Genomic DNA, 55,620 nt, shown 5'->3' on the forward strand with positions numbered 1-55,620 from the left:
TGGATACGAATATGAGGGCTTCTCTGTGTGTGCAGATGCTTGATAACGCCATGATTTCCTACCCGATGCTCAGGGGAGCAATCCTGCACTCGGATCGCGGCAGCCAGTACACGAGTCAGCTGTATCGGGAGGCAATCCAACACTATGGAATCCGTCAAAGTATGAACAGTGCCGGTGGACGCTGTCATGATAACGCGCGTTGTGAGAGCATGTGGGCACGCATGAAATCGGAGCTTCTCTATGGACGCTATGACACAAAGAAAATGACAACGGAAGAGTTGAAGGTTCTGGTTTGGCGATACTTCATGAGCTATTGGAACAACCGCCGAATTTGTTCAACAAACGGTGGGCTTCCTCCGATGGTGAAGCGTCGACAGTTCTATGACTCCATTGCCGCGACTGCTTAAGCATTCGTTTCCTTGTGAGAAATTTGTCAACTGTTCTTGACAATATCATACTCTGCCAGAGCAATCAGAACTTGATACGCATTCCCTTCAGCCCTGAGATTAGAATCTAGTGCTTTTGTTAAAAGATTCGCGACAGGCTTCGGCAGGTTCTCTAAGGAATCGCTGATAAAATGAAGTCCGTCAAATTGGCGTAGATTTTTTCGTCCGAACAAGGAGACAAACCGGACGCATAGCAGGGGCTATGTGGAGGATTTGTCGACACAGTGCGGGCAAAAAAGATGCGTCAAGATGGCATGGCTGAATTTATCAGTGCTTCCCTAAATTGACTGCAAAAGCGTTCGTAACGGGATCTTCAGTAGGCGCTGAGGCCGATGCTATAGTTTTCGGTGGTGCTGTCGATACCTCGCTCTCAAAGAACAACTTCACGACATCGGTGCCAAAGTATGCGGCGATACGCTCCGCCTCCTCGGGGGTAGTCCATACAGTTTCGCCCTGCATGAGCTTGCCGACACGGGGAAAATCCAGACCTGTCTTTTGCATGAAGCCGTTGACATCACCAGAATCCATCAATAGCTTGCTGACGTTTTTCGAGAATGTCACATCCAGCCGATCAAGGCGAACGAGGATCTCGTCCTGCACGGCTTTCGGATGGCGAAGATACGCCTGTGTCAGATCGTGCATGGGGGAGTCCCCATCAAACGTCATGGTGGTTGTCACCTTTGGCGGTGGAGCTGCCCAGCCCATAAGCACGGCGGGGGTAGTATCTAATGCAGCTGCGAGTTTTTCTATATTATCTGAAGGGATGTTGCTTATTACCCCGGATTCATAGCGTTGGATAGTTTGACGACTTACGCCAACTTTTGCAGCTACTTCGTCAAGAGTAAATCCTTTAGCTGTACGAGCAGCTTTGAGCCTGTCGTTTAATGCCATTCAGAGCACCGCCCTTCTAAAAGTATTTCTTCGTAGCACCATTATAACAGAAATTACCTAATATGCAACAAAAAATCACATCTAACAGAAAAACTTATTGACTTGTTACGCAATGGGTGCTATCATAATTCCGTGAGACGCAACAAAAGGACTTGAAGTTTATGATGAATTGGTAGGGGGTGGTATTGGGCATGGTAAACACAAATGCGCTTAGAGGGCTCATAGCAGAGAAAGGTTTAAGTCAATCTGAAGTGGCTAAACACTTGGGTATAACGCCTAAAACCTTCTATGCGAAGATGAACAGAAGAGTTTTTGATTCTGATGAAATCGAGGTCATGATCAATCTGCTTGAGATTCCTTCGGAAAATTTTGTAAGGGTTTTTTTGCCTCGAATGTCTCTTGATAAGTAACAAAAGGAGGAAATCAAACATTGAGCAACAAACTTCAGATTTTCGAGAGCACCGACTTCGGCAGTAGCCGAAAGGCATTTTAGGAGAGACAAACTGAAAGGAGTAAATGGTTCGTTGTAAAATGAAGTTGAACAGCTAAACAAAAACAAAATCCATAGTGACATCCCGTGCTATAATGGTTCCGCTACAAAACATCAGCAAAGGAGCAATCACTATGGATTACGCCTATTCTACCACAATGGAAGCTGTTCGTAAATCGGGAAAGCACTTTACCCTTGACGAAAGGGGGCAAATACAGGCACTTCACCGCGAAGGATTCTCCCTTCGCGCCATAGCCGCACGGGTTGGATGCTCGCACACGGCGATCCACTATGAGCTTAAGCGGGGGACACCCGAACGCCAAGCTGCTCGCGGGCGGTCTCCACAATATACGGCAAGGCGTGGGCAACGGGCTTACCTCGAACATCGAAAGAACTCCAAACGACCGTATAAGGTTGACAGCGCAGGCTGTGCGCCATTCCTGCGTTGGATGACCGAAAGAATCCGTAAGAACAAGCGGTCGATCGACATGTGCGTCGGGGATGCCAGGGCGAACAAACGGTTCGACGAGGATGGTATCCCATGCACCAAGACGCTTTACAATATGCTGTGGGCGGGTAGGATTCCGCTGACGCTGTTCGATGTCCCGCAAGCGCTCGGACGAAAGTGCAAGCGCAAGCGAAACCGCAAGAACAAGCGCCTGAAAGGGCGCAGCATAGAGGATCGTCCTGCCATTGTGGACGAAGGCACGGAAATCGGACACTGGGAAGCCGACACCGTTGTCGGATCGCGAAAAGGGCGCGGCGCAGCCGTATTTACCGCTGTGGAAAAGGTGACGCACGACTACATTGCAATCCGCATCTCGGGTCGCACGTGCGCCGGCATTGAAGAAGCCATCGCCCATTTGAAATCGGAATATGGAGAGGACCGTTTCAGCCAAGTGTTCAAGACGATTACCGTTGACAACGGGACAGAGTTCGAGACGTTCACGCAGCTTGAGAGCCTCGGCACGAAGGTGTACTTCGCTCACCCCTACAGCCCATGGGAACGCCCGCAGAACGAGCGTCACAACGGCATCCTCCGCCAATATATCCCCAAAGGAACGGGCATCGACGGATACAGTGACGAGGACATCCTAAACATAGCGGATGAGATAAACAGCCGCCCTCGTCGAGTGCTCGACTATCAAACACCAGCAGAACTGTTTAACACCTTCTTGGATGAAGTATACGCTATTGAAAATGTTTCTTAATTAAATCACTGTTCAACTTGCTCTTGCAATTCACGTATAATTGCTGATTTAACAGAATCTATGAGATTGGCTGCAGAAAATGCAAGTTTGATCCATACTGCGGATAGAGAAGGTTATTTCGGCTACAATACATCCCGAAATGCATATATAGAGGTGATTTCGTACGACAAGCTTATCAAGGATGCTAAGCAACGTAATAATATCTTATTTGATAAGTTGTTTAGACCCAATGTACGAGAAACTCTGAATGGGAGACTTCTATAAGGAGATGAAATGTTGATAACTCAATCATCTTCCCAACGGTATTTTTAACCGGGTTTTTGTTCCTTTTTACTTCCTTTTTTTCATCGGAAAACCTGTTATACTGTTATTGTGAGTGACCTGGAGATGAGTCAGGTCGCCACTACCTCCTTCATCCATTCCCTCTCATAAAGCCGTCTCACATGAGGCGGCTTTTTTGTTGGGGGAGACGTAAGTTTTGGCGATTTTTTATAGGTCGTCGACGGGAGACATAAATTTTATAGGGGATAGAGCGCGGTACTGAGGGAAACGCTCGGAGGGCGCTGTTGCGGCAGTGTCTTTTTTGTTGCAGAGGAGGCGGATGTGTGGACGATATGAAAAAACCCGCCGTGTGGCGGGTAGTACGTCTTATGCAAGAGCTGTTTTTTTCTCGTAAAGAGCGGTAAGCGCGTCCTGTAGGACTTTGGAAATGTTGAGTTGCTCGGCTTCGGCGAAGGTGTTGAGCCATGCGGGGATCGTGAGATTCTTACGAACGGATTTGCTGCCGTACTTTGCGGCGTATGCGTCCATGTCGAGAGAAAGCAGGGAAACAAAGCCCTCGCCGATTTCGGGGTCAGGGTGAATGTCTTTGATGTCGCTTGCGGGCGGAACTTCGTTGCCGTTCTCAAGTTCACCGAGGATCCACCCCGAGGCGGCATCTTCGCCCATGGCAATCGCATTTGTAAGGCTATCCCCTTCGCTGATACAGCCGGGCAAATCGGGGACAACGACGGTAAAGCCGGGGTTCACTTCACAAGGATAAAATACGGCGGGATATACGAGGTTCATATAAAAGCCTCCTTTCGGAGACGGGCTTTATTTTAAGCCCGTCATCCGCAAGACAGATTTGACAGTTTGATATTGTCAAGAACAGTTGACAAATTTCTCACAAGGAAACGAATGCTTAAGCAGTCGCGGCAATGGAGTCATAGAACTGTCGCCGCTTCACCATCGGAGGAAGTCCGCCGTTTGCGGAACAGATCCGGCGGTTGTTCCAATATCTCATGAAGTAACGCCAAATCAGAACCTTCAACTCTTGTGTTGTCATCTTCTTTGTGTCATAGCGTCCATAGAGAAGCTCCGATTTCATGCGTGCCCACATGCTCTCACAACGCGCGTTATCATGACAGCGTCCACCGGCACTGTTCATACTTTGACGGATTCCATAGTGTTGGATTGCCTCCCGATACAGCTGACTCGTGTACTGGCTGCCGCGATCCGAGTGCAGGATTGCTCCCCTGAGCATCGGGTAGGAAATCATGGCGTTATCAAGCATCTGCACACACAGAGAAGCCCTCATATTCGTATCCACAGAAAGTCCGAGCACGCCGGCGTCATAGCAGTCAAAGAGTGCTGAAATATAGAGTTTTCCGTCACACGCAGGAATCTCTGTCAGGTCAGTGACACACTTGGAAAGCGGTGTGTCGGCATGAAAATCACGGTGCAGGAGATCCTCCGACATCTGTGCCTGCCGATCTGTTTTTGTCATACCGTTCGGCTTATGATTGGGACGATGACTTAAGGAAGCACTGATAAATTCAGCACTGTCATCTTAGCACATCTTTTCCGCCCTCTCTGTGTCGACAAATCCTCCACATAGCCTTTGCTATGTGTCCGGTTTGTCTCCTTGACAGGACGAAAAATCTGTACCAATCTGACAGACTTCATTTTATCAGCGATTCCTTAAGCTGATCTCTTCCATGATGCGGTAAACGGTGCGTTCACTCGGAACATGGATGCCTTCTGGCTGCTTGATCTTGAGTGCCTGATACATGCGGATTCTTCCGTAGGTATCGTTGCATTCATCCTCTGCATGGATCTGCATCATGGCATCGGCAAGTTCCTGATATTTCCATGGGCGGTCTTTGCTCACCAGATACTGATAAAATCCCTGTCTTGTGACATGGAGCAGTTTGCAATAAAAACTGATATTCCCTTTGTGTGCGCCGTCTGCTGTCTTGAATGCAATAAACTTCATACGTTCGTTTTTGTTGACTTCAGACGGCTCGCGGCGAAAAAAGCGCTTGCTTCTTCCAGAAAGTCATTCTCTTTCTTCAGACGTCGAATTTCCTTATCCTGTGCCTTGAGCTGGGCGCGAAGCTGCACGAGCTCCTCGTGCAAGCTCAGGGCACTCTGCGGTGTTTGCGTGCCACACCCAAGATCCAAATATCCAAGACGTTGTGCGCGTGTCCATGTATACATCGTATTCTTGGAAATTCCTAGCTCTTTGGCGGCTTTCGCTTGACCGATTTCCTGCGCCAGCTTGATTGCCTGCACCTTAAATTCGTCATCGTATTGCCTGTTTGCTGCTATTTTGACCTCTCCTTCTCCTCTTTGACCTTATCTAAAATCCTTGCGAAGAAGTTGTCAACTTTATTTATACAACATCACGCACACGCGCCACCGTCGCTTTGTCGGTGGCATCGTCGAAACAAAGGCTGCCGTCCTTCGTGATCTCGAACGCGCCGACCTTGTAGGAAAAGCTCGGTGCGCCGCAGTAGGCGGGCTTTGTCCCGAGCACCTTGCTGACTACCGCGACCATCGCCTTGCGCTCTTCCTTTTGGATGTTGTAATTGACCTTCATGGTGATTACCCCCTTCATGTACTTTGGTCATTACATTCATCACTCTAGCCGGGATAATTAGCAAGCAAATTGTGTTGTATACACCTATAGCCTCAGTGAGATAAACCACAGAGTATCATCATTTCACAGAATGAGGAGTGGTCATGCGCTCAAGCATCTTGCCCGTCATCCAGATCGCTCCGTCGATGACAAGCGGCAGGAAGATGCGGTCACGGAATCTGCACCATCCCGTCTCCTTCTCGGCACTCTCGCGAAGTGCCGCCGTGTATGCCGCCGACACCTCACGCGCCGCGGGAAGCCCCTTCTCGTGCAGCCAGAGGACGGTCGCTTCCTTCGCCTCCGTCCGCACGAAATCTCCCACATGGTTCTTCAGCTCATTTTGAATGTGTTCCAGTTTCATCTTCAACACGCTCCTTCATAGTCCGTTACCCCACGCGCAATGGCGCGGGCAAATTCATCCTGCTGCGAACGCAGAAGCTCTGCGTCACCCGCATGGTCGATAAACGCAAGTTCCACGAGAACGGCGACCGCATCGGTGTTGCTCAGAACATACAGACCGTTGACACCGGGCTTTGCCCCCTTCACGCCGCGATCCACGGTTCCGAGTGCATCCACAATCTGATTCTGGATGCACTGTGCCAGTTTCTCTCCCTCTCCGCTTCCGTAGTAGTGCCAAACCTCTGTCCCCTGCGCCATACCGTTGCACGCATTGCAGAGAATGGAGATAAACACATCGGCATCCGCACGATTGGAAGCCGAGACTACTTCATGCAGACTGTCGGATTGGAGACTCCCCACAACTCCGACTCCTGCGGCACTCAGATAGCCCGCAACAAGGTCAGCGACGTTCTTTGCCACATCACACTCTCGCAGCCCATACCCACACGCACCGGGGGCGGGATTCCCGTTCGGTGCATGACCCGGATTCAAAAACACACGCATCACGATTCCTCCTTTGGTTTCGGCACATCCACATACGGAATGCGCTCACCGTCACGTTCCAAAAACACATCTTCTGTATTGCCGTCCTTGCTCTGGATGTATCTCTCAACAGCGACATCCACGAATTTCGGCTCAAGTTCCACGCCATAGCAGATACGGTTCAACTGCTCACAGGCGATGAGCGTTGATGCAGAACCAAGGAAGCCATCGAGAACGATGCCGTTCGTCTGCGTACACTGCTTGACGAGATACGCGATAAGCGGCACGGGCTTCGAGGACGGATGACCGCAGCCGTCCTTCTTCGAGTCCTTGATGCGATCAAAAGAGAACACCGTAGTCTGCTTCTGATCGCCGTACCATCTGTGCCGCCCGTCCTTCCGCCAGCCCCAGATAATCGGCTCGTGGATGTACTTCCAGTCCATCCGTGTGAGGACGAGGCGGTCTTTCTTCCACACCAATCCCGCACCAACTTTAAAGCCCGCATCCTCATAAGCGTCATGAAAGATGCGGGCTTTTGCTGTTGCGTAGAAAACGTAGATGGAAGCATCGGTCGCCATCACCGAGTGAAAGGCGGTAAAAGCGGATTTGAGGAACTCGTAGGCGTCCTTGTCATTCAGATCGTCGTTCTTTATTTTCCCGGATGTGCTTTCAAGCTGGATCATATATGGGGGATCCGTGCAGACGAGATTGACCTTCTCACTGCCGAGCAGACGCTCGTATGTCTCAGGCAGTGTGGAATCTCCGCAGATAACACGGTGCTTGCCGAGATGCCATACATCTCCTGTTTTGGCGACACATGGCTTTTGCAGTTCTGCGTCCACATCGAAGTCCATGCCTTGCAGGGCTTCCATCTCAACGCGCAGCATATCTTCGTCCCATCCCGCATCGAGTGCGAAACGGTTGTCTGCGAGAATGTACGCCTTCTTCTGCGCCTCCGTGAGGTAATCCACGAATACGCACGGAACTTGCTCGATGTTCTCCTCCTTCGCGGCGAGGATTCTGCCATGTCCCGCTATGCGTTGAACTCCCGGCCGATGATGACGGGATTCACAAAGCCGAACTCCCGCAAAGACGAACGCAGCTTGGTAATCTGCTCCTTCGAGTGGGTGCGGGCGTTATTCACATAAGGGATGATCTTTCCGATGGAGACAAGCTGCATTTCAGATGTCATTTTTCCCAAGATCTACACCTCCTGAAATTTTGAGACAAACAGGAATAGAGCCATACTGCAAAGAATAATTCACTTCATGAGATTATGAAGTAGGTGGATGGAGGTCATACGATGAAGATTGAGCACATCGCAATGTACGTGAATGATCTGGAGGCAGCCAAGGATTTTTTCGTAAAATATCTAAACGGCAATGCCAATGACGGCTACCACAATAAAAATACAGGTTTCCGCTCTTATTTCATCTCTTTTGAGGATGGTGCGAGACTGGAACTTATGAAGAAGCCCGAAATGACAGATGACAAGAAGTCCCTCACCAGAACAGGCTTTATCCATATAGCTTTCAGCGTCGGCAGCAAAGAAGCGGTTGATTCCCTTACGGCTCGTATGAAAGGCGACGGCCACAAGATCATCAGCGGACCTCGTACCACTGGAGATGGATATTACGAGAGCTGCGTCATCGGGATTGAGGACAATCAAATTGAGATAACGGTATAAGACAAGAAGCGAGAGCTGCTATGCTTTCTCAACGATGATATAGACTGTAGGCGACAGTGAAAGGAAACGCCATGAACATCTCTCTCCTCGACCATTTTGTTCTGACCACCGAGCATCCGAAAGAGTGTCTGCGCTTTTACACGGAGATTCTCGGGATGGAGTTGCGCCAAGAGAACGGACGCTATTCCTTTTTCTTTGGAGCCTCAAAGATCAACATTCATCTGCGCCCCGCAGAATTCCTCCCTGCAGCAGCACATCCATGCACGGGGGCTCTTGATCTCTGCTTCGTCGTAGATGAGCCCATCGAAGTTATCATGCAAGAGCTTCATGCAAAGGAGATCATTCCGGAAACCGGTATTGTAGAGCGTCACGGTGCACGTGGTTCCATGCGGAGCATCTACCTGCGCGCCCCCGATGGGAATCTGGTTGAGCTGTGTAGCTATACGGAGAAATAGTACCGATTCCTGCTTCTTGTCTATTTGAGTCACTCCTCGGCTATGTCACGCCCCGTCATCATCCTTCTTACTTCCTCGAACGCAGCAGCCGCTCCATCCGATCCTCCTGCGGAGAGCCGCTGAATGTCGTGGTGCAGTTTTGCTTTACGATGTCGAAAATTTCATACCAAAGCAGATTGGACTGCTTCTGAAACACCTGTCCCATCTGGACGAAGGGGCTTGCAATCGCGCCGCCTGTGGTCGGATGCTTGCCGATGAGCCCGTATTGACTCATTGCCTCCTCGCACTGGATGAAGCGGGCAAATGCCTGCGCGTAGCTTTCAATGAGCCGTGGATTCACAAGCCGCTCACAGCCGCGCTCTTTCAGCCACAGCCATGTTTCACGAAAAATCTCATCCGCACCGAGCGGCTTTCCGTTCCTCTGCCGTGCAGACAGGAATTCACTCGGGGTTGGCATTTCCTCGCCGTAGAGATCGGCGACATCCACAAGGTCTGTTCCGTCCAGTTCTGTCATTGGAAACTCCATGATGTGCGCGGTGCGCTCGCCCGCAATCTTGTCTGCCAGTGCTTCGGGTTTGTCTCCCGCCCGGATGCGCCGTCCTCCGCGATTTGTACCGTCACGCGCCATCTTCTCGCCCCCTTCCTTTAATACCCCGTTTGAACTGACGTTTTTGTGCGTGCGCCCCCTCCCCGGTCCAGTAACGGCGCGGTTTTAGGGATTTGACCGCCCCCTATGAGGGATAAGAACGTATTGCATTTGCTTCACTTTCGCGTTACAATAAGCAAAAGGAGGTTATGCATCATGTCCAAGACCGCAACAATCAATATGCGCATCGAACCGACAATCAAAGCGCAGGCTGAAAGTGTTTTTTCCAGTTTCGGTATCTCCGTGACCGACGCCATCAACATCTTTCTGCACGCATCCATCATGGAGGGAGGCTTCCCCTTTCAACCGAAACAGCCCCGTTATAACAGGGAAACACTTCTTGCCATGCAGGAAGCACGCGACATCATGGATGGCAAAATCGAGCCGAAGCGCTATCCGTCGCTGCCCGCACTGATGGATGATCTGGATGCGGAGGACGCTCATGCTTGATCTCGTCACCACCACGCAGTTCCGCAAGGATTTAAAGAAGCTGCGTAAACGTGGAGCAGATATGCAAAAGCTGGATGATGTCCTGCAAATGCTCTGCGCGGAAAAACAACTCCCCGAAAGGTATCGGGATCATGCTCTGGTTGGCGATTACATTGGTTTTCGTGAATGCCACATCATGCCGGACTGGCTACTCGTATATGCCATCGACAAAGGAAAACTGATTCTGACCGCTTCCCGCACGGGTTCACATAGCGATCTCTTCTAGCCGATTCATTGGAGTCGGCTTTTTATTTTGGTACTTTCCGTTGGTGAATCCTCTCATGACATGACGCGCAGAGCGACATCAAATTGCTCGCGTCATGCGTACCGCCCTCAGAAATCGGTCGAATATGATGCACAAGCGTCGCAAGAACATATCTCCCCTGATCTTTGCACATCTCACAGAGTGGATTCCCCGCCAAGTGACGGTCACGAATGCGTCTCCATGTGCTGCCGTATCTCTCGTGCTGATCGTAGCCGCGCATGAAGTGGTCGTAATGCCGCTGCATCGTTTTCTCGTGCGTCTCGCAGTAGCAGCTTTTTCGGTCCGTAAGGTTCGGGCAGCCTGTCATGCGGCAGGGACGCTTCGGCTTTCTCGGCATCGCACACCTCCTCGTGCCATCAAAAAAGCCCTCGCGGAGAATTGCGTCTCCGAGAAGGCTGATTCCATATCCTATTCTTGCTGAGTGTATCATATCACTGTCAAGGTAGTGACATCAAGACGACATCGACTGCCATTTAGTGACATTTAGTGACATTTAGTGACATCGGAGAAATATTTTTCAGTCCAACGCCATGCAGACGGTAGATTTGACGAAGACCAAGTTTCATCTCCGTCGCAATCTCTGCCCACGAACGGTAACCCATATAACGGAGATACAGGACACGCCGTGCTTCTTTGTCCTCCACCTGCTGTATTGTTTCGTAAATCTCGGAACGCAGGTCAACGAGCCGATCAATCTCAGCGTCGATCTTCTCTTCACGCTCGATGATTTTTGCAATGGTGTCGGAAAGCTGGGACGTGTTCCTCGTTGCATTGCTCGGCATTCCCGTAATCACGGCGGTAGTCTTTTCTGCCATGCTGCGCAGAACAGCGACCTCCTCCAACATACTCTGGATTTCATTGTCGATGTTTCGTGCCTGACTAAAATATTCCTTTGCCGTCATGCAAATTCCCCCTCTAGCTGTTGAAGAAGCCACTCTCCGTTTATACTCGTCAACTGACCAAACCATGCGGAATGAAAGAACCGCTCCGTGTCGCTGCGCATCGCTGCCGCCGCAGCATTCTCTGCCGCCTTGCGAAGAACCGTCCGCGCCCAGCGATAATCCTTTGCCGCCTGTTCGATGATTGCATTGGCAAGAACCTCAGAGTTCATCATGGGATGCCACCTCCAAATTTGCTTTGACGGCATCAATCAGAGCCGTCTGTGTCTTGTCCTTTCGTTCAAGTGCCTGCATAACATTCTCATCCATCGTCCCTGCCGTGATGATATGGTGGATAACCACAGTCCCTGTCTGCCCCTGCCGATAGAGCCGGGCATTGGTCTGTTGGTAGAGTTCCAAACTCCATGTAAGACCGAACCAGATGAGCGTCGAACCGCCGAACTGAAGGTTGAGTCCATGTCCCGCACTTGCGGGATGAATCACTGCGATTGGGATTTTGCCCGTATTCCAGTCCGCAATATCTGCACTCGACCGAATCTCTCGAACAGGTAATCTATCCTTAATTCGCTCAAGGTCGTGTCGATACCAATACGCGACGAGTACGGGCTTCCCGTTCGCACTCTCGACAAGATCCTCTAGCGCATCCATTTTACGGTCGTGCAGATGTACGGATTTCCCGTCCTCCGTATAGACGGCTCCGTTTGCCATCTGGAGGAGTTTCCCGGAAAGTGCCGCCGCACTGACGGCATCAATCTCCGCAGTACCAAGGGCAACCACCATGTCCCGCTTCATCCGGTCATAGAGTTCCCGCTCACGCTCATCCATAGCAACACATACGCTATTTGAGATGAGCTGCGGCATTTTGAGATAGTCCTTGGAACGCATGGAAATCGTAATGTCCTCAATCCGGCGGTAGATTTCATCCTCTGCACCCTCGCGCGGCTTGTAGCTGAACACCATCTGTTGATTCCGTTTGTCGGGAAGGAAAAAGTCATTGCGGTAATGGGAGATGAATCTGCCGAGCCGCTTGCCCATATCCAGAAGACGAAACTCAGCCCAGAGATCCATGAGTCCGTTTGCCGACGGTGTTCCCGTCAGTCCTACAATCCGCTTGACCGAGGGACGCAGCTTCAGGAGGGAGCGGAACCTTTTCGCCTGATGAGATTTGAACGATGAGAGTTCATCAATGACGATCATATCAAAATCCAAAACCGCGCCGCTCTCTTCGATCAGCCACTTGACATTTTCCCGATTGATAATATACAAATCCGCACGCCGCATGAGTGCTGCCGTCCGTTCTCTCGGTGTTCCCATAACCACAGAGGCGCGGATGTTTTTCGTATGCTCCCACTTTGCAATCTCCGAGGGCCATGTGTCCCGCGCCACGCGCAGCGGAGCGATAACGAGTACCTTGCCAATCTCGAAGAAGTCATGCAGCAGTTCCTCGATTGCCGTAAGAGTAACGACGGTCTTGCCAAGCCCACAATCCAAGAAAATCGCAGCTTCCTTGTGATGAAGGATAAAATCCTTGGCGTATGTCTGGTAGAAATGCGGTTCATAACGCATTGATAATTCCTCCGATTTCTTCTTTTCCATCGACCACATAGACTTTGAATCCGAGTGCACGCAGCTGCTCGATACGTCGTAGCTGCAAGGGGCGTGGCTTCCTGCCCGGAGCCTTGAGCTCCATGAAACACATCTTGCCGCCCGGCATGAGCACAAGGCGATCCGGCACCCCCGCATATCCCGGAGATATGAACTTCAGTGCAAGTCCGCCGTGCAATTTTATGACCATTGTGGTGTATCTTTCCAAATCACGCTCTCGCATTGATATTCCTCACTTTCAGGAGATGAAGTGATGGTAGTGATGGTTGCCGCCTATATCTTTATATATATAAATATTTTTATTTTTTCTTTCTTCCTAAGTTTTCTTTTTTCCCTATATATAAAAGATAAAAGAACTGTCACTACTATCACTTATGTTCCGTAATCCCAATAATGACAAGGGGTTGAGCCAGTGACAGTTCTTTGCTTTTACTGTCACTGAGCTCTCACTGCTGTCACAAAAAATCTTCTTCCGCTCCGTTGTAGGGCACTGTGCATTCGCGGACAGCATCCTCATTCAGAATCAGATCCTTATACACGCTGCCGTAGCTTCGACGTATGGTCATTGAGCTGAAATCTGTCTTGTAATACCGAGCCAGTGTGGTTCTGAACTCCCGTGCGGTCTTTGCAAAGCCGTTGTTGTTGTCCCTGCACCATGCCTGATAGATGCGGTAGACCTTGCCCGTTGTGACCTCGCTGCATTTTGCACCTTCGGGACGTTTCATCATGCACTCTGCATGGAAGGCAAGCACGGAGTTGTTCTCGACCATATATTCCTCTCTTGCCGACAGAACCGACTGCGGCTCCGTAAAGCGGTAACCATTTTGGATGACCGCACGCAGCGCATGGATGGCTTTGCGAACGATCCCGTCACGCTCGGCATAGAGCTTTTCTCCGAGAAGCCTGTCCTGTTTGTCGATGGGAATGGCATTTTTGCAATGTACCTGCATGATACGGTCATGCACCCACTGCCCGTCATCGCCCCCAAACCTCGGCAACTGATTCATGCAGAACCAGAACAGCCCATTGAAGGTGAACTCGAAGCCGTTCTGTCCCTTGAATTCCGCGAAGATGCTGTCCCCGCCCGTACATTTCTTGAAGGTCTTGAGTTCATCCACGGTGATGAAACTCATGTCTGAGCTGCCCGCAAGCCGCATTCCGTAAATCAGCCCTGTGCCGAATCGCACCTCAATCTCACGAAGATCAATGCCGACATAGTTTCCTCTGCCAAGCAGCTGCTCCACCAGACATTTGAGACGGGATTTTCCCGTATCCCCTGCTCCGTACATAAAGAGCGCCTTCTTCATACGCCAGCCTTTGACGTTGGATAGACACGCACCGATGAATTCAAGCAAGAGATGCTCAATCTCGATCTCTCCATCCGTGAGTGTCTGCATGAATACATCGAACACAGGTGTCGTAATCTCTTCACGCGCCCACTCGCACGGGATTTGTATAGTAGAGAGAATGTCTGCGCTGTGCTCGGTCAGCTCCATCGTTGAAAGATGCAGAATCCCGTTCTGAAAGTTGATGATGTCCTCGTCGGCATTGAGGTCGGAATCTTTGATGTAGTCCAGATCCGTTGTGAGAATGCGGAACGTCTCGTCTACCTTACGCATCTCGATCATCTCAGGATCGTAGGCGGCGATGCAGTTCTTGATGAGTCCTTTGAGCATATCGTCGGCATAGAGGCGGTACACGCCGCCCTCGTAGACGTAGCGCAGCACGCCGTGCCGCGCACTGTCCCGAACGAAGATGTAGCTTAGATGCTGCCGGATGTAATCCGCAAGAGCCGGGCAACTGATGACCGCCTGTCCTTTTGTGTTGAAGTGAATGAAATCCGGGTGATCCATCACCGATGCATGAAACACGCCGTGACAGGCTTCCACGCCCGTACGGATGGTCGCTGCCTTGTAATCCGCACGCTCCCATTTCTTGCGGTAAAGGGCAGACATACGAAAGACCGCATCAATCATCTCCGTATCGTCTCCCGTCCGAAAGGCAATCAGGGCACAGAGGGCGGCATCTGCTTCCGAGGCACTGCCGTACTCCGAGATGTCACCACGGTCGAAGAGCCGTGCAAACTTCCCACCGTTCTTAGCTTTTCGCAAAGAACAAACGATGTCGAATACGGTGCGGTCGCCATCCTCTTTCGGACGGTAGTTCACGGGCTGCTTGCGAAGCATATCCTTCTTGAGTGTGGTAAGTACAGCTTCCGTTCCGTCATTAAGAGGCGCATCATGGAACACATCGCCCGTGAATACCGCAAAACGATTGGTCAGTCCTCCGACGTAGAGTTCCATTTTGTTGTGCGGATTCTTGACGTAGAATTTCGAATCGAGTTTTTCCTTGCCGTCCTTGTCCTTCGTTTTCGGAATGCGGTCATAATCACAGCAGCCATAGATGTGGATTCCGTTTCCGCTGACGGACTTCTCGGCGTAGGTGTCATGTCTGCGGATCTGCAGCTGCACCATCGCATCCGCTTCGTCCCTGTGGTCAATGTCCAAGAAATACATTCCCTTCGGGATAATGAAGCCGACACCGCTGTAGGACGATGCCTCTGCCGCATGCCGGGCTTCCTCGAACGTCACCCAACTTGCCCGAAATGCATGATTCGATCCCGTGATACCGCCGTCTGCGGCACAGGGCATCTTCGTTCGATTGCCATTCTGCATAGCATAGTTCCAACAGATCCAGATTTTCTGCGCTTTGAGTTCGTCGATGGTCATCCCCATACGACCTCCTCGCACTTGGTGTTGTAATAGCGCACCGGAATGCAGAGTGATCTTGCCTTTGCAATCTCCATCTGCATCCCCTCGGTAATTTCCGTGCCAAACGCCCAGAGTTCCTTGCACTGACGCAGGAGGACAAAGTTCATACGGATGGCAAGTTCGCGATCCTGTACCTCGGACATGAACTGAGGAAACAGAAGATGCGGAGCCAGAGGGATGCATCCGCGCCGCACGGCAAAGCGGCAATACTCCCGCGCCCGCATGACATTGACGCGTGGATTGTTGCGATATGCCGAACAGATGTAGATGATTGGGAAAGCGGCGTTCATCTCCCTCTCGAGAGTCCTCATTGCCGCCCCCGCCGTCGGATCCGGATAGTGAGATTCGTTGAAATGCTGCATAAATTTCTCCTTTTTAATCACGGGGAAATCACATCCCCTTTTCATAAGAGTGCAGACAGAAAAAGGGGAAGTGGTCACCATTTCTTAAAAGTTTTTTCAATCAAATTTATTTTGATAAATACATATGCTTCGGATTCCTTCATAGATGTTTGCAGGAAAACTTGTTTGTACACGCGAATATTAAAACGAATAAAGGAGGAGGCAGATGGTACGATCTATCGTCAAGGATGCAATGTTTCTCGGGCAGCCATCCGAGGAGGCCGTGAAATCCGACCTCCCGATTGCCAACGACCTGCTCGATACGCTCAAAGCCCATGTTGGACACTGCGTCGGACTTGCTGCCAACATGATCGGAGAGAAGAAGCGCATCATCGCTGTATGCGTTGGAAAATCTCATCTTGTTATGCTGAATCCGGAGATTGTAAAATCGTCCACGGAACAATATGAAGCAGAGGAAGGATGCCTGTCCCTCCCTGGACAGAGAAAAACGCTGCGGCGTGAATGGGTTGAAGTCGTATACCGTGATATAAAGTTCCGCAAACAGAAAAACAAGTTCTCAGGATTTACGGCACAGATTATTCAACATGAGATTGACCACTGCAATGGCGTCTTGATATGAAACCCTCGGGCTGCGTTTATGGCAGTCCGAGGGTTTCAGCTTCATTGATACTTTATTGACTTTCTTGCTTGTTTATATATATAATACAAGCAAAAAAGTTTATAGGAGGTGGTTCACATGACGCAGAAAACGACTATTATGAACCTCATCCATCAAAATAATGGTATGCTGACAACAGCAAAAGCTGTGTCTTCCGGCATATCCCGCAGCATGTTGGCGCATCTCGTCAAACGGGGACAGTTGCTCCGTCCCGCCCGTGGGGTATACACACTGCCCGAGATATGGGAGGATGAGTTTCTCAATTTGCAAACACGATTCAAACGTGGCATCTTTTCACACGAAACAGCTCTCTTCCTCTGGGATCTGACGGATCGAACGCCGATCGCCTACCATATGACCTTCCCAACGAACTACAATCTGGCGAATCCGAAAAAGGAAGGCGTTCACTGCGCACAGGTGAAGGCGGAACGGTATGCACTCGGCATAACAGAGATAAAATCTCCTGCCGGCAATTCGGTGCACTGCTACTCGATAGAACGGACACTCTGCGACATTCTGCGCCCACACCACGCTGCTGATATTCAGATCACCGCAGAGGCGTTCAAACGCTACATGGACAGTCCGCAAAAAAAAATTCCTCTGCTCTCCGAGTATGCGCAGCGTCTCGGCGTAGAGAAAAAAATACGGACGTATTTGGAGGTCCTGCTTTGAAGAATGCCATGCAGTTAAAAGCGGCCATCAGCAAAATGGCAAAGGAAAAGCACATTCCTGCCCAGCTTGTGATGCAAAACTATATGTTGGAACGCCTGTTGGAGCGCATCTCTCGTTCAAAATATCAAGGGAACTTCATCCTCAAAGGCGGACTGTTGATCGCCTCAATGGTCGGTCTTCATTCGCGTGCCACAATGGATATGGACGCCACCATCCAAAATCATCCCGTGAACGAGAACAGCATAAAAACAATGTTCGAGGAAATCATCTCCATCCCCATCGACGATGATATAAGCTTCAGCTTCCAAGGTGTAGGAAAAATCCGAAAAAACGATGCCTACGGTGGATACCGCATCTCACTGACCGCAAACTTTCCCCCTATGAGAGTTCCACTGAAACTGGACATTACAACCGGCGATAAGATCACCCCTGAAGCAATCGAATACAACTATCCGATGATGTTCAGCGACGATACGTTGGAGATTTTTGCGTACAATCTTGAGACGATTCTCGCCGAAAAATTGGAGACGGTAATCTCTCGCGGCGACCAAAACACACGTCCAAGAGATTACTATGACATTTTCATCCTCAGCAAGCTGAAAGGACATGAGATTGATCGTGACACTTTACATAAAGCACTGTCCGAAACTGCGCAAAAGCGCAATTCCGGTGACCTAATCCCGCAGTATCACAGTATCATGGGGCAGATTGTAAAGAGCAGTGCAATGCAGCAACACTGGAAAACATATCAGCGCGATTATGAATATGCGAGAGAAGTCGAATTTTCCTCGGCCTGCGAAACCATTATCAAGATTATGGATTCACTTCGTTGAACCGAAAAGCAAGCGGCATCTGTCAGTCAGGCAGATACCGCTTTTTCAGTCTTTCCGATAGTACTCACACTCATACCCGTCCGCTTTGAGCGGCAACCCCTTCGCCCACGGTGGATTCTCTGCCATGATGGAGCATATCTCTTCAACCGAGGAGACTCCATGCGGCACTTCGAGCACGATTTCATCATGAACGTGCATCACAATGTCAAATCCCCTGTTTCGAAGCTGTTTCATTGCAAAAACAAGCAGATCACGAGCTGTTGCCTGTGTAATATTCTCAACAAGTTTCCCGCCGAAGGTTTCAATCCGCTCCCACTTCTTTGTCATACCAAGGCCTTCATAGGTGACGGATTCCCCACCGAATCGATTCTCTCCGATGCGCGGCTTCACATACGCGAGTTCTCTGCCGCTCGGCAATCGTATAAACAAAACGCCGCTCTTATACGCACAACGAATGCCATGTGTTTCTACTTCAACGCGCCGTTTCACACAGGTCTTGACGGCACGATCCACATCCCACCAGAATTGCACGATATGTGGATTCGATGCACGCCACAAATCCACGAGCGGTTGAAGTTCCTCCTCCTTCATGCCGGACTCGACCGCGCCCATCGCAATAAGAGCACCGACGGAGCCGCCGTATCCACAACTCAAAACCGCCTGCTTTCCTTTCTGGCGCAGATCTGCATTCTCGCCATGCTTTTCGACCTTGCAGTGAAACATCCGAGATGCCGTTTCACAGTAAATGTCCCCATGCTTTCGGAACACGTCGAGCACCCACTGCTCCCCCGCAAGCCATGCGAGGACTCTTGCTTCGATGGCAGCGTAGTCGGCAACAATGAAACGGCAGCCGGGGCGTGGTACAAACGAGGTACGAATAAGCTGAGAGAGCACATCCGAGGTGCTGTCATAGAGCATATCCAGAAGGTCGAAATCACCGTTTTTGACAAGGGTGCGAACCTCCTTCAGTTGCGCGAGATGGTTTTGGGGCAGATTCTGTAACTGAATGAGCCGGCCAGCAAAACGCCCCGTCCTGCTCGCGCCATAAAACTGAAACAATCCACGCGCACGGTGATCCGCTCCCGTGACTGCTTCCATCGCCATATATTTCTTTACACTCGTCTTGGCAAGCCGCTGCCGAAGTTCCAATACCTCCCGCACGTCTCCCACGGCCGTTTTGAGCATTTTGCTCACTTCGCTTTTTGCAAGAGATTCCACCGAGAGTCCTTTCCCGCGCAGCCAGTCCATAAGCTGCAGCGAAGAGTTCGGATTTGCAAGACCAGTGAGATTCTGCGCCCGCTCAAGACAAATTACCTTGCTGCGCTCATCGCAACGAATCGCCTGTGAGACAAATGTGGTATCTACCGAAATTCCACGGTCATTGATTTCTTGGTCGATGACGTAGTTCTCCCACTCACTCTCCGATACGGGAAATTTCTGTAGCCGTGCTTGAATTTCCATCTCCGTTTCCACGTCTCGTTTGTTGTATGCCTTAAACAGTTCCCACTTTTCCGAGGCGTCCATAGGAAGATTGCGTGTCCTGCCGCCGTTGCTCTTGGTCGCCTTGCACGGGACACAGAAATACCGTATGAGGTCTTTCCCCTCCTCCAACTTCTGCCGATCAAGCCGCAGCACAGCCCCTACGTCTTTTAGAGATAACGGCAATCCAAGTGTCGCCGCCCAGATCATCGAGCAACGCCATGCGTTTGGTTTCAGGTGAATGCCTAGATGTCGTGAAAGGCACACACGCTCAAACATGGCATTGAATGTCCATTTCCTTACAAACTCATCCGTCAGTGCCGCAAGAATCTCTTTCGGGATCTCTTCCCCATTCGCAAGATCCACAATCTGCACTTCTCCTCTATCCACAGAATATCCGAACAACAGGATTTCAAAATCCTCCGATTCCGCATACTTATATACGCCCGCCTTGGCAAGCGGTACGCTTGAAAATGTCTCAATATCGATACTGATGGATTTCATCTATCTTCTCCCATAAAAACAGGCAGCGGCTTACGCCGCCGCCCATTCCTGCAAAATCCGATTGGTCAGCTGAGGAAATCCTCGTCATCGCCGTCAAGGCTCTCAAAATCCGATGCTGCCGATGAACGCCCGCCGAGGGGGTCGCCATCCTCGAGTTTCTGGATGTTCCCGAGTCCGCAGGCGATGCCCTTGTTCCCGTTGGAGTTGAATGCATAGAGCGTAATGCTCACACGCGCATAGCAGCCGGAGTACACCTCATCGCGATCCAAAATTGGCTGAACCTTGCGGTTCACGATCTGCGGAGCCGTCCGCGCATTTGCATTGATGAAGTATGCATCCTTGTAGTTTTCGTCATCGGGACGCTCAACATCGCCGTCGCGCAGCGGCAGCTTGATCGAGGCCTTGTTCGGCTTCTTTCCACCGAACTTGCCGAGTCCTGCGTCGATGGCAGCATCCACCGCCGCTTGAATGTCCTTGATCGTCTTGGTGTCCGATTTCGGAATGATAAGGCTGACGGAGTATTTCTCCTCACCGCCATTGATGGATACCGGCTCCCACACATGTGCATAGGAGAGACGAACCTTGCCTGTGATAACCTTCGTGTTGTTGTTTTTCATTGCCATGTTAATGTACCTCCGTAATCGCTGTGAATTCTGACTGAGCACTGCCTGTATGAATCGCCGGACGCTTGTCCGATACCGGGACGAGGGTCGGCTTTCCGGGCGGCTTTTCGATAAGACCGTCAAGAATATCTGTAAATGCTTTCTTTCCCATCAACCTTTCCATCTGGGTCAGTGAAATGAGTTTCTTATCGAAGATGTCCGTATACCCTGCCGATTCTGCCTCCCTTGCAACGACATCCTCATCCTTATACCTGCGGACGGAACGCCCCTCCACAATCTTGAAGCCCATCCACACCTTGCCGTGGTTGACCGCCGCATCCGTCGCATAGGCGAGGATGGCATTTGCCCACTTGATGAGTTCCGGGATTTCTCCGAGAACGTCCTCAATCTCCTCGTCCGTAATAAGCGGTGGATACTTGAACTCCTCTTTGGCAAGCCGTAGTTTCTCCTCCGCACGCGCCCTGCACCGAACAGCTGCACGGCAGAATGTACACCATTCGCCGGCGCGGTATTCTCCCTCACCCATATAGGCGAGACGCGCTTTCTCCACAAGATCGTCCCTCGCCCAACGCAGAAGCTCTTCTTTGGGGAGTGACCATGTGCATACATTCTCCCTGCGTGGTTGGAAGATGCTCATGGAGATCGTCTGGATATCATAGATTCCGTCGAGAAGTTCCAATGCACCGAGCGCGTAGAGCATCATCTGCGGATTGTGCTCCGCCTCCACAAGCACGCCCATGCCATACTTGAAGTCAATGACATGGAGCATATCCCCGCCGACAATGATGCAGTCCGCCGTCCCGAATGCTTCCGGGACATAGCGTGTGAGATCGAGCCGCTGCTCAACCAGCACCATCGGGGACGGGATGTCTCCCATCTGCTCCTGCACGAATGAAACATACGCATCGGAACAGCGGTCCATCTCATCGTCCTCGAAATCCGAGTGCGGTCGTTTGCTGCGCAGTTTTAGAAACTTACGCAGCTTGTGCTCACAGAGCGCATGCGCCGCTGTCCCTTCAGCGGCGGCTTCGCTCGACGAAGATGGAAACTCGCGCTCAAGGCAAGCAGACGGTGGACAGCGTATCCACCGATGCGCCGCCGACGGTGAGAGCAGTGCGTGCGCCCCCATCAGAGTGCCTCCGCTTCCCGGAGAAGAGCAACGAAGGCATCGGGTGAGATGTCGCTCAGACGCTCCGCTCCATACTTTGTGATAAGATCCTTGACCGCCTCGCGTTTTCCCTCCGTACTCTTACGGACGAGAACAATACGGACATCTTCGAGCCGCACACCTTCGTTTGGTTTTTCAAGCTGCGGGATTGCAGCTTCAAGTGCATCTGCTGCCTCACGCAGCATTTTGGAGATTTCGTTCACATGAATCATATTCATTAGTCCCTTTCATAAACAGAATTTCTTTCGGCAGTTTGGCAATCTGTCTGATTGCCAGAAGATTAGCTGTGAATTTTAACTCACATTCTGCTTCCCCCCTTTCACTAGGGTGCAGACAGAATGTGATCATTTGGTCACCTTATTTCAAAATATTTTTTGAAAATCTCAGATGTTTGCTTTCAGTACCACCTTTCAACTGATTCCGTTTCTCGGAATTGACGGCAATCTGTCTAATCGCCGGAAAATCAACTGTGAGTTTTACCTCACATTCTGCTTTCCCCCTTTCACTAGGGTGCAGACAGAACGGGGCTTAATGGTCACCGTATTTTCAAGTTTTTTTCGGAGCATCACGAAGAGTTTTTCTTTCCTCTTGTGGATAGCCGTCTTTGATCTCCCACCCATAATTCTTGCAATCTCACGTTCCGACACAGCTTCGCCAATTAATTTAAGGAGGAGCTGATCCATCGGAGCAAGTTTATTGACTTCAGTGATGAGTGCTTCAATCAGCAGCCTCTTTATGCAAGTAGTCTCCAGCGACTCTGAAATGAATATTTCTTCTTTCACAACACCAATCCACGATTCTCGGTACACAGGATGTGTACAACTCTCGCAGTTGTGGTCGCACATATTCTTGCGATTCTTGTATATACACGAATACTTTGCTCGACATTCTTGCTGTTGTTCACGTAATACTGAACGTTTATAGAACGTGAAGACCTCGTATGTAGCTAAGACTTTCACGGCCTGTACCCTACGATTACCGATCCGACACCACTCAACTTCATTGCGGAAAATACCATAATCACGAATTGTCTCAGCAGTGACTTCCATTAAAATAAATTCTTTCATCGTCGTATCCTTTCTGACAAGACAAGGTCAGCGGGATACAACGAAGGCCGATGCACTTGACGTACACCGGCCGCAATTACCTAAAAATGGACATAGCGGTAAACGGTGGGACATCGAAGTGCCGTATTCATTGCATTTTTTTGCAATGTGGTCTTCGTATGTTCCCGCCGCCTTTAATGGCCATCTCAAGGCTTTGAGGTTTTAAACTGAATCACTTGATATAAGAATTTACGACCTCATTATTCTCTCCTCCTCAAAAAGACTTCCCCTCTCCTACCTTAATTACAATTGAAGGCCGCGAGTTTTTGACAAATAAAAAACCGCCGGAGTTATCCATTTAGCCTTATGGCTGAATCAGATAACTCCGGCGGTTAGCTCCACGTTATTTACGGGGCATGTTGCGGTAGCTTCATGTTTCGTGGTTTCAATTTATTCACTTGGTAAACGACATCTTCCCAAAGGATTTTGACATACCGATTTGTTTTCTGATCCTTGCGAACCAGATAAATTTGCTCATCCTCTTCAAGGATTGCATCGCAGAAGCGTGGAGGATTGGCACAGTCGCTGCATAGGCTACGAATTTGTATCTTCATACACTAGGAACCTCCTCAAAAGGGGATATCATCTTCGTCGAACACTGGGGGATCATCTTCCAAGTCATTCTGCATGAATGCATCAATCACATACTGTAAGTTCTTATCAATTTTGGGATGTCTCATATTTTCACTGACGGTCGTATATAGACCATCAATAAGGCTGGAAATTGTAACTTCTCCCTTGTTGTCGCAAAGAAACTGAGCTTCCGCTTTCGGCGGAGTCATCCAAATTTCTATCGCAAAGGTATCAGGATCCGAAATAGATGAGTACACTTTAAAAATATTCATCAAATGCAAAAGTGTACCGTTCTTCATTCGTAAGGAATAACAATCCTTATGTATCCCCGTCTGGTAATCAAAATTATGTGACGCAAAGACAACCTGTGTAACTTCTTCGATCGAGCCATCATAATCATTGGGCGCATCGTATGTACGCAATTTGAATAGTGGATGCCCAGTATCACCATATTCATCGGCCTGTATCCGATTTAACTCTACCTTCGGTTCCCGAATCCAATTAAGTCTATCTGCGACGGTATCACTATTGAGCTTGCCCAAGAACGACATAAGATACTTCTCGGTCGGCGTAGCATTTGTCAAATCTGCCCGCAGTAAAGTGTCGACATTGATCTGCAGCAACTCTGCGATCTTCATTACAAACTCGACCCCCGGCTTTGACTTTTCGTCCTTGCTGGCACGAGAAATATATCCGGCACTAACTCCTGCACTGTTCTCAATCTCACCTATTTTTAGATCATGCTTCTTTATCAAATAGGAGATATTGTCAAAAAACAAGGTTCTATCGAAATCTGTTGGCATTTTTTGTCACCTCTTTCAATTATGATCTCATTTTATCAAATATTTATGTACTCATCGACTGTTTTATTGCTTTTATATTTTCATCAATAATCTTTGTTGCATGATTAACTCTACAATATTTTCTATATTATCACCTAAGATGCTCATATAAGTAATATCCCTACTTATATTCATTAAAAATCTGATGTTATGTCAATAAAGTTAACATTTTTTCTTCAGCTTTACGACATAAATCAGTCAACATGAAATGGATCACCGCAACGGAGTTCTTATGTAAAAACCTCGGACTGCCTATTCTCAGTCCGAGGTTTTTGATTCTAAAATATTCTTAGCCGATCTTCGCCGCAAGCACATCTGCCTCGCGTACCGATGTCACCATGCCGAGATACGTCAATCCGTAGAGATCAGCAAAACGGCGCATTGTATATTCGCCTGCCTCCATCATCCATTTCTCAGGTGCCGCCCCCTGAAATAGGAACACGAGCTGCCCGGAGAGACTGTTTGTCTCCACAGGACCGTAGAAGCGCTCCAGCAGCGTGCGGACGGAGCCACAAATATTGTGCCAGTAGAGAGGTGAGCCGATGACAATGCGATCGGCTACCCTTATCTTTGCAAGCACCTCAGAGAATTGATCGCCTGGCAGCTCCTGTCCATAAACATTGATCCGATAGTCCGTAAGATTCAGCGTCTCATAGGTGTGCCCTTGCAGAAACCTCGCTGCAAGAGCTGCCGTATTTCCGTCTCTGTTCGGACTGCCGTTGATAAACAGTATATTCATACCGTTGCCTCCTCATTTTATCTTTGTGCTATCCAAAAATCTGCGGCACGGTTCAGCCATCCTTCGGCAGCAGTGCCCTCACCAAGCCCGAAGCCATGCGGCAGACCTTCAAACACTTCGATCTCTGCCGCCTGTCCGTTTCTGCGGATCGCCTGTGTACGCCGCTGCATCGTCTGCCATGAGGCAATGCCATCGGCCGTCCCGACACAGCTGTATGTCGGCGGCTCTGTACCATAGACCTCCGACAAGTCCGTATACTGCATAATGACGGCGGCAGGACGCGGATATGAACGCTGTCCAAATGCCTCCGTTCCATGCGAACCGACCCACGCTGCCATACGCGCTCCCGCCGAGCCGCCCCAGAGGGAGTAACCACGCATGTCAACGCCCAGTCCTGCCGCATATTCGTGGAGAAAGGCAACCGCGCGTGAAAGATCTTCGCACGCCGTCTGCGCACGCGGTCGATAGATCAGTGCAAAGGCGTTCACTCCGCGCTCAGAGAGGACGAGCGCATGTGGAAAACTGTCCTGCATCGCCCCCACATAGGCAAATCCGCCGCCCGCACTCACGACGGCGACAGGCGCTCCCGTTCGCCCACGAAAGAAAAACAGCCCTGTATCACGCTTCGCGGGGTCGCGCCGCATCTCCTCCTCTGTGTAGATCGGATAGAAAATCCGATGCCCCGCCGCTGCGTCTGCCGCAAGCCGATTCACAACTGCCACGGTTCGCGCAGGCGAGATGTGAGAATACCATGCCAGGCGCAGACTGCCGAGCGTATCGCCATCCATGTACCCGCTCTGTACGGGAAAGAGCAGCCGACCGTACGGTGCAAACAGGAGTGCCCTTGCCACATCCTCCACGCGGGACTCTGCTGAAAACACGCTCATCTCCTCCTCTGCATCGGTGCCGGTCTGTATGTTTTCTGCCTCCCGCGCAAAGGATAAACAGCTGCCGAAGCACAGCATAGCCGCCGCTGCTGCAATGATGCCGCAGACGAAAAGCCGCATACCGTCACCACTACGTTCCCTCATTGCTATTCTTCGCTATGCCTCAATCGTGAATCCTGCGCTCGTGCAGCCATTTCACAAACGCAGGGTCGTCGTGGTTGACGATCTCGCTGTGCCCGAGGTCGAGTTTTGCGATCTCTGCCATCTCCGCCTCATTCAGCGCAAAGTCCCAGATATCGAGATTTACCGCGATGCGCTCAGCACGCACGGACTTCGGCAGGATCGACACGCCACGCTGCGTATTCCAGCGGAGTGCCACCTGCGCCGCCGTCTTTCCGTACTTCTCCCCGATCTTCGTCAGTACGGGATGCGTAAAGATGCCGTGTTTGCCCTCGGCGAGCGGTCCCCATGCCTGCGGCACGACACCGTACTCCTTCATCGTCGCGAGTGCCGCCTCCTGCTGAAAGAACGGATGCAGCTCCACCTGATTCACCATTGGCTTTATCTCCACCGTCTCACAGAAGTTCGCAAGCACGGCAGGATAGAAGTTCGACACGCCGATCGCCCGAATCTTCCCCGCGCGGTGCAGCTCCTCGAGCCGCCGCCACGCGCCGAAGAAATCCCCCATCGGCTGATGAATGAGGTAGAGATCGAGATAGTCCAACCTGAGTTTTTGCAGGGAACGCTCAAACGCCGTACCCGCCGCCTCATAGGAGATATCCTGCACCCAGAGCTTCGTTGTGATGAACAGTTCCTCACGCGGCACACCCGACTTTGCAATCGCCGCACCCACCGCCTCCTCGTTCTGATATGCTGCCGCCGTGTCGATCAGCCGGTAGCCCTGCCGAATCGCCTCGATGGTCACGCGCTCACACTCTGCAAGGTCGGGAATCTGGAACACGCCGAAGCCCTCAAGCGGCATCATTACACCATTATTGAGTTTTACATTTTCCACTGCCATTTGAAATCCTCCTTAATATCCTTGTTTCGACATCCATTCATAAAGTGCCGTCCGCGCCTCCTCGGGCGACTTCTGCGCGATATGTCCCTGGAGTGCAAAGCCCTCCCTGACATCCGCCTTTGTCACGTCCGCAATCGACCGCTGCGTACCAGAGAGCCCGCTCCCTTCATGTGTGCAGAACGGCAGGATGATCTTGCCCGCGAAATTCTCCCGATCGAGGAAGGTGTAGACAGGCATCGGCATGTCGCTCCACCAGATCGGATAACCGAGAAAGACGACATCGTACTTGCTGAGATCGGGCAGCTCGCCGACGATTTCAGGACGGGCGTTTTCTTCCTTCTCTTGCTTGGCGGCTTCCGTCGCGGGACGGTATTCCTTCGGATACGGCTTGACGGTCTTGATTTCAAAGAGGTCACCGTGCGTGCGTTCGGCGATCATCTCTGCAAGAATCTTTGTGTTTCCCTTCTCGATGTAGCCAACACCACCTGTGTTTTCGTCGGCGCGCGAGAAGTACACGACAAGGACACGCTGATCGCTTCGTGCAGATGCTGACGTCTGTGTTTCTTTCTGTGCAGAAGTATCTGCGCCCGTTTGCGCATTGCCTCCGCCGCACGCTGTCAGCAGCATCATCATCGTCGTCATCAGGATTGTCAATAGGGTTCTCATGTCATGACCTCCATTTCATTCGATTCCCATATGTTTTCTTTGCCAAATCTATTGCGCAGGTGCGAGCAGTTTCAATAATTCTGCATCGTGGTGATGTACGAGCTTCGTATCAGCGTCAAACATCATGGTTGCGCCTCCTTGCAGTGTATAGGCATCCCAATTCGGCATGCCGGGCGCTTCGGGTTTTCCCGTGCGGGCGAAATGAATCCAAGCGCGGCTCATCTGCGCTTCGAGTTTCTCTGCCTCCGCGCTTCCGCCGATGCTTTTCTCCGCGCAGTCAATGTTGTGAAATACAAAGGGAATCTCTGCCGTGTGATAGGACATATAGACTCCGCCCATCATCGGCGAATCCCACGCGAAGAGATAGGCGTAGACAGGTGCGCCGCCCTGCATTGCCTTGTGATCCATGATCTCTTTGATCGGCAGGCGGATCATCGTGTCGACATAGAGTGCATCTGCGCGTTTCTTCTGCGGATAAGCGCGCAGGAATGCCGCCGCGATTTTCTCCGCCTTATCGCCGTATGCGTCCCTCAGACGGCGGTCAACTTCCTCTGTGCTCCAGGTATTCTTGTTGTCGGACTGTGCTCTCTCCATCTGCATGATGTCGGAGAAATTCGTCCACTCCGTCCGATTTGAACCAATGAGCAGTGGGATGTCCTTCCCTGCGGCGGCAAAGCCGTCTGCCGTCACAGGATTCGTCGGCATGAAGTCGCCGTCAATCACCGGCTCCCAGCTCATACCATAGCCTGTTCCGAGTGCCTGTGGAACCTTGAATTCCTCCCCTGCTTGTTTGAGTGCCTCATTCGATGCTGTCGTGAGATGCTCATAGGGAATGGTCTGAATCTCCTCAATGCGTTCTGCCGTAATGCCGAGTTTTTCCAGCGTCAGCTCCGTCACACGCGCTGCCGCTTCTTTTGGCATGAATACCGGTCCCATGGTCGGAGCCGCACCGCTTTCGACGATGCCCTTGTGGAACAGCCCCTTTGCATATGGGGTTGTCATCAGTGCGAGTACTTTTGCACCGCCGCCCGACTCACCAAAGATCGTGACGTTTGCAGGATCACCGCCGAATTGTGCGATGTTGTCCCGCACCCAGCGTAGCGCGTCAACGAGGTCATAGATACCGACATTGTCCGCATTGCGGTATTTCTCCCCATAGGCGGAGAGGTCGAAATGTCCGAGCACATTCAGACGATGATTAACGGAAACAACGACAACGTCGCCCTCACGGCTGAGATTGGCACCGTCATAGGCGGGAATCTCAGCAGACGAACCTGCGGAGAACCCGCCGCCATGCAGCCAGACCATGACGGGGCGGTTCTTGCCGTCCGCGATGCCGGGTGTCCAGATGTTGAGATTCTAGCAGTTGTTGTCCATCGGGAACTCACGCGCGGGGTCTTCCCATGTCGTATTCAGAAAACCGCCCTTTTCCTGCGGCGCAATCGCTCCGTAGTCAAACGCGAGACGTACCCCCTGCCACGGCGTTACGCGCTCGGCGCGGACGAAACGCTCCTTTGCCTCGGCATAGGGAACGCCGTGATAGGTGTAGATGCCCTTGCGCACATAGCCCTGCACCAGACCGCTCTCGGTCGATGCCACAGCAAGGCCGGGTCCCGCAAGGAAATCGCCCTGCTCCATGCGAACCGTATTTGCCTTCATTCCATCTGCGGCAAATACCTGCCCCTCGGAAAAGGGCATGCACATGAGCAGACCGAGCGAAATCAGCGACAGGAACGTCTTTTTTGTTCGTGCTGTTTTCATTCGTTATTCTCCTTTTTACGGAATCATTCGGATACGATTGCCTCATATTCCGCCGTAGGGAAATCGTACCATGTAACATCGTGATTATCCTGCGGACTGATCGCGATGTGGGCGAATTTGCTTGTGGGAGATGCACCGTGCCAATGAACGACATTGGGCGGACAGAAAACCACATCCCCCGGATGCAGAACCTCCAACGCACCGCCCTTGATCTGATGATAGCCGATGCCGTCGGTCGCAATGAGCACCTGCCCCGTTTTGTGACTGTGCCAGCGGTTGTACGTTCCTGCAGGAAAGGCAACATAGACCCACTCGGGCGAATTTGCGGCATTCGGCGTACCCAGAATCTTTCTGAGGTATACCGCAGAGTTGAAATTGGGCGTTGTCAGCTCCGTCATCCCAGTGCCAAACCAAAACTCGCTGTCATTGTTCTGCATTGCGCTTGGGGCGGCGGCGTTCTCATTCGCCTCCTCGTACTGCTCCTCGGTGAGCGCGCCGGTATGTGCCGCGTGTCCTTCGGGCGCTTTCCATGTGCTGTCATAGATGACGAACTGCTGGAACGCGGCATCCTTTGCCGCGCCGTGGAAATGCGGCACTCCTGCGGGAATATTCACCACATCCCCGGGACGAATCAGAACCGCCTCCTTGCCCCACTCCTGATAAAGTCCCGTCCCTGCGATGCCGATGACGGTCATCGCCCCGTGCACGTGCCAGCCGCTGTAACTGCCGGCTTCAAAGGAAATCACATTCGTCTGCGGAAGGTTGTATGTCTCATCGGTGGCAATGAGGTCATTTTTGTGTACCGTCCCATGAAAGCGATCCGATATATCTGTGCCGAGGGGAAGCGGCATTGCCCATGCGGAGCCGACAGTGAGGCCGAGCGACATAGTCGCCGCCGCGATAAAGCTCTTGCCCTTTTTCATTGACATCATCTCATTCCATCAAAGATTCTTTGCGTAGAACATCTGGAGCTGCGCTACCGCCTGATCCACGTACTCAGGCACCCAGTAGGTACGGATGTGGCTCGCGCTCGGAATCAGGAAAAGCTCTTTGTTTTCCGTGCCGGTCGCCTTGGCAAAGACATCCTTCGTCATATAGAGGGTGTCCGCCTTCTCGCCTGCAATCATCAGGAGGGGCTGATTGATCAGCTCCATACGATCCTCCACATCAAACGCCATGAGCTTCATAAAGGATTCGGTGGTGTAGATTCCCGTAGCGTTCGGATGACGGTGGGAGAGGCCGTAGTATTCGATGCCGTCGCGATAGAGCATGTTTTCGGGAAGCTCCGCCATCTTGGCGCGGAGCTGTTCATCGGTGGCGTTCGGCGGGAGGAATCCCTCATAGACAATTTCCCCTGCGAGCTCCTTCTCCCGTGCATCCGCTGCCTTTTGCAGACGTGTCTGGATGCCCTTGATGTCCGCATCCTGGAAACCGTTCCGACGCACCCTGCCAGAGTTGAACATCGACAGCGCGGCAACCGCCTTGATGCGCTTGTCGGTCTGCGCCGCCGCGAGTGTATAGCCGCCGCCACCGCAAATGCCGAGCGCACCGATGCGGGTCTTGTCCACCTTCGGCAGCTGCGAGAGATAGTCCACCATGCCGCTGACATCCTCGATGCGGTTCGAGGGATAGTCCCTCAGTCTCGGCGTGCCGCCGCTCGCGCCCTGATAGCGTGCATCGCAGGCAAGGGCGATGTATCCAAGCTCCGCCAGTCGCTGTGCATACAGCCCTGCCACCTGCTCCTTGCTCGCGCCGTTGGGATGCGCCACGGTCACGGCAGCATATTTCTTGTCGCTCGTTTCATCGTAGTCTGCGGGAAGGTAGAGATTCGCGGCAACCTCGATGCCCTCCACTTCGTACGTTACGGGGCGGATGTTCACCTTGCCCGTGACATTCTCCGTCAGTGCGCCCTGATAGACGAGCCCGAACGGATTCTCGTTCGGACGCTTGCTCTCGCTCGCCGAGGCACCGCCGCCCCCGAATGCAAAGAGTCCGAGAGACATCAAAAGTGCTGATTTCATGATTGATTTTTTCATTGGTAAAACTTCCTTTCCCAAATCCCCAAATGATTATTACTTTTTATCCAAGCCCTTCTCGTGCATCCATCGCTCCATCTCCGCCGCGACCTCTGCGTTGTTGAGGTCGGACATGAGGAAGTGCGTGTTTCCTTTGATGCCAACATCGGGCAGAACGATAATCTCCGCATCGCCGCCATGTGTCCGCACGACCTCCGCCCAGCGGCTTGCGAGGTTCAGCCGCGTGCGCCAGTTGTCGAGCCCCCAGATTTCGTACGGCTTATCGCCCGTCGGGATCTTGTCGCCGAAATAGACGACCATCGGCGTTTTCAGAAGAGCCTCGAACTCCTCCGCCGTCACCTCCATTCCGCGCGCGGGGAACGGGCTTGTTGTCTCCTCAACCACAGGCACCTCGCCCGGCGGGAACGGGAACGTACCCGGTTCGAGAGCGATCACGCCCTTCACTTTGGGACTGCGAATCGCCGCGAGCCACCCCGGACCGCCGCCCGCCGAGTGCGTGATGAGGACATTATCGCCCGTATGGTCAATGACCGCCTCCATTGCCTTTGCGACAACCTCCACATCGAATTTTCCCGTGTCGGGTGTCATCTGATGGAAGAACTGCCGCAGCGACTCCTCGTCGCGCGGGAACGCCATGCCATCGAAGATCATCGGGTACTGCCCGATGCGGAAGTTGTTGAACCAGAGTTGATCCTGCGGCTGTGCTTTGAGCTCTGCGGGCACGGTCGACTGTCCTGCACGCCCGCGGCGCGGTTCATCCACGATGTAGGTCGCCCACCCCTTTGCGAGGAAGATGTTCTGGAAGCCGTCGCGCCCGTCGGGTGTCGTCTCCCACGTCTTGCCCGACTGTCCGTAGCCGTGCAGGAAAATGAGCGCGTTCTTCTTCGCCTTTACGGGACGCTGCCAGAACACATAGGCAGCATCGCCGTGCAGTGTCTCACCGTCGTAGTTCGTCGGTTCGCTGTCCTTGTATACGCCGGGCGCGGTAATTGTCACGCCGCCCGCCATAAAGCTGCCTTGATCCTCGATTGTCACGGGACGGCTCAGTGCCTCGACACTCCCCATAAATAGACTCACCAAAAGTGCTGCCGTCAAAGCATACTGTGTTCGCATGATATCATCCTCCTAAAACAGATCTCCTCGGAGAGGACTTGCCCTGCCCTGCCATCCGTAGTACAATGCTATCATAACAGGCGGTAGCAGCTACCGCGCAAGCCCTTTTTGAAATTTTTTGGAGGAAAATCATGTATACAATGAAGGACGCCTGTGAAGCGACAGGAATGAGCTATGAGACGCTGAAATTCTACTGCAATCAGGGGCTTCTGCCGAACGTCAAGCGTGATGCACACAATCACCGTATTTTCGACAATCACGATATTGGATGGCTGAAAAGCCTTACCTGCCTCAGAAACTGCGGCATGAGTCTCGCCGAAATGAAGGAATACCTCGCACTCTGCCTCGGCGGCGTCCCCACCATCCCAGAGCGCAAAGAAATCCTTGCAGGCAAGCGTGCGGAACTCGTCGATCGGCTCACTGCTGTCCAAGCATCCATCGACTACATCGACTGGAAGCAGGGATTCTATGACGATGTGCTCTCAGGGCGCACGCCCTACATCAGCAATCTTCTCCCGAATGAAGCGGATGCAGAATCTGCAGAAGAGAGCTCTGCACATGGGTGATTCCATAAGAAAATGACTGCTGCACAAGGTACATATCCTTATGTAGCAGTCATTTTTATGTGATGATACAATTTTCTAGAGAATTGTCATTTGCTGTCATACAGCATCCGTATTCTCTTTTTCCGTCAAACACGTCTCTAACTGTCTTATCAAGATTGGTAGTTCTTCAAAAACGACTTCCGCTATAATATTCCAGTTTGTTCCATCATAATCATGCACAAGACGATGCCGCAAGCCTGCGATCATCGCCCATGGAATCTCACTATGTTTCGCTTTATACTCCGGGGTCAAATTATGGCTATGCTCCCCCATATTATATAGCGGCGTTGTGACAAGCCACTGCAACGGCAGCTGTGTCATCAGTGCTTCTTTTTCAATGCTATTTTTTAGGATATATTCCTGCAGGCGAGCGGCATAGTCATATATCTTTTGAACTCTTTGTCGATCGGAATACTTCATGCCACCAAAACCTTTTCTTTCATAATTGTTTTGTAGAAATTACTGTCCGGGTTGACTTCACCGATCTCAAAAACATCTACTTTTTTCTCTAACGTCTCTCGCAAATCCTCTGCCAGAGCAAAAATCATCGTTCGCTTAAACTTTTCTCCACCGTAAACCAAAAAATCCAAATCACTATTTTCGTCTGCTTCACCTCTCGCATATGAGCCAAACAAATAAATTTCTTTCACACGGTATTTATTAGCAAGTGGTTTTACCTTCGCAACGATATGCTCCATTGTAAATACAGGCTTCTGCATCATAATCCCTCCTATTCACTCATATCATTATATCACATAACCGCGCAGCTCTTCCCCTTTTCCTCTGATTTCCATACGATGCTGGCAAGAACCACGATCAGGACACTCTTGCTTCATCCTGAAAAGTTAGGCAGCATTTCGTCTATCATTACATTGTATCGTTATTGACGTTACTGCGTTCATTGCCGCTACCAAAATGATACTGGAGGGAAAGGTCAGCGTCGCATTCGCACGCGACACGGTAATCTGGCGATCCTCAATCGGCTCGCGCAGCACCTCAAGCGTCTTCTTGCTGAACTCCGGAAGCTCGTCGAGAAAGAGCACGCCGTGATGCGCAAGTGTCACCTCACCCGGACGCGGGATGCTCCCGCCGCCGATCATCGCCACCGTCGAGGATGTATGATGCGGACTGCGGAAGGGGCGCGTCGTCACAAGCCCTGTATCTTTACCCAGCAGCCCCGAGATGCTGTAAATCTTCGTAATCTCGATGGCTTCTTCCTTCGTCAGCTCCGGCAAGATCGAACTCATGCGGCGCGCCAGCATCGTCTTGCCCGAGCCGGGCACACCGACCATCAGAACATTATGCCCTCCCGCCGCTGCAATCTCAAGCGCACGCTTCGCCTGATACTGCCCCTGCACGTCCGCAAAGTCATCTGTGAAGGCTGCATCCTTTAGCGTTTCGATCTGCCTCGGCACAGCAGGAGTCAGCGTTTCCGTTCCCGTCAGATGACGCACAAGCTGTGCTAGTGTTTCGACTGCATAGACATTCAGTCCGTCAATAAGAAGTGCCTCATCTGCATTGGAGGGAGCAACGTAGAACTCTGTGAGCCCATGTTCCCGCGCCGTGATTGCCATTGGGAGAATACCGCTGATCGGACGGCAGTTTCCATCGAGAGAAAGCTCCGCTGAGAAAAGTGCACTCTGTACCGCCACCTCGGGAACCATACCGTAGGATGCAAGGAGACCAACCGCAATCGGCAGATCAAGCCCCGAGCTGTCCTTGCGCACATCGGCGGGTGCAAGATTCACCGTCACCCGCTCCTGCCGCACCTGAATACCAGAATTGCGGATTGCTGTGCGCACACGCTCCTTCGACTCCTTCACCGACGTATCGGGAAGCCCCACCAGCTCAAAGCCCGGCAGCCCCGGAGACACATCCACCTCCACGTCGATAATTCGTCCATCAATCCCGAGGGTCGTCGCACCATAGGTCTTTGCAAACAACGGCCTTCCCTCCCACGTTTCAAATATAAGAAAATTATAACACAAAATGCCCCTACAGTACTGATCGCTTAAATTTTTGCACGGCAGTGCCGAAGAATACGAGGGTAAAGAGCGCGAGGAAGGCACTCTGCTGATAGAGTGCCGTGATGCCGCCGCCCTTGAGGAAGATCATGCGCAGGATCTCGATGTAGTGCGTCATGGGGATGGCGAGGCTGAGGTATTGAAAGAAGGTTGGCATCGCCTCGCGCGGAAACATGAAGCCCGATAGGAGGATGCCCGGCAGGAGGGTAGCGATGCTCATGAGTCCCGCCTGCAGCTGGTTCTGCGCGAGCGATGCGATCATGAGCCCCATCGTGAGCGAGGCGAGAAGGAAGAGGGTCGTGAGCGTATAGAGGAGCAAGATACTCCCGCGCAGGGGCACGCCAAAGATAGCGAGCGCGACGAGGATGCAGATTGTCGTCTGGATGTAGCCGAGCATGATGTAGGGCAGAATCTTGCCGACGAGCAGTTCCCATATATGCAGCGGCGTTACTAGGAGCTGCTCAAGCGTGCCCGCCTCGCGTTCGCGCACGATGGACATGGAGACCATGAGCACCATGGTGATCGTGAGGATGATGCCCATGAGTGCGGGCAGCATGTAGTAGGCGGTGACGGCATCGGGGTTGTACCACGCGCGGATGCGCACGTCGTAGGCAGGCGCAGCCACGGGCGCCCCGCGCACAGCGACGGGCTGCACCTGCATGCCAAGCCCCGTCAGGGCGGCGATGGCAGAGGTCGAGGCGATGGAGTCCGAGGCGTCGACAATCGCCTGAATCGGCACGGTGTGTCCCGCGTTTGCCTCCCGTACAAGATCGGGCGGAAAGACAATGCCGATCTTTGCATCGCCACGCTCGATCCGCTCGTTCAGCTCATCGTAGCTCCACGCGATGTAGCGCAGGTCAAAATAGCCGCTTGCCGTCATTGCCGCGAGGAAATTGCGGCTCTCCTCGCTCCGCGACTGATCGAACACGACCGTGGACTGATGCCGCACATCCGTGCGGATGGCAAAGCCGAACACGATGAGATAGATGACCGGCAGGAGAAAGGTCACACCGACGGTCATGGGGTCACGCCGCATCTGAATGAGCTCCTTGACGAGAAGCGCCAGAATCCGCAAGCCGCTCACCCCCTCTGCCGCCGATCGTAGTAGATAAAGACATCCTCCATCGTCAGCGCGGACGCCTGTGCTCCCAGCGCCGAGGGCAGCGTCACATCCCGCGAGACGAGCGCACGCACCTGCCGACCGAACACATAGACCTCGTCATAGGGCACGCCTGCCGCCCGCAGCGCCGCCGTCCCCGCCTCCGCACTCTCCTGCGGCAGGACGTAGAGACGCGCGGGCAGTTCCTCCTTCAGCGCCGTCGGCGAGCCGGAGGCGATCTTCCTGCCCTGCTGCAGAAAGGCAATCGCATCGCAGTGCTCCGCCTCATCCATGAAATGCGTCGTGACGAAGATCGTCGTCCGCTCCGTGCCCGCCATCTCCGAGAGCAGATTCCAAAAGAGCCGCCGCGACGTGGGGTCAACGGCAGACGTCGGCTCGTCGAGCACGAGGAGTGCGGGGCGGTGGAGAATCGCGCAGCCGAGCGCGAGCCGCTGTTTCTGTCCGCCCGAGAGACCGCCCGCGAGCACATCCGCTTTCTCCGTGAGCTGCATGCGCACGAGTACTTCCTCCGTGCGTGTGCGCCGCTCCGTGCGCGTGAGACCGTAGAGCCCACCGTAGAACATCATATTCTCGCGCACCGTCATATTCGTGTAGAGGCTGAACCGCTGGGACATATAGCCGAGTGACTGGCGCACACGCTCCGGATGCGCCGCCGTGTCACAGCCGAGCACGAACGCTGTGCCGCTTGTCGGCGGGAGGATGCCGCAGATCATGCGGATTGCCGTGGACTTTCCTGAGCCGTTCGATCCGATGAATCCGTAGATCGCACCGCGCGGCACGGAGAGGTTCAGATGATCGACGGCGGTGTAGTCGCCAAAGATACGCGTGAGATCATGTGTTACGATCACAGGTGCATCACCCGTACGCGCCTCACGTTCCATGACGCGCCCCCAGATCCACATCGGCGGGCATACCGGGCTTTAGAATGCCCGTGGTATTATCCACTGCGACCTTTACGCCAAAGACGAGGTTCGCCCGCTCATTCTTCGTAATGCTCTGGCGCAGCGTGAACTCCGCCGCGTCGCTGATCTCCGCAATAATGCCGCTCAGCGGCTCCGCCTGCCCGTCGATGTAGACGCGTGCCGAATCGCCGAGATGAATGCTCCCGAGCATATCGGTCGTCACATAGATCTTGATCCAGACATCGGAAGGATCGATGAGGGTTGCAACGGATGCACCTGCACGGACAAACTCGCCTGCCTCGTAGTTCTTTGTCAGGACAATACCATCACGCGGTATGCGTATAGTGAGGTCGTCGATCACGGAATCATCCATCGCGAGGATTGCCTGCTGCCGCCGCACATCCTCCTCTGCCATTCGGATGTCCTCGGGGCGGCTGCCGTTCTCCAGCAGCCGCTGCTCCTCCTCGCGTGCGTGCAGATTCGCATCCGCCGTATCACGCGCCTCACGCAGGGCATCAAACGCCTGTTGTGCGATGGCTCCTGCCGTGAGAAGCTCTATACCGCGTGCATAGTCGGCGCCCGCACGATCCGTAGCGGCACGCGCGGCACGGGTACGCTCCGCGGCTGCACGAACCTCCTCTGTGCGGCTGCCGCTCTGTGTACGCGCGAGATTCGTCCGGGCATGGGCGAGCGCCGCCTCATCGCGCAGGCGTGCCGCGATGAGATCACGCCGTCCGATGCGTGCGGCGACATCACCCGCACGCACCGCCATCCCCTCGCGCACGAGGATCTCGTCAATATAGCCGCTCTCCTTCACACCGACCTCGACGCGCGTCGCCTCCACCGTTCCCGTGAGGAGCCGTGCGCGTCCCTCCTGCTCCACATACGCGCGATAGGCGAACACCGCGAGCAGGACGAGCGCAAGGAGCAGAAGAATCAAGCGCAGGGGCTTCATATACATATAATCCCCCCTTTTCATTTGGAATCAACAGATGCTTATAGTATATGGAACGTTAAAGACATGACAGTTTCTCCAAGGGTGGAATCCCCCACAAATTCAAGACCCGGCAACCCGGGCGACACATCCACCTCAACGTCGATCATCCGACCGTCTATCCCGAGGATCGTCGCAGCATAGATCCTTGCAAACAACGGCTCTCTCCCACGTTTCAAATATAAGAAAATTATAACACAGGAGAGGGGAAGATGCCTAATGATTCTTTGCAAAAGAAAAGAGATTCCAAACGCTAGGTAGGGCGAATGGAAATCTCTATCCTAACGGGAGAATGGTGTTATCTCCATCATGCACGTACGAATTTTCCTGCCGCGAATGCAAAGACAGCTGCGAGCAAAACAAAGCCAGTGATGATGCAGCACATGGCAACGGGCGTGCCGTCCGAGAACACGGCGAGGAGAGCGGAGGAGATCATGCCGCTGCCGTATTGGAGTGCGCCGATGAGTGCCGCCGCAGAACCCGTGATCTCATCCGGAACTCTGGAGAGCGCCGCCGCATTGGAGCACGCGGTAATAATACCATTTGTACTGCATACCAAGAACATGGGAATGGCGATCCCCCACAGACCGAGCATACCCGTCAGTCCATCCGCGAGTAGCCAGAGAGAAAAGAGTGCGGCAATGCTCGTTGCTGCCTTGAGCAGCCGCGAGAGGGAGAAATGTGTCACAAACATGCGGTTGAAGTAGCTCACCGCCGCAACGCCGATGATGTTGACACCGAAGAACAGCCCATAGTACTGCGGATCAATACCGAAGTGACGGATGTAGATGACAGGCGACTCCGTAATGAAAGCATACACCGCCACATAGAAGAACGTCACGCTGAGGGTATTCATCATGAAGAATTTCATCCGTACGAGCCTCCCATAGCTCTTGAATGCCGCACCGAGGCTCTCGGCAGAGCGTTTTTCGTGCGGCAGCGTCTCCGGCAGGAAATGTACGGAGAAAAAGAGCAGTACGGCAATCGCAGCCATCAGCCAGAAAACCATGCGCCAACCACCGGCGCCCATGAGAAATGCACCGAGCAGTGGTCCCACGATCGGCGCCGCCGCCATGATGAGGACGAGTGTCGAGAGCATTGCTGCCGCCTGACTGCTCGTGCAGAGATCACGCACCATCGCGCGGCTGAGCATCGGACCGACGCATGCACCGACCGCCTGCACCACACGGAATCCAATGACTGCCTCCATCGAGGGTGCCAGTGCGCAGCCGACCGATCCGATGAAAAAGAGCAGTGCACCGATCGCGAGCGGCATGCGACGACCAATGTGATCGCTGATCGGCCCCCAGACGAGCTGGGCAATGGCAAAGCCAACGAGGAAGCTCGTGATCGTCAGGGCTACTGCACCACCGAGGTCATCCTGCATTGCGGGCATCGCGGGCAGGTAGATGTCCGTCGACAGCGAGGCGAATGCCATAAAGGCACTTAGGATCATCATAAAGGACAGACTGCGTTTCGGCTCCTGCATAGTAATTTCTTTTCCATTTCCGCATAACGGATGCTCTTTCTCTTGTTGATATTACATATTATAACTACTGCATCGGTACCTGTAAATTATCGCTCAAGTGATTTGAGTGCTGCTTGCTTCGCATGAATGAGTGTGGTATCAAAGAGTGGAATATCGGTATCGGATTGCTGGATAAGAAGTCCGATTTCAGTACATCCTAGGATGATGCCCTGCGCCCCGTTCCGTGCGAGTTCATGAATAATGTCCAGATATACGGCTTTGGATTCCTCCAAGATTTTCCCGAGACACAGTTCATCGTAAATAATGCGATTGACGATATCGACACCAGCATCATTTGGAATGAGAACCTCAATTCCCTGTTCGATCAAAATATTTTTATAGAAATCCTGCTGCATAGTGTATTTCGTACCGAGCAGACCGACTTTTCGGATGCCGTGTTTCTTTAGCTGCACAGCGGTCATGTCCGCAATATGCAGGATTGGGATATGAATCCTCCTGCCGATTTCAGGTGTTACCTTGTGCATCGTATTGGTGCAGATTACGATATAATCTGCACCCGCCCGTTCCAATGCTTGTGCGGCTTCAGACAAAACATCTGCGCTCTTATCCCATTCCCCGCTCGCTTGATATTTCTCGATTTCATCAAAATCAACACTGTATAGAATACATTTTGCAGAGTGCAGACCACCCAGCTGCTTTTTTATCGTTTCGTTGATGACCTGATAGTATGTCACCGTACTTTCCCAACTCATACCACCGATCAGCCCTATTGTTTTCATCATATCACCTCTGCCGTTACGATAACACCGCCCGTCCGTCATGACAAGATAAAAATTGTAGGGAGGACAATTCACCCTTCTCTTCCTTTATTCTTCCTAAAGGATCAATGTCTCCGTCTGCGGCGGGATCGTATTTTCCTCCATCAGATCATGGACAATCCGCAGTCCGCGCGCCAGCTCCTCATTCGTTGGCGGCGAGCAGAGAGCAAGACGGATAAAGGAATGCTCCGCCTCGCTGCCGACGGCAAAGTGATCCGACGAGAGGACACAAACACCGCGATGCTGTGCCTGCGCCTCAAAATTCGCCCCACCGCATCCCACAGGCAGCGGCATCCATTGGAAGAAGCTGCGTGTATTCCCCGTATGTGCAGGGAAGATCCCTCGAAAGATGCGATTGCGCTCCTCTGACATCCGACATTTCTCCCGCATTATACGCTCCGCTGCGCCGCTTTCAATCAGCTCTGATGCGATCTCCGCACTCAGCGGCGGGATCGCCATACTGAGGCTGCGCGCCGCTCTCCGAATGCGCTGCCTAAAATGCGATGGAACAAGCATGTATGCAACACGCAGTCCGGGACAGGTAAGTTTTGAAAGACTGTGCAGATAAACGGATTGCCGCGGGAGGAGCACGGTCATAGGCGCAGCGTTCTCGCGTGCCATAAAGCCGTAGGCATCGTCCTCAATCAAAAGGATATTGTGCTTACGCAGCACTGCTGCAATATCCCTGCGCCGTTCCTCAGGCATAACGATACCGGTCGGATTCGTGCAGGATGGCATAAGATAGACACCCTTGATGTTTATCTGCTGATGCTGCTGTGCGAGCGCATCCGGCAGCATCCCGTCCACATCCCCCTCGATGGGGATGAGTCGGATGTTCAGCTGTTTTGCAAGGTTGATGAAATTCGCATACGTATACCTGTCCACCGCAATTCGATCCCCTGCATCGAACAGCGCAGTGAGTACGATTGCAAGTGCACTCTGCGTGCCAGCAGTAAGAAGGAGATTCGTCGGCTCTGCCGCGAGAGAAAAACGTGCAAGCCAGCGGCATGCAGTCCGCGCATGACGCTCCTCATCCTCTGCACCGAGAAGCGCAAAGAGGTGCGTTGCCTCCCTGCCGCGCAGGATCTCCCGTGCGGTATCTGCAAGAATCTCGCTGAACACATCGTACGGATGAATGCTACCAAGTTCAATAAGAGACTTTTTCGTATCTGCTGTTGTATTCGACAACGCTGCATTCGGCGAGACAAACGTCCCGCGCCCAATAACTGCATAGACCAGCCCCTTGTCCGTACAGAGACGAAAGGCGCGCGTCACCGTGCTCAGATTGAGATCGAGGTAGTCGGCAAGCTCCCGCTGCGGCGGGAGTTTTGTATGCGGCGACAGCCGTCCGCTGAGGATATCACGTTCAAGCTGCGCGGCAAGCGCACGGTAGAACGGAGGATGCAGATGGATACGTTCTGGACGCCATGTCATGGGATAATCATCGAACGAATTGATGGGCATAGGACATCTCCCACAATATTGTCATACATACAATTTTACTGTTGAAATCACACAATAGGCAGTCTAACATAATAATTGTATGTATTATATCACAAAGGGGATGCCAGTGGAGATGAAAAACAACGTTACTTCAACGTGCACAGCGATATCCGCCTCACTTTATATCCTGCCCTTTATCCTGGTCGGCTCGTTTCTGTCCATCTTCGACCAGTTCGTTATCAATGTCGCCGCCCCCGCCATCATTTCCTCCTTACATCCGTCGGCTGCAGAATTCGAGGGCATTATGAGCGGATACGCGCTCGTCTATGGGGCGGGGCTGATGGTCGGTGGACACCTCGGCGACCGTTTCGGACGGCGGCGTATCTATCGTCTCGGACTGTTTCTTTTTGCCGTGACCTCGGTGCTCTGCGGTGCTGCTCAGACAGCACTGCAGCTTGTTGTCGCACGCCTTCTGCAGGGGCTTTCGGGCGCCGTCATGGTGCCGCAAGTACTCGCTCTGATTCGTGTCTCATACGAAGATAATGCACGTGTGCAGGCACTATCCGCATTCGGTGTGTCCATCGGACTCGGGCAGATCATGGGGCAGGTACTTGGCGGCTGGATTCCCGCATGGGATTTCCTCGGACTCGGTTGGCGTATGATTTTCCTTGCCAACATGCCGATCTGCCTGATCGCCGGCATTGGCTGCAGGTCGCTGCCCGCATGCCCAAACGCTGCACACGAGGCACACCAAAAGCATCTCGGAAATCCTCTTCGGCTCTTTCGTTATCGTGGCTATACGGTCGGAATTTTTCTCAACCTATGCCTGTACGCCGCCATTGTCCCCTTCTTTGTCGTGCTCGGTCTCTACCTGCAGAATATCTGTGACCTCACACCGCAGACGGCAGGGCTCGTCTTTATGGCGGTCGGCACGGGATTCGTCCTCGCCTCGTCCGCAGGTCCTGCACTCATGCGGAAATTCGCGCCGCCGCGCGTACTGATCTGCGGAACGGTCTGTACCAGCGCGGGCATCCTCGCCGTGTTGCTTGGTACAATCACAGGACGAGCCACTGCGATTCCCTTCGTCATTCTCGCGCTGTTTGTCCTCGGTGTCGGCAACGGCACAGTGATTCCCATTGCAACGGGTATTGTCCTGCGCTATCTGCCGATGGAGGACGCAGGCGTTGGCGGTGCCATCCTAACGACGGGGCAGCAGCTCGCAGGTGCACTCGGGATTGTGCTTACGGGTGAGTTTCTCATGGGAAACGGCGCATCTCTCGCCTCGCCCGCCACCTATGTGGACGGTCTCGCCCTTCAGATGTGCGCCGCATCGGCTGCGCTCTGCTGCGCCGCTCTCCTCAGCCGTATCCCTGCCTCCACGCAAAATCCACAGAGATCATCAAATTTTTCCGCTTGCCACAAATTTCATATCACCTTATAATTGATAACAAAATCCAATCGCGTTGATTATGGAGGTTTTCTTATGGAAAACACAAGCCCTATGCGGCGACTCTGGCAACTCGCCGCTGCGGAGCATGGGCGGCTACGCATGGCGATTGCACTTGCGGCACTCGGCGTACTCGCGGGGATTGTTCCCTACTGGGCAGCGGCAGAGATGATTACAGCACTCCTCTTTGGCGCAGTGGAGCCGCGCTTCTATCTCATCCTATGCCTTACTGCCTTCGTCGGCTATGCCCTACGCAGCATCCTATATGCACAGGCTCTTGCGCTGTCGCATCGCGCGGCATTCGCTGTACTGCGCGACATCCGCACGCGCGTCATCGAGAAGCTGCCAAAGCTCCCACTCGGGGCCGTGATCGATCACGCAAGCGGTGCGATGAAGCACACGATTGTCGATCAGGTCGAGAGCATGGAGCGCACGATTGCGCACCTATGGCCGGAGATGACAGCAAATACATTTGGCCCCTTGTGCATCTTCATCTATTTGCTCATCCTCGACTGGCGCATGGCGCTGCTCTCTCTCGTCTCGATTCCCGTCGGCATGGTCTTTATGGCGATCGTCATGCGCGACTACGAGGAAAAATACGAAGGGGCGGTGCGGACAACGGACGAGATGAACGCCGCCGTTGTCGAGTACATCGGCGGCATCGAGGTTATCAAGGCATTCAACCAAGGTGCAGCGTCCTATGAAAAGTTCTCGGAAAAGGTTCGCGCAAATGCCTCATACTACTATCAATGGATGCTGCACTGCCAACTGCCAATGTCCATCGGCAAGGTGGTATCCCCGACCACACTCATTACGATCCTTCCCGTGGGCTGGCTCTGGTATCAAGACGGCACTCTTCCGATGGATGTCTTTATCCAGACGATCATCCTCTCCCTCGGGATCGCGGGTCCGCTGCTCGCCTCAATGTCCTTTATCGATGCACTCGCAAAGGTCGGCACAACCGTCAGTGCTGTCGATTCCATTCTCTCTGCTGAGGAGCAGCACCATGCGACGACGCCGATTCCCGTTGAGACGACGGACATCTCGGTTGAGCATGTCTCCTTTGCTTACGACGGAACGAACAACGTCCTAGACGATATCTGTCTCACGATCCCGAGCGGCACGCTGAACGCATTTGTCGGCGCAAGCGGCAGCGGGAAATCGACACTCGCCCGTCTCATCGCTGGATACTGGGACGTACAAGACGGCACAATCCGCATCGGCGGACACGATCTGAAAGATATCCCGCTCACACAGCTCTATGATCTGGTTTCCTTTGTCGCACAGGATACCTATCTCTTTGACGACACGATCCGAGAGAACATCCGTCTCGGCAAAACATCGGCGACTGATGCCGAAGTCGAGCATGCGGCAGAGCGTTCGGGCTGTGCGAAGTTTATTCAGAAGCTAGAGCAAGGCTACGATACCTTTGTCGGCAGCGGCGGCAGCCATCTCTCGGGCGGCGAGCGCCAGCGCATCGCGATCGCACGCGCGATGTTGAAAGACGCCCCCATTGTCATCCTCGATGAGGCAACGGCGTACATTGACCCGGAGAACGAGGCCGTCATCCAGCGCGCTGTCGCACAGCTGATCGCCGGGAAGACGGTCATCATCATCGCGCACCGTCTCTCTACCATCACCGATGCGGATACGATCTTTCTCATCGCGGGCGGCACGGTCGCAGCATCGGGAACGCACGCACAACTCCTTTCGGACTGCACGGAATACCGCAGCATGTGGCAGGCACACATCAGTGCAAAGGACGGTGATGCAAATGATTGACGCACTCAAAAAAATCTGGGCGTTCGCGGGCAGCGAGCGAAAAAATCTCAACCGCTCAGTGCTGCTCGGTGTGCTCTACGCCATATTCCACGCCCTGCAAATTGCAGCACTCTATGTCGTCCTGAAGGGACTCATGGAGCACGCGGACGGCATGGATACGGCGATGCAGGCACTCGTAATCCTCGCCGTCAGCATCCTCGGTAGATCCGTAGTCGAGTATATCTCACAACTGCAGCGCGTCCATGCGGGCTACTTCATGGCGGCGAACAAGCGCATCGCCATCGGAGAGCGTCTCAAGCGCGTCCCGATGGGCTATTTTAACGAGAGCAGCCTCGGACGGATCACGGGCATCGCAACAACTGTTCTGGGCGATGTGGAGGAAACTGCCTCCATGGTTCTCGTCAACACGCTGACCGGCTTCCTGAATACCCTCATCCTCATCCCGATGGTCTTTGTCTTCGATGGGCGCATCGGCGCCGTCTTCATTGTCGGCATCGCCCTCTATCTATGGGTCACAGCGACCATGGAGGAAAAATCCCGCATGCTCGCACCGAAACGGCAGGCGGCACAGGCATCGCTTGTCGAGGCTGTACTTGAGCAGCTGCACGGAATGCACGTCATCAAGGCATTCAACCTCACGGGCAAGGGCGATAGACAGGTGCGCGATGCGCTTGCCGAAAGCGAGCGAGCCAACCTTTCGATGGAGCGTCTCTTTACCCCATACGTGGCTGCACAGGAACTCACCCTGCGTTTTTTCAGCATCCTGATCATCGCCGCCGCACTCTATGCACATTGCACAGGAACAATGTCCCTGCTCGATGTGATTATGTGCATTGTCTTCTCCTTCATCGCCTATCAGCAGCTCGAATCTGCGGGCAGTGCGCTCTCTCTGCTCCGTGTCGTATGCGCCTCCATCGACGAGGCAAACGAAACAGATGCCATTCCACAGCTCGATGAAAGCGGCAGAGATATTGTCCCCACGCATCATGATATCACATTTGACCGCATATCCTTTTCCTACGGAGAAAGACCGATCCTCTGCGACATTTCTGCAGAGATCCCCGAACACAGTCTGACGGCGATTGTCGGACCGAGCGGTTCCGGCAAGACGACGCTGTGCCATCTCATTGCGCGGTTCTGGGATGTCGATGCCGGCACAATTACCATCGGCGGGCACAATGTCAAGGAATACACGCTTGCGTCCCTGATGGCACAGATCAGCATTGTCTTTCAGCGCGTCTACCTCTTCCACGACACCATCGAAAACAACATTCGTTTTGGACGGCCGCAGGCGAGCCGCGCAGAGGTCATTGCGGCAGCAAAAAAGGCAGCGTGTCATGATTTTATCACGAGACTGCCGAACGGGTATGAAACAATGGTCGGCGAGGGTGGCGCAAACCTTTCGGGCGGCGAAAAACAGCGCATCTCCATCGCCCGTGCCATTCTCAAGGACGCGCCCATCATCATCTTTGACGAGGCGACGGCGAACGTCGATCCAGAGAACGAAGATCGGCTGCAGCAGGCAATCGAAGCACTGACGCAGGACAAGACCGTCATCATGATCGCCCATCGGCTGAACACGGTTCGAAACGCCGCGCAGATCCTCGTTGTAGCAGACGGCAGGATCGTTCAGCGCGGAACACACGAAGAACTGATCGCCGAGGATGGCATCTATGCCGACTTCATCGCTTCGCGCAGAACAGCCGTCGGGTGGAGGCTGTCATCTTCGACAGCTCAGTCCAAAATCGGATGATCGCGGACATAAAGGTATCCGCTCACCCAAACGCGAAAGGATAATTTTTTGACCGCAAGGTAGCTGTTTCAAGGAGTGTAACACATTATTTATCTGCGAAATCTGAGTTCCTAAAATTTAATATGTAAGAGGAGCATTCCTTATCAAAGTGCTCCTCTATTTTTTATGTATCTTTTTCCCGTCCACCTCAATAAATTCTGGTTCGTTGTAAAATGAAGTTGAACAGCTAAACAAAAACAAAAAACCTTCTCCGCACGCGTTCGCCAGAGAAGGCTTTGTTGTATCTATTCTTTTTTTCGTTTTAGTCCCGTCCGAGCTTGTCGCGCAGGATAACATCGTGCGCGCCGCCCTCGACAATACTGGTTGAGGAGACGAGGGTGAGCTTCGCCTTTTCGCGGAATTCGGAAAGGTTGAGTGCGCCGCAGTTGCACATGGTGGAGCGGATCTTGGAGAGGGTCGTCTCGACGTTCTCCTTCAGAGGGCCCGCATAGGGCACATAGGAGTCCACGCCCTCCTCGAAGGACAGCTTCTTGCTGCCGCCGAGATCGTAGCGCTGCCAGTTGCGTGCGCGGTTCGAGCCCTCGCCCCAGTACTCCTTGTAGTACGTACCGTTCACCATGACGCGATCCGTCGGGCTCTCGTCGAAGCGCGAGAAGTAGCGCCCGAGCATGAGGAAGTCCGCGCCCATCGCGAGTGCGAGTGTCATGTGATAGTCGTAGACAATGCCGCCGTCGGAGCAAATAGGGATGTAGATCCCCGTTTCCTTGAAATACTTGTCGCGTTCGGCACATACGTCGATGAGTGCGGTCGCCTGTCCGCGTCCGATGCCCTTCGTCTCGCGCGTGATGCAGATGGAGCCGCCGCCGATGCCGACCTTGATGAAGTCTGCCCCCGCATTCGCAAGGAAGCGGAAGCCCTCGCCATCGACAATGTTGCCCGCACCGACCTTGACCGTGTCGCCGAACTCCTCACGGATATGCTGGATCGTCAGACGCTGCCACTCGGAGAAGCCCTCAGAGGAGTCAATACAGAGGACATCTACGCCCGCCGCGAGAAGCGCAGGGACGCGCTCAGCGTAGTCACGCGTATTGATACCCGCACCGACGATGTAGCTCTTGTTGTCGTCGGTCAGCTCCAGCTCGTTTTCCTTGTTGTCGGTGTAGTCCTTGCGGAACACCATGTAGCGCAGACGCTGATTCTTGTCAATGAGCGGCAGCATATTCAGCTTGCGCTCCCAGATCAGATCGTTCGCCTGTGTGAGGGTGGTGGAGTCCGCATCCGCCCAGACGAGTTTCTCAAACGGTGTCATAAAGGTCGCGACCTTCGTATCGAGTGACATCCGCGAGACACGGTAGTCGCGGCTCGTCACGATGCCGACGAGCTTGCCGTTCGCCGCCCCGTCCTCCGTGACCGCCATCGTGGAGTGCCCCGTCTTTGCGAGAAGGTCAAGCACACCGCCGAGCGTAGTGTCCGGGCTGATGTTCGAGTCACTGCTGACGAATCCCGACTTGTAGTTTTTCACGCGGGAGACCATTGCGGCCTCCTCCTCAATGGACTGGGAGCCATAGATAAAGGAAATGCCGCCCTGCTTTGCAAGGGCAATCGCCATTGTGTCGTTCGAGACCGCCTGCATGATCGCGGAGGTCATGGGAATGTTCATCGTGAGTGCCGGCTCTTCATCGCGATGATATTTGACCAGCGGCGTACGCAGTGAGACATTCGCGGGGAAGCACTCCGCCGAAGAATAGCCCGGAATGAGCAAATACTCTCCAAATGTGTGCGATGGCTCGGTGTAATAATGCGCCAAGGGAACCCTTCCTTTCTGTATCCGTTCCAAAATTATTGTTGTATAATATACGCGCTTCCATGGAAGCTGTCAACCCATGCACGAGTAATAAATCACCACATAGGAAAATTCCCGTATACTGTCAAAAAATCCCTAAGAGTATCGCGTTCACTCTTAGGGAAAATGCCCTGCGGGCAGTGTCTGCTATGGTGCCGAAGGCCGGGGTCGAACCGGCACGTTGCTCACACAACGGCAGATTTTGAGTCTGCTGCGTCTGCCAATTCCGCCACTTCGGCATGGGTTAGGCTGTGACGTATTATAGCATTTCTGCGGCAGATTTGTCAACGCTAGCGAAGATCCGCTTCGAGCTTTCGGATGAGTTCCATGTCCGCCTCGAACCACGGCACACTGTAGAGGTCGGCACGCCCGAGCCAGCGCCCCTCCGAGTGCACAGAGAGCTGCGGCTCGCCCGCAATGTGACGGCATACGTAGAGGCGCATGTTCATGTGATACTCCGGATAGTCGTGGTCGACGATCCCAAGCAGACGCTCCACGGCGATCTCAACGCCCAGCTCCTCGCGAATCTCACGCGCAAGCGCCTCCTCGTCCGTCTCGCCCGGCTCGACCTTGCCGCCGGCAAACTCCCATGTGCCGGCATAGTTCCCGTACCCACGACAAGCCCCGAAGACCTTGCCATCCCGCAGGATTGCTCCTGCGACCACATCAATATGCTTTCGCTTGCTCATACGTCCCCTATTCCTTCTCACTCTTGGTTGCACGCAGGAAAAGCTGCGTGAGCTGCGCGCGCGGATCTTTCCCCTGTGTGACGATCTCGTAAACAGTCGCGGAGATGGGCAGATCGACACCGTACTCCGTTGAGAGCGCCATCAGAGCCTCTGCCGTATACACGCCCTCGGCGATCTTGTGAAAATCTCCCGCCGTACCGCGCACAACCGCCTCACCATAGCGGCGGTTGTTGCTGTGCGGAGAGAAGAGTGTCGCCTCGTAGTCGCCAAGATGGGACAGCCCATAGATGGTTTCCCCATCCCCGCCCATGGCGCGTACGAGCCGCACGAGTTCACGCGTGCCGCGTGCCATGAGGGCCCCCTTGAGGCTGCCGTAGCCGAGTCCATCGAGCATACCAGCCGCAAGCCCCACGACGTTCTTTGCCGCCGCGCCGACCTCCGTCCCGAGAAGATCCTCTCCATAATAAAAGCGAATCAGAGGGCTTCCGAGTGCATCGACAAGCACGCGCAGCGCCGCCCTGTCCTCACCCGCGAGCACCATGCAGTTCGGAATGTCGCGTACAAAGTCCTGCACATGCCCGGGACCGACCCAGACGGCGGGCTGTACCGCCGCCCCCAGTTCCTCATGCACCACGGTCGTAAGGCGTTTCCCCGTGCCGATCTCAAGCCCCTTCATGCAGAGAATGACCTGCTTTTTCGCCAGCTCCTCTCCAAGCCCCTGCGCACGCAGATCACAGAGGAACGAGCGCAGTGCCTGTGCGTGAATGGAGATAATGACAATCTCCGCTGTACGGATCGCTGCCGCAAGATCATCCGTCAAGAGGATCTCATCGGACAGCGTCAAAAATTCATTTGCCCGCGTGGCACACAGCTCGGCAAGATGCCCCGAACCCCTACGCCCCCAGAGCGTAACCGTATGCCCCACGCGATGTGCATACCACGCATGAAACGAGCCCCAACGCCCGCAGCCGAGGACAGATACTCTCATGACGACACCTCCACTCGAATGTTCAGCAGATCGCGGACGACGGTGCCTGCCATAATGAGGCCTACCGCCGACGGCACAAAGGAAATACTTGCAGGGACGGTGTTTCGTCCTGCGACAGGCTGTTCCTCTCCTGTCACAGGGGTACGCGGACGTTCACGCGAGCAGACAACCTTGAGCCGCAGAACGCCATGCTCCTTGAGTTTCTTCCGCAGGATGCGCGCAAGCGGATCGCCCTTCGTGCGATAGATGTCCATGACCTCGAAAAGTGTCGGGTCGAGCTTATTCGCCGCCCCCATGCTCGCAATCATGGGAATCCCGCGCCGATGGCACTGCACGGCAAGGTCGATCTTTGCGGTCACGGTGTCTACGGCATCCAACACGTAGTCATAACGCTCGGGGAAGAAAGTGTGTGCCTCCTCGGGCTGATAGAATGCACGAATCTCACGCACCTCGCACACAGGGTTGATGGAGTGAACGCGCTGCGCCATTGTCTGCGTCTTCGGCGCACCTACCGTCTCACTGAGCGCGTGGATCTGCCGGTTGATATTCGTCACGTCAATCACATCATGATCCACGAGTGTCAGCCTGCCGACACCCGCACGGGCGAGAGCCTCCACTGCATACGAACCGACACCGCCGATGCCAAACACCGCCACCGAGGAAGCGGCAAGGCGCTCCACCGCATCTCGTCCTACGAGCATCTCCGTCCGCGCAAAGCGCCGATCCCCCATACCCTCTTCTCCCTCCCGCATCCACACACGTCAAAGAGCTGCGGCGGTATTCCCGCAGCAGCTCCTTTCCAACGAAATTATGTACCCCTTATTTGACCACGAGCACAGGGCATTTCGACTGCTCCACAACGTACTGGCTGACGCTGCCAAGCAGAACCCCCTTGACGACACCAAGACCACGACTGCCCATGACAATGAGATCAATGTCATTCGATTCCGCAAAGTCGAGAATGACCACCGCAGGCGAGCCCGTATCCGAGAACGACTCCTTCTCAACCCCTGCCGGTACCATCTCAAGCGCACGGTCAAGGATAACGTTCCCCGCCTTCGTCACGGAGTCCAGAATCGCATCCGAGAGCACGGCATTGATCGCAAGCTGGTTGATATTCGCGACATAGAGAAAATTCAGCTTCGCTCCGCAGACCTGCGCGAGCGTGGCAGCTTTTTCAATGGCGCGGTCAGCTCCCTCGGAGCCATCCACCGGCACTAAAAAATTCTTCATCATGGCAGTTCCTCCTCACTTTACAGAACATAAACCATATCAATAACTACTCCGCGCCCCCTGCAATCATGACGCTGGAATGCGCGTGCTCCAAAACGGTCTGCGTAACACTTCCAAGCAGAAAGCCGCTCACGCGGGAGCGCTTGCGTCCACCGATGACAACAAGACCAATGCTCATCTCGTCAATGAAGCGCAGGATCTCATCGGCCGGTGTCCCCGCACGATGTGCGCGTTCACGCGGTACCTCGTCGGGCAGCCATGCAAGGGCAGCAGCAAAGATCTCGTGTGCTTCCTCCGCTGCCGGACGCACAATACTCGCGGGCAGCCACGACACATCTCCCTCGTCCGTACTCTTGTCAAACGGAGACACATAGAGCAAGTACACAGTTGAATGTACGGCGTGCGCAAATTCACCTGCCACGCGGACAGCGCGCAGGGACTCCTGCGATCCGTCCACAGGGACAAGGATGCGTGCGTATTTCAGATGTTGTTCCATTGCACACCTCCACACCTCCCGTCCCGCCTTGTTTGATTTATTTATTCGCGAAATTCTGTCAAACTCCTTCTTTATTCCGACGATTATTCATGCGGACGAAAATAAATTGACGTGCCCCACCGAAAATGATAGACTGACTCTACATAAGTGGATTTGGGGAGGCAATATTTATGGGAGAAGAGCAAAGAGTGCCAACAGATGAGGAAATTGTTGCGGCGACGGGCATCTCGGATCTATATGCCGCAGCCAAGAGGCTCGAAGGCATTGTGCGAAAGACTCCACTGACATACAGTGAATTCTTCTCCGACAACGCAGGCAACGAGGTCTATCTAAAGCTTGAAAATCTGCAAACAACGGGTGCGTTCAAGCTGCGCGGTGCATACAACCGCATCTCCATGCTCACGGAAGAGGAAAAGGCGCGCGGCGTCATTACCGCCTCTGCGGGCAACCACGCGCAGGGCGTTGCTTATGCTTCGCAGAAACTCGGTGTAAACGCCGTAATCTGTATGCCCGCCACGACCCCGATCCTCAAAGTCGAGGCGACACGCGCACTCGGTGCGACAGTGATCCTCCACGGCAACGGATTCGACGATGCCTACGCGCACAGTCTCAAGCTGCAAAAGGAAAAAGGCTACGTCTACATCCACCCGTTCAATGACCGTGATGTACTCGTCGGACAGGGCACCATCGCGCTTGAGATCATCGACGCGCTCAAGGACATAGATGCCATTCTCGTCCCCATCGGCGGCGGCGGTCTTGCCTCGGGCATTGCACTCGCGGTGAAGCTCGTCAATCCGCAGGTAAAGGTCATCGGTGTGGAGCCGGAAAATGCTGCCTGCATGAAGGCGGCACTCTCCTGCGGACGCACGATCACCCTCCCCTCTGCCGACACGGTTGCCGACGGCTGTGCCGTACGCACCGCCGGAAATCTGACACTCGAATTCTGCCGCCGCTATCTCGATGAGATCATCACCGTCTCCGAGATGGAGATCATGAGCGCCCTGCTCTCCCTCATTGAAAAGCACAAACTCATTGCCGAGGGTGCGGGGGTTCTCTCGCTCGCGGCACTCAGCAAGCTGCGCATGAAGGATAAAAAAGTTGCTGCCCTAATAAGCGGAGGCAACATTGACATCTCCACCATCTCCGCCCTCATCTCGAAGGCACTCATCTCGCGCGGCAGAGTATTCCGCTTCTCCGTCCAGCTTCCCGACAAGCCGGGTCAGCTGCTCACCGTCGCTCAGATCCTGACCGAGCAGGATGCAAACGTCATTCGCCTCGATCACGATCAGACGATGGTAACGGACAGCTTCCAGAAGGTGCAGCTCACCGTCACCGTTGAGACGCATGGGCAGGAACATATCAATCACATTGTCGCCGCCCTCGCAGCGAACGGATTTGAGATTACGAAGATTTACTAGAAAGGACACCCACGCATGACTGCCGCCCCACTGAAATGTATCGATCAGGATACGGCACAGCATCTTGCCGACCTCTTTAAGATCCTCGGCGATCCTACCCGCATCAAGATCCTCGCGCTGCTCGCTGCGGCGGAGGAGCTGCGTGTCTACGACATCGCGGACAGCCTCATGATGGGGCAGTCCGCCATCTCTCATCAGCTCCGTGTTCTCCGCACCGCCCGTCTCGTAAAATTTCACCGCGACGGCAAGGAAGTGCTCTACTCCATTGACGACGATCATGTCCTGAAGCTGCTGGGACAGGGACTCGAACACGTTCAGCACACATAGGGAATCGCTGATAAAATAGACCCTCAGATTGACGTAGATTTTTTCGTCCGAACAAGGAGGCAAATCCTCCACATAGCAGGGCTATGTGGAGGATTCTAGGGCACAGTATGGGCAAAAAAGATGCGTCAAGATGGCGTGGCTGAAGTTATCAGTGCTTCCCTAGCTCCACGAAAGGAAGTTGTCTCATGAAATACCGCATCGTCCTCTGCACCGGTATTGCCCTGCTGTTTGCCGTCAGCACCGCATTCGCCTCCCCCACGCTGCGTGAGGGATCCCACGGGCATGAGGTGCTCGTCCTGCAGCAGGCACTTCAAAGTGCAGGCTACAATGTCAAGAGCACGGACGGCATCTTTGGCAAGGATACGGAGCGTGCCGTTGCCGAATTCCAGCGCGACAACAAGATCAAGATCACGGGTGTCGTCAACAGTGCCACATGGCACGCCCTCAAAAATGCGCCGGCAAAGCGCCCATGGGGCATTGATGTGCCTGCACCTCCCGCCGAAAAAAATTTCCCGCTTGCACCAAACGGAACGACCATTCTGCCCGCAAGCAAGGTATCCGATGTGATCAAAACGGCGAAGTCCTACATGGGCACGCCATACATTTTCGGCGGTGCGACACCGAAGGGCTTTGACTGCTCGGGCTACCTGCAATACGTCTTCCAGAAGCATGGGATTACAATCCCGCGCACGGCCGACGAGCAGTACAAGCTCGGACTTCGGACAAAGAGTACAAAGGAACTCGTGCCCGGAGATCTCGTATTTTTTGAAACCTATGAAAAGGGCGCGTCCCACTGCGGCATCTACCTCGGCAAGGGCGAGTTCATCCATGCCTCCACGAGCAAGGGCGTACGTGTCGACGCACTCACGAACGACTACTGGAAGCCGCGTTTTCTCGGCGGCAAGCATATTGTAAAGTAAACGGGAGACAAAGGAAGGGTCGGGTTCATATGACACAGCTTTTTTTCCGCCTCGCTGTCGTTGTTCTCCTTGTTTCTGCTGCAGCTTCGGCAACGGTATGTGCAGAGGAGCAGCAGACAGATCCCTATCATGTAGACTGGAAAGAACCGCAGACACGCCGCATTGAAGTCCAACGTCCTCCAACCATGGAAACATGGGGCGTTGTGAAACAAGGTGATGTGCAAACGAAATTTCTGCGTTCCATCCCCTATTTATATAGTTCCTATGAACTGCACGAAATCCATACGAACGGCAACGTCGAATATCTTTTTCATGTGCAGGTTGAGCACGGCAGCGACGGAACAGTGCCGCGCCTCACCATCGGCACGAAAGAGGACACGGCATTTGAATTGACGGCTGTCCCTGCAGCGGAGCTCAAAACCATCCCATCCAAGGACTATACCGACTATTGGTATCGCGCCGGCGATCTCTCCCGTTGGGCAGCACTTGAGGAGGCAGCAAAGAAAGGGAAGGTAAACGCATACTTCTATCATTCCCCGAACGGCAAGGCAAGCCGTGATGAGATCTCTCCTCTCGTAAAACGTATTCCGCATTGGCTCACGCTGCCCATCGAGGAATGCAATGCGTACGGACCAAAGTACAGCGTC

At 53.3% G+C, this 55,620-nt stretch carries 62 protein-coding genes, 1 tRNA gene and 6 pseudogenes (1 of these 69 running past the window's edge); 19 read left to right on the forward strand and 50 right to left on the reverse strand.

Annotated elements, in window-relative coordinates:
• Together C8273_RS06505 and C8273_RS13150 are read left to right on the forward strand one after the other, a co-directional pair.
• Positions 1–407, forward strand: a 407-nt coding sequence (locus C8273_RS06505) for a DDE-type integrase/transposase/recombinase (protein ID WP_159060742.1), incomplete at its 5' end; no start/stop codon positions are given.
• Between the two features lie 170 nt (positions 408–577).
• Positions 578–728 (forward strand): annotated as a pseudogene (locus C8273_RS13150) (secretion protein HlyD).
• Here the strand turns inward: C8273_RS13150 and C8273_RS06515 are convergent.
• On the reverse strand, positions 714–1,337 hold the full coding sequence (locus C8273_RS06515; RefSeq protein WP_106626147.1) for a helix-turn-helix domain-containing protein: 624 nt from the start codon (positions 1,335–1,337) through the stop codon (positions 714–716). The pseudogene C8273_RS13150 and the gene C8273_RS06515 sit on opposite strands and share 15 nt — an antisense overlap.
• 191 nt (positions 1,338–1,528) lie before the next feature.
• Here C8273_RS06515 and C8273_RS06520 point away from each other — a divergent pair, with 191 nt between their 5' ends.
• Complete coding sequence (locus C8273_RS06520) at positions 1,529–1,747, forward strand: helix-turn-helix domain-containing protein (RefSeq protein WP_106626148.1); 219 nt, start codon at positions 1,529–1,531, stop codon at positions 1,745–1,747.
• Positions 1,748–1,961: 214 nt separating this feature from the next.
• Entirely contained in the window at positions 1,962–3,038 is a 1,077-nt protein-coding gene (locus tag C8273_RS06525; protein WP_106626149.1) for an IS30 family transposase, read from the forward strand.
• 648 nt (positions 3,039–3,686) lie between these two features.
• Here the strand turns inward: C8273_RS06525 and C8273_RS06530 are convergent.
• From C8273_RS06530 to C8273_RS06570, 9 genes and pseudogenes are all read right to left on the reverse strand, one after another.
• Positions 3,687–4,106 carry a type II toxin-antitoxin system HicB family antitoxin gene (locus C8273_RS06530; RefSeq protein ID WP_106626150.1) on the reverse strand — a complete coding sequence of 140 codons (420 nt, stop codon included), beginning with the start codon at positions 4,104–4,106 and terminating at the stop codon, positions 3,687–3,689.
• 115 nt (positions 4,107–4,221) lie between these two features.
• A pseudogene (locus tag C8273_RS06535) lies at positions 4,222–4,836 on the reverse strand (IS3 family transposase); the annotation flags it as partial.
• Entirely contained in the window at positions 4,836–4,985 is a 150-nt protein-coding gene (locus C8273_RS13155) for a secretion protein HlyD (RefSeq protein WP_106626151.1), read from the reverse strand. The pseudogene C8273_RS06535 and the gene C8273_RS13155, both read right to left, overlap by 1 nt.
• A 4-nt stretch (positions 4,986–4,989) precedes the next feature.
• Positions 4,990–5,295 carry a transposase gene (locus C8273_RS06545; protein WP_234343920.1) on the reverse strand — a complete coding sequence of 102 codons (306 nt, stop codon included), beginning with the start codon at positions 5,293–5,295 and terminating at the stop codon, positions 4,990–4,992.
• Positions 5,292–5,594 carry a transposase gene (locus C8273_RS06550; protein ID WP_199821018.1) on the reverse strand — a complete coding sequence of 101 codons (303 nt, stop codon included), beginning with the start codon at positions 5,592–5,594 and terminating at the stop codon, positions 5,292–5,294. Before C8273_RS06550 ends, C8273_RS06545 begins: the two co-directional genes overlap by 4 nt.
• 112 nt (positions 5,595–5,706) lie before the next feature.
• Positions 5,707–5,901 (reverse strand): annotated as a pseudogene (locus C8273_RS06555) (virulence protein); the annotation flags it as partial.
• Between the two features lie 118 nt (positions 5,902–6,019).
• Entirely contained in the window at positions 6,020–6,301 is a 282-nt protein-coding gene (locus C8273_RS06560) for a prevent-host-death protein (RefSeq protein WP_106626961.1), read from the reverse strand.
• Positions 6,302–6,303: 2 nt separating this feature from the next.
• On the reverse strand, positions 6,304–6,843 hold the full coding sequence (locus C8273_RS06565; RefSeq protein WP_106626962.1) for an N-acetylmuramoyl-L-alanine amidase family protein: 540 nt from the start codon (positions 6,841–6,843) through the stop codon (positions 6,304–6,306).
• Positions 6,843–8,023 (reverse strand): annotated as a pseudogene (locus C8273_RS06570) (site-specific DNA-methyltransferase). Before C8273_RS06570 ends, C8273_RS06565 begins: the two are co-directional and overlap by 1 nt.
• A gap of 102 nt (positions 8,024–8,125) precedes the next feature.
• Here C8273_RS06570 and C8273_RS06575 point away from each other — a divergent pair.
• Both C8273_RS06575 and C8273_RS06580 read left to right on the forward strand, forming a co-directional pair.
• The gene (locus C8273_RS06575; protein WP_009439028.1) at positions 8,126–8,509 is read left to right on the forward strand and encodes a VOC family protein; all 384 of its coding nucleotides are present in this window, start codon (positions 8,126–8,128) and stop codon (positions 8,507–8,509) included.
• A 71-nt stretch (positions 8,510–8,580) separates the two neighbouring features.
• Entirely contained in the window at positions 8,581–8,964 is a 384-nt protein-coding gene (locus C8273_RS06580; RefSeq protein WP_106626963.1) for a VOC family protein, read from the forward strand.
• Positions 8,965–9,031: 67 nt separating this feature from the next.
• Here the strand turns inward: C8273_RS06580 and C8273_RS06585 are convergent, their stop codons facing one another.
• Positions 9,032–9,592 carry a P27 family phage terminase small subunit gene (locus tag C8273_RS06585; protein ID WP_106626964.1) on the reverse strand — a complete coding sequence of 187 codons (561 nt, stop codon included), beginning with the start codon at positions 9,590–9,592 and terminating at the stop codon, positions 9,032–9,034.
• Positions 9,593–9,766: 174 nt separating this feature from the next.
• On the opposite strand from C8273_RS06585, the gene C8273_RS06590 reads away from it, so the two are divergent.
• Both C8273_RS06590 and C8273_RS06595 read left to right on the forward strand, forming a co-directional pair.
• Complete coding sequence (locus tag C8273_RS06590; RefSeq protein ID WP_106626965.1) at positions 9,767–10,060, forward strand: type II toxin-antitoxin system RelB/DinJ family antitoxin; 294 nt, start codon at positions 9,767–9,769, stop codon at positions 10,058–10,060.
• Entirely contained in the window at positions 10,053–10,325 is a 273-nt protein-coding gene (locus C8273_RS06595; protein WP_009439029.1) for a type II toxin-antitoxin system RelE/ParE family toxin, read from the forward strand. The genes C8273_RS06590 and C8273_RS06595 overlap by 8 nt, the downstream gene beginning before the upstream one ends.
• A 22-nt stretch (positions 10,326–10,347) precedes the next feature.
• Here the strand turns inward: C8273_RS06595 and C8273_RS06600 are convergent, their stop codons facing one another.
• The 7 genes from C8273_RS06600 to C8273_RS06630 all read right to left on the reverse strand — a co-directional run bounded on the left by C8273_RS06600 (position 10,348) and on the right by C8273_RS06630 (position 16,001).
• Positions 10,348–10,701: an HNH endonuclease signature motif containing protein gene (locus C8273_RS06600; RefSeq protein ID WP_106626966.1), complete on the reverse strand. Its 354-nt coding sequence runs from the start codon at positions 10,699–10,701 to the stop codon at positions 10,348–10,350.
• A 136-nt stretch (positions 10,702–10,837) separates the two neighbouring features.
• Positions 10,838–11,266 (reverse strand): hypothetical protein, encoded by a 429-nt coding sequence (locus tag C8273_RS06605; protein WP_106626967.1) that lies wholly within the window; start codon positions 11,264–11,266, stop codon positions 10,838–10,840.
• On the reverse strand, positions 11,263–11,475 hold the full coding sequence (locus C8273_RS06610) for a hypothetical protein (RefSeq protein ID WP_106627299.1): 213 nt from the start codon (positions 11,473–11,475) through the stop codon (positions 11,263–11,265). The genes C8273_RS06605 and C8273_RS06610 overlap by 4 nt, the downstream gene beginning before the upstream one ends.
• Positions 11,465–12,829 (reverse strand): DEAD/DEAH box helicase, encoded by a 1,365-nt coding sequence (locus tag C8273_RS06615; protein ID WP_106626968.1) that lies wholly within the window; start codon positions 12,827–12,829, stop codon positions 11,465–11,467. Before C8273_RS06615 ends, C8273_RS06610 begins: the two co-directional genes overlap by 11 nt.
• A complete protein-coding gene (locus C8273_RS06620; RefSeq protein WP_106626969.1) occupies positions 12,819–13,091 on the reverse strand; it encodes a PDDEXK family nuclease in 273 nt (90 codons plus the stop codon). The genes C8273_RS06615 and C8273_RS06620 overlap by 11 nt, the downstream gene beginning before the upstream one ends.
• A 232-nt stretch (positions 13,092–13,323) precedes the next feature.
• Positions 13,324–15,603, reverse strand: a complete 2,280-nt coding sequence (locus C8273_RS06625; protein ID WP_106626970.1) for a DNA primase family protein — start codon at positions 15,601–15,603, stop codon at positions 13,324–13,326.
• A complete protein-coding gene (locus tag C8273_RS06630; RefSeq protein WP_106626971.1) occupies positions 15,594–16,001 on the reverse strand; it encodes a DUF7768 domain-containing protein in 408 nt (135 codons plus the stop codon). Before C8273_RS06630 ends, C8273_RS06625 begins: the two co-directional genes overlap by 10 nt.
• Positions 16,002–16,206: 205 nt before the next feature.
• On the opposite strand from C8273_RS06630, the gene C8273_RS06635 reads away from it, so the two are divergent.
• From C8273_RS06635 to C8273_RS06645, 3 genes are all read left to right on the forward strand, one after another.
• Positions 16,207–16,620: a peptide deformylase gene (locus C8273_RS06635; RefSeq protein WP_106626972.1), complete on the forward strand. Its 414-nt coding sequence runs from the start codon at positions 16,207–16,209 to the stop codon at positions 16,618–16,620.
• Between the two features lie 117 nt (positions 16,621–16,737).
• Positions 16,738–17,331, forward strand: a complete 594-nt coding sequence (locus tag C8273_RS06640) for a type IV toxin-antitoxin system AbiEi family antitoxin domain-containing protein (RefSeq protein ID WP_106626973.1) — start codon at positions 16,738–16,740, stop codon at positions 17,329–17,331.
• The gene (locus tag C8273_RS06645; RefSeq protein ID WP_234343922.1) at positions 17,328–18,164 is read left to right on the forward strand and encodes a nucleotidyl transferase AbiEii/AbiGii toxin family protein; all 837 of its coding nucleotides are present in this window, start codon (positions 17,328–17,330) and stop codon (positions 18,162–18,164) included. Before C8273_RS06640 ends, C8273_RS06645 begins: the two co-directional genes overlap by 4 nt.
• 45 nt (positions 18,165–18,209) lie before the next feature.
• Here the strand turns inward: C8273_RS06645 and C8273_RS06650 are convergent, their stop codons facing one another.
• From C8273_RS06650 to C8273_RS06720, 15 genes and pseudogenes are all read right to left on the reverse strand, one after another.
• Positions 18,210–20,147: a DNA polymerase gene (locus tag C8273_RS06650; protein WP_106626974.1), complete on the reverse strand. Its 1,938-nt coding sequence runs from the start codon at positions 20,145–20,147 to the stop codon at positions 18,210–18,212.
• 65 nt (positions 20,148–20,212) lie between these two features.
• Positions 20,213–20,770 carry a DUF2815 family protein gene (locus tag C8273_RS06655; protein ID WP_106626975.1) on the reverse strand — a complete coding sequence of 186 codons (558 nt, stop codon included), beginning with the start codon at positions 20,768–20,770 and terminating at the stop codon, positions 20,213–20,215.
• Between the two features lies 1 nt (position 20,771).
• Positions 20,772–21,899, reverse strand: coding sequence for a DUF2800 domain-containing protein (locus tag C8273_RS06660; protein WP_106626976.1), 1,128 nt, complete (start codon positions 21,897–21,899; stop codon positions 20,772–20,774).
• Positions 21,899–22,150 carry a hypothetical protein gene (locus tag C8273_RS06665; protein ID WP_102494058.1) on the reverse strand — a complete coding sequence of 84 codons (252 nt, stop codon included), beginning with the start codon at positions 22,148–22,150 and terminating at the stop codon, positions 21,899–21,901. Before C8273_RS06665 ends, C8273_RS06660 begins: the two co-directional genes overlap by 1 nt.
• Positions 22,151–22,414: 264 nt before the next feature.
• Positions 22,415–23,005 (reverse strand): hypothetical protein, encoded by a 591-nt coding sequence (locus tag C8273_RS06670; protein WP_106626977.1) that lies wholly within the window; start codon positions 23,003–23,005, stop codon positions 22,415–22,417.
• Positions 23,006–23,391: 386 nt separating this feature from the next.
• Positions 23,392–23,598 carry a hypothetical protein gene (locus C8273_RS06675; protein ID WP_037349552.1) on the reverse strand — a complete coding sequence of 69 codons (207 nt, stop codon included), beginning with the start codon at positions 23,596–23,598 and terminating at the stop codon, positions 23,392–23,394.
• A 15-nt stretch (positions 23,599–23,613) separates the two neighbouring features.
• Positions 23,614–24,420 (reverse strand): helix-turn-helix domain-containing protein, encoded by an 807-nt coding sequence (locus tag C8273_RS06680; RefSeq protein WP_106626978.1) that lies wholly within the window; start codon positions 24,418–24,420, stop codon positions 23,614–23,616.
• A 328-nt stretch (positions 24,421–24,748) separates the two neighbouring features.
• Positions 24,749–25,198 carry a flavodoxin family protein gene (locus tag C8273_RS06685; RefSeq protein WP_106626979.1) on the reverse strand — a complete coding sequence of 150 codons (450 nt, stop codon included), beginning with the start codon at positions 25,196–25,198 and terminating at the stop codon, positions 24,749–24,751.
• Positions 25,199–25,215: 17 nt separating this feature from the next.
• Positions 25,216–26,229, reverse strand: coding sequence for an alpha/beta hydrolase (locus C8273_RS06690; RefSeq protein ID WP_199821019.1), 1,014 nt, complete (start codon positions 26,227–26,229; stop codon positions 25,216–25,218).
• Between the two features lie 19 nt (positions 26,230–26,248).
• A complete protein-coding gene (locus C8273_RS06695) occupies positions 26,249–27,106 on the reverse strand; it encodes an aldo/keto reductase (protein ID WP_106626980.1) in 858 nt (285 codons plus the stop codon).
• Between the two features lie 12 nt (positions 27,107–27,118).
• Complete coding sequence (locus tag C8273_RS06700) at positions 27,119–27,772, reverse strand: flavodoxin (RefSeq protein ID WP_106626981.1); 654 nt, start codon at positions 27,770–27,772, stop codon at positions 27,119–27,121.
• Positions 27,773–27,820: 48 nt separating this feature from the next.
• A pseudogene (locus C8273_RS06705) lies at positions 27,821–29,533 on the reverse strand (carboxylesterase/lipase family protein).
• A gap of 23 nt (positions 29,534–29,556) precedes the next feature.
• Positions 29,557–30,462, reverse strand: a complete 906-nt coding sequence (locus tag C8273_RS12735; RefSeq protein WP_199821021.1) for a cupin domain-containing protein — start codon at positions 30,460–30,462, stop codon at positions 29,557–29,559.
• Positions 30,463–30,474: 12 nt separating this feature from the next.
• A complete protein-coding gene (locus C8273_RS06715; protein ID WP_106626982.1) occupies positions 30,475–31,569 on the reverse strand; it encodes an alpha/beta hydrolase in 1,095 nt (364 codons plus the stop codon).
• A 36-nt stretch (positions 31,570–31,605) separates the two neighbouring features.
• The gene (locus C8273_RS06720; protein WP_106626983.1) at positions 31,606–32,682 is read right to left on the reverse strand and encodes an alpha/beta hydrolase; all 1,077 of its coding nucleotides are present in this window, start codon (positions 32,680–32,682) and stop codon (positions 31,606–31,608) included.
• 131 nt (positions 32,683–32,813) lie between these two features.
• Between C8273_RS06720 and C8273_RS06725 the strand changes: the two genes are divergently transcribed.
• Positions 32,814–33,248 carry a MerR family transcriptional regulator gene (locus tag C8273_RS06725; RefSeq protein WP_106626984.1) on the forward strand — a complete coding sequence of 145 codons (435 nt, stop codon included), beginning with the start codon at positions 32,814–32,816 and terminating at the stop codon, positions 33,246–33,248.
• 96 nt (positions 33,249–33,344) lie between these two features.
• Here the strand turns inward: C8273_RS06725 and C8273_RS06730 are convergent, their stop codons facing one another.
• From C8273_RS06730 to C8273_RS06775, 10 genes and pseudogenes are all read right to left on the reverse strand, one after another.
• On the reverse strand, positions 33,345–33,707 hold the full coding sequence (locus C8273_RS06730; RefSeq protein ID WP_106626985.1) for a HepT-like ribonuclease domain-containing protein: 363 nt from the start codon (positions 33,705–33,707) through the stop codon (positions 33,345–33,347).
• Positions 33,704–34,009 (reverse strand): nucleotidyltransferase family protein, encoded by a 306-nt coding sequence (locus C8273_RS06735; protein WP_106626986.1) that lies wholly within the window; start codon positions 34,007–34,009, stop codon positions 33,704–33,706. The genes C8273_RS06730 and C8273_RS06735 overlap by 4 nt, the downstream gene beginning before the upstream one ends.
• A gap of 123 nt (positions 34,010–34,132) precedes the next feature.
• Positions 34,133–35,230 (reverse strand): YifB family Mg chelatase-like AAA ATPase, encoded by a 1,098-nt coding sequence (locus tag C8273_RS06740; protein ID WP_106626987.1) that lies wholly within the window; start codon positions 35,228–35,230, stop codon positions 34,133–34,135.
• A 52-nt stretch (positions 35,231–35,282) separates the two neighbouring features.
• Complete coding sequence (locus C8273_RS06745; protein ID WP_106626988.1) at positions 35,283–36,395, reverse strand: ABC transporter permease; 1,113 nt, start codon at positions 36,393–36,395, stop codon at positions 35,283–35,285.
• Positions 36,392–37,312, reverse strand: coding sequence for an ABC transporter ATP-binding protein (locus C8273_RS06750; protein WP_106626989.1), 921 nt, complete (start codon positions 37,310–37,312; stop codon positions 36,392–36,394). The genes C8273_RS06745 and C8273_RS06750 overlap by 4 nt, the downstream gene beginning before the upstream one ends.
• A complete protein-coding gene (locus tag C8273_RS06755) occupies positions 37,302–38,294 on the reverse strand; it encodes an HlyD family secretion protein (RefSeq protein ID WP_106626990.1) in 993 nt (330 codons plus the stop codon). The genes C8273_RS06750 and C8273_RS06755 overlap by 11 nt, the downstream gene beginning before the upstream one ends.
• An 86-nt stretch (positions 38,295–38,380) precedes the next feature.
• A pseudogene (locus C8273_RS13485) lies at positions 38,381–38,485 on the reverse strand (magnesium chelatase domain-containing protein); the annotation flags it as partial.
• A gap of 149 nt (positions 38,486–38,634) precedes the next feature.
• The gene (locus C8273_RS06765) at positions 38,635–39,816 is read right to left on the reverse strand and encodes a multidrug effflux MFS transporter (RefSeq protein WP_106626992.1); all 1,182 of its coding nucleotides are present in this window, start codon (positions 39,814–39,816) and stop codon (positions 38,635–38,637) included.
• A gap of 86 nt (positions 39,817–39,902) precedes the next feature.
• Positions 39,903–40,637 (reverse strand): aspartate/glutamate racemase family protein, encoded by a 735-nt coding sequence (locus C8273_RS06770; protein WP_325050989.1) that lies wholly within the window; start codon positions 40,635–40,637, stop codon positions 39,903–39,905.
• A 54-nt stretch (positions 40,638–40,691) separates the two neighbouring features.
• The gene (locus C8273_RS06775; protein WP_106626993.1) at positions 40,692–42,098 is read right to left on the reverse strand and encodes an aminotransferase-like domain-containing protein; all 1,407 of its coding nucleotides are present in this window, start codon (positions 42,096–42,098) and stop codon (positions 40,692–40,694) included.
• A gap of 112 nt (positions 42,099–42,210) precedes the next feature.
• On the opposite strand from C8273_RS06775, the gene C8273_RS06780 reads away from it, so the two are divergent.
• The 3 genes from C8273_RS06780 to C8273_RS06790 are packed head-to-tail and all read left to right on the forward strand — an operon-like array spanning position 42,211 to position 47,059.
• A complete protein-coding gene (locus tag C8273_RS06780; protein WP_234343928.1) occupies positions 42,211–43,518 on the forward strand; it encodes an MFS transporter in 1,308 nt (435 codons plus the stop codon).
• A 42-nt stretch (positions 43,519–43,560) separates the two neighbouring features.
• Complete coding sequence (locus C8273_RS06785) at positions 43,561–45,306, forward strand: ABC transporter ATP-binding protein (RefSeq protein ID WP_106626995.1); 1,746 nt, start codon at positions 43,561–43,563, stop codon at positions 45,304–45,306.
• A complete protein-coding gene (locus C8273_RS06790; protein WP_456114839.1) occupies positions 45,293–47,059 on the forward strand; it encodes an ABC transporter ATP-binding protein in 1,767 nt (588 codons plus the stop codon). Before C8273_RS06785 ends, C8273_RS06790 begins: the two co-directional genes overlap by 14 nt.
• A 301-nt stretch (positions 47,060–47,360) precedes the next feature.
• On the opposite strand, the gene C8273_RS06795 is transcribed toward C8273_RS06790, so the two are convergent.
• The 7 genes from C8273_RS06795 to C8273_RS06825 form a co-directional block, all read right to left on the reverse strand.
• Positions 47,361–48,866 carry an IMP dehydrogenase gene (locus C8273_RS06795; RefSeq protein ID WP_106626997.1) on the reverse strand — a complete coding sequence of 502 codons (1,506 nt, stop codon included), beginning with the start codon at positions 48,864–48,866 and terminating at the stop codon, positions 47,361–47,363.
• A gap of 186 nt (positions 48,867–49,052) precedes the next feature.
• A tRNA-Leu gene (locus C8273_RS06800) sits at positions 49,053–49,141 on the reverse strand.
• A 51-nt stretch (positions 49,142–49,192) separates the two neighbouring features.
• Positions 49,193–49,591, reverse strand: coding sequence for a (deoxy)nucleoside triphosphate pyrophosphohydrolase (locus tag C8273_RS06805; protein WP_106626998.1), 399 nt, complete (start codon positions 49,589–49,591; stop codon positions 49,193–49,195).
• Between the two features lie 7 nt (positions 49,592–49,598).
• Positions 49,599–50,579 carry an NAD(P)H-dependent glycerol-3-phosphate dehydrogenase gene (locus C8273_RS06810; protein ID WP_106626999.1) on the reverse strand — a complete coding sequence of 327 codons (981 nt, stop codon included), beginning with the start codon at positions 50,577–50,579 and terminating at the stop codon, positions 49,599–49,601.
• Positions 50,576–51,310 carry a tRNA threonylcarbamoyladenosine dehydratase gene (locus C8273_RS06815; protein ID WP_106627000.1) on the reverse strand — a complete coding sequence of 245 codons (735 nt, stop codon included), beginning with the start codon at positions 51,308–51,310 and terminating at the stop codon, positions 50,576–50,578. Before C8273_RS06815 ends, C8273_RS06810 begins: the two co-directional genes overlap by 4 nt.
• An 88-nt stretch (positions 51,311–51,398) precedes the next feature.
• The gene (locus tag C8273_RS06820) at positions 51,399–51,815 is read right to left on the reverse strand and encodes a universal stress protein (RefSeq protein WP_106627001.1); all 417 of its coding nucleotides are present in this window, start codon (positions 51,813–51,815) and stop codon (positions 51,399–51,401) included.
• Between the two features lie 43 nt (positions 51,816–51,858).
• Complete coding sequence (locus C8273_RS06825) at positions 51,859–52,308, reverse strand: universal stress protein (protein ID WP_106627002.1); 450 nt, start codon at positions 52,306–52,308, stop codon at positions 51,859–51,861.
• A gap of 170 nt (positions 52,309–52,478) precedes the next feature.
• On the opposite strand from C8273_RS06825, the gene ilvA reads away from it, so the two are divergent.
• The 4 genes from ilvA to C8273_RS06845 all read left to right on the forward strand — a co-directional run.
• Positions 52,479–53,726: a threonine ammonia-lyase gene (ilvA, locus tag C8273_RS06830; protein ID WP_106627003.1), complete on the forward strand. Its 1,248-nt coding sequence runs from the start codon at positions 52,479–52,481 to the stop codon at positions 53,724–53,726.
• 15 nt (positions 53,727–53,741) lie between these two features.
• Positions 53,742–54,053, forward strand: a complete 312-nt coding sequence (locus C8273_RS06835; protein WP_106627004.1) for an ArsR/SmtB family transcription factor — start codon at positions 53,742–53,744, stop codon at positions 54,051–54,053.
• 185 nt (positions 54,054–54,238) lie between these two features.
• Positions 54,239–54,973 (forward strand): C40 family peptidase, encoded by a 735-nt coding sequence (locus C8273_RS06840; RefSeq protein WP_106627005.1) that lies wholly within the window; start codon positions 54,239–54,241, stop codon positions 54,971–54,973.
• Between the two features lie 29 nt (positions 54,974–55,002).
• Positions 55,003–55,620, forward strand: partial view of a hypothetical protein gene (locus C8273_RS06845; protein WP_106627006.1) — the start only. Its footprint extends 810 nt past the window's final position; the window shows 618 of its 1,428 coding nt (coding positions 1–618); it begins with the start codon at positions 55,003–55,005; its stop codon lies beyond the right edge, outside the window.

The organism is Candidatus Centipeda massiliensis, assembly GCF_900290285.1.
GTDB lineage: Bacteria > Bacillota > Negativicutes > Selenomonadales > Selenomonadaceae > Centipeda > Centipeda massiliensis.

Bases quoted from the DNA above. Each gene is read 5' to 3' on its own strand.
- C8273_RS06765 (WP_106626992.1), bottom strand. From the start codon at position 39,816: ATGCAGGAGCCGAAACGCAGTCTGTCCTTTATGATGATCCTAAGTGCC.
- C8273_RS06805 (WP_106626998.1), bottom strand. From the start codon at position 49,591: ATGAGCAAGCGAAAGCATATTGATGTGGTCGCAGGAGCAATCCTGCGG.
- C8273_RS06815 (WP_106627000.1), bottom strand. From the start codon at position 51,310: ATGGGGGATCGGCGCTTTGCGCGGACGGAGATGCTCGTAGGACGAGAT.
- C8273_RS06810 (WP_106626999.1), bottom strand. From the start codon at position 50,579: ATGAGAGTATCTGTCCTCGGCTGCGGGCGTTGGGGCTCGTTTCATGCG.
- ilvA (WP_106627003.1), top strand. From the start codon at position 52,479: ATGGGAGAAGAGCAAAGAGTGCCAACAGATGAGGAAATTGTTGCGGCG.
- C8273_RS06600 (WP_106626966.1), bottom strand. From the start codon at position 10,701: ATGCCGAGAAAGCCGAAGCGTCCCTGCCGCATGACAGGCTGCCCGAAC.
- C8273_RS06775 (WP_106626993.1), bottom strand. From the start codon at position 42,098: ATGCCCATCAATTCGTTCGATGATTATCCCATGACATGGCGTCCAGAA.
- C8273_RS06605 (WP_106626967.1), bottom strand. From the start codon at position 11,266: ATGACGGCAAAGGAATATTTTAGTCAGGCACGAAACATCGACAATGAA.
- C8273_RS06675 (WP_037349552.1), bottom strand. From the start codon at position 23,598: ATGAAGATACAAATTCGTAGCCTATGCAGCGACTGTGCCAATCCTCCA.
- C8273_RS06685 (WP_106626979.1), bottom strand. From the start codon at position 25,198: ATGAATATACTGTTTATCAACGGCAGTCCGAACAGAGACGGAAATACG.
- C8273_RS06820 (WP_106627001.1), bottom strand. From the start codon at position 51,815: ATGATGAAGAATTTTTTAGTGCCGGTGGATGGCTCCGAGGGAGCTGAC.
- C8273_RS06630 (WP_106626971.1), bottom strand. From the start codon at position 16,001: ATGCAGCATTTCAACGAATCTCACTATCCGGATCCGACGGCGGGGGCG.
- C8273_RS06700 (WP_106626981.1), bottom strand. From the start codon at position 27,772: ATGAGAACCCTATTGACAATCCTGATGACGACGATGATGATGCTGCTG.
- C8273_RS06565 (WP_106626962.1), bottom strand. From the start codon at position 6,843: ATGCGTGTGTTTTTGAATCCGGGTCATGCACCGAACGGGAATCCCGCC.
- C8273_RS06525 (WP_106626149.1), top strand. From the start codon at position 1,962: ATGGATTACGCCTATTCTACCACAATGGAAGCTGTTCGTAAATCGGGA.
- C8273_RS06715 (WP_106626982.1), bottom strand. From the start codon at position 31,569: ATGAAAAAATCAATCATGAAATCAGCACTTTTGATGTCTCTCGGACTC.
- C8273_RS06595 (WP_009439029.1), top strand. From the start codon at position 10,053: ATGCTTGATCTCGTCACCACCACGCAGTTCCGCAAGGATTTAAAGAAG.
- C8273_RS06575 (WP_009439028.1), top strand. From the start codon at position 8,126: ATGAAGATTGAGCACATCGCAATGTACGTGAATGATCTGGAGGCAGCC.
- C8273_RS06770 (WP_325050989.1), bottom strand. From the start codon at position 40,637: ATGACGGACGGGCGGTGTTATCGTAACGGCAGAGGTGATATGATGAAA.
- C8273_RS06580 (WP_106626963.1), top strand. From the start codon at position 8,581: ATGAACATCTCTCTCCTCGACCATTTTGTTCTGACCACCGAGCATCCG.
- C8273_RS06520 (WP_106626148.1), top strand. From the start codon at position 1,529: ATGGTAAACACAAATGCGCTTAGAGGGCTCATAGCAGAGAAAGGTTTA.
- C8273_RS06755 (WP_106626990.1), bottom strand. From the start codon at position 38,294: ATGTATATGAAGCCCCTGCGCTTGATTCTTCTGCTCCTTGCGCTCGTC.
- C8273_RS06825 (WP_106627002.1), bottom strand. From the start codon at position 52,308: ATGGAACAACATCTGAAATACGCACGCATCCTTGTCCCTGTGGACGGA.
- C8273_RS06840 (WP_106627005.1), top strand. From the start codon at position 54,239: ATGAAATACCGCATCGTCCTCTGCACCGGTATTGCCCTGCTGTTTGCC.
- C8273_RS06530 (WP_106626150.1), bottom strand. From the start codon at position 4,106: ATGAACCTCGTATATCCCGCCGTATTTTATCCTTGTGAAGTGAACCCC.
- C8273_RS06560 (WP_106626961.1), bottom strand. From the start codon at position 6,301: ATGAAACTGGAACACATTCAAAATGAGCTGAAGAACCATGTGGGAGAT.
- C8273_RS06695 (WP_106626980.1), bottom strand. From the start codon at position 27,106: ATGGCAGTGGAAAATGTAAAACTCAATAATGGTGTAATGATGCCGCTT.
- C8273_RS06635 (WP_106626972.1), top strand. From the start codon at position 16,207: ATGGTACGATCTATCGTCAAGGATGCAATGTTTCTCGGGCAGCCATCC.
- C8273_RS06615 (WP_106626968.1), bottom strand. From the start codon at position 12,829: ATGCGTTATGAACCGCATTTCTACCAGACATACGCCAAGGATTTTATC.
- C8273_RS06785 (WP_106626995.1), top strand. From the start codon at position 43,561: ATGGAAAACACAAGCCCTATGCGGCGACTCTGGCAACTCGCCGCTGCG.
- C8273_RS06680 (WP_106626978.1), bottom strand. From the start codon at position 24,420: ATGCCAACAGATTTCGATAGAACCTTGTTTTTTGACAATATCTCCTAT.
- C8273_RS06835 (WP_106627004.1), top strand. From the start codon at position 53,742: ATGACTGCCGCCCCACTGAAATGTATCGATCAGGATACGGCACAGCAT.
- C8273_RS06625 (WP_106626970.1), bottom strand. From the start codon at position 15,603: ATGGGGATGACCATCGACGAACTCAAAGCGCAGAAAATCTGGATCTGT.
- C8273_RS06515 (WP_106626147.1), bottom strand. From the start codon at position 1,337: ATGGCATTAAACGACAGGCTCAAAGCTGCTCGTACAGCTAAAGGATTT.
- C8273_RS06585 (WP_106626964.1), bottom strand. From the start codon at position 9,592: ATGGCGCGTGACGGTACAAATCGCGGAGGACGGCGCATCCGGGCGGGA.
- C8273_RS06735 (WP_106626986.1), bottom strand. From the start codon at position 34,009: ATGATGCAGAAGCCTGTATTTACAATGGAGCATATCGTTGCGAAGGTA.
- C8273_RS06620 (WP_106626969.1), bottom strand. From the start codon at position 13,091: ATGCGAGAGCGTGATTTGGAAAGATACACCACAATGGTCATAAAATTG.
- C8273_RS06660 (WP_106626976.1), bottom strand. From the start codon at position 21,899: ATGGGGGCGCACGCACTGCTCTCACCGTCGGCGGCGCATCGGTGGATA.
- C8273_RS06670 (WP_106626977.1), bottom strand. From the start codon at position 23,005: ATGAAAGAATTTATTTTAATGGAAGTCACTGCTGAGACAATTCGTGAT.
- C8273_RS06655 (WP_106626975.1), bottom strand. From the start codon at position 20,770: ATGGCAATGAAAAACAACAACACGAAGGTTATCACAGGCAAGGTTCGT.
- C8273_RS06730 (WP_106626985.1), bottom strand. From the start codon at position 33,707: ATGAAGTATTCCGATCGACAAAGAGTTCAAAAGATATATGACTATGCC.
- C8273_RS06545 (WP_234343920.1), bottom strand. From the start codon at position 5,295: ATGAAGTTTATTGCATTCAAGACAGCAGACGGCGCACACAAAGGGAAT.
- C8273_RS06780 (WP_234343928.1), top strand. From the start codon at position 42,211: ATGAAAAACAACGTTACTTCAACGTGCACAGCGATATCCGCCTCACTT.
- C8273_RS12735 (WP_199821021.1), bottom strand. From the start codon at position 30,462: ATGTCAATGAAAAAGGGCAAGAGCTTTATCGCGGCGGCGACTATGTCG.
- C8273_RS06750 (WP_106626989.1), bottom strand. From the start codon at position 37,312: ATGGAACGTGAGGCGCGTACGGGTGATGCACCTGTGATCGTAACACAT.
- C8273_RS06665 (WP_102494058.1), bottom strand. From the start codon at position 22,150: ATGATTCATGTGAACGAAATCTCCAAAATGCTGCGTGAGGCAGCAGAT.
- C8273_RS06725 (WP_106626984.1), top strand. From the start codon at position 32,814: ATGTATACAATGAAGGACGCCTGTGAAGCGACAGGAATGAGCTATGAG.
- C8273_RS06790 (WP_456114839.1), top strand. From the start codon at position 45,293: ATGCAAATGATTGACGCACTCAAAAAAATCTGGGCGTTCGCGGGCAGC.
- C8273_RS06610 (WP_106627299.1), bottom strand. From the start codon at position 11,475: ATGAACTCTGAGGTTCTTGCCAATGCAATCATCGAACAGGCGGCAAAG.
- C8273_RS13155 (WP_106626151.1), bottom strand. From the start codon at position 4,985: ATGAAGTCTGTCAGATTGGTACAGATTTTTCGTCCTGTCAAGGAGACA.
- C8273_RS06650 (WP_106626974.1), bottom strand. From the start codon at position 20,147: ATGAAATCCATCAGTATCGATATTGAGACATTTTCAAGCGTACCGCTT.
- C8273_RS06690 (WP_199821019.1), bottom strand. From the start codon at position 26,229: ATGAGGGAACGTAGTGGTGACGGTATGCGGCTTTTCGTCTGCGGCATC.
- C8273_RS06640 (WP_106626973.1), top strand. From the start codon at position 16,738: ATGACGCAGAAAACGACTATTATGAACCTCATCCATCAAAATAATGGT.
- C8273_RS06720 (WP_106626983.1), bottom strand. From the start codon at position 32,682: ATGCGAACACAGTATGCTTTGACGGCAGCACTTTTGGTGAGTCTATTT.
- C8273_RS06590 (WP_106626965.1), top strand. From the start codon at position 9,767: ATGTCCAAGACCGCAACAATCAATATGCGCATCGAACCGACAATCAAA.